The organism is Mycobacterium sp. NGS34, from assembly GCF_059812845.1.
The window spans coordinates 671,889-726,392 of sequence record NZ_JCALDM010000002.1; the positions used below are offsets into that span (position 1 = coordinate 671,889).

Here is a 54,504-nt window from a genome sequence, read left to right on the forward strand (position 1 = left end):
AACGAGATGCTGGGCGTGCCCGTCGAGGAAGGCTGGAAGATGTCGGCCATGCTGACCCTCGGCTACCCACTGGGAAAGTGGGGCGTGGCGGCCAATCGCCGCCCCGTGCACGAGGTTTCGTCACGGAACCATTGGGACGCGCCGTTCGGTGTCGTGGTGCCGCAACCGCTATGGTCACCTCAAGACGACATGGCGACCGGCCTGGCCGCCGTGGGATGAAGCCGAAAACGGGAGGGTGAGCAGATGGACGAGGCGAATGGTATCCCGGTCACGGTGGTGCAGCCCGGAGAGGGCGATTCCGTAGCTCTGCCCGGTTTCGGTGCGGTGTTCAAGCTGTCCAGCCGCAACAACGGCGGCGAGGTGTCCATCGTCGAACACCCCTTCGCGGTCGGCGTCCTCACCGCCGCGCACCGGCACACCCGCGAAGACGAGCATTCGATCGTGCTGGCCGGCGAGATCGGATTCCGCTCCGACGACAGCGAGGTGGTTCTCGGTCCGGGTGGATACATCACCAAGCCGCGCGGGCAGATGCACGCGATGTGGAACGCCGGCAGCGAGCCCGGCCGCATCGTCGAGATCATCACCCCCGGCGGATTCGAAAACTACTTCCGCGAGCTCGGTGAGCTGCTCGTCGAACACGCGAACGACCCCGTCGGCAAGGTCCTGCACGACTTGCCCGAATTTGGTGAATTGGCAGCCAAATACGGTCTGACGTACGGGAACCCGGACTGGATGGACGACATCAGGCGGCGCTACGGACTGAACCCGCCGTCGCACTGAGCCCTACCCGGCGGCCTCCCTGTCGAACTCCGAGGCGATGTCGCGGGCGACGCGCTTCAGCAGGGGGGTGACCTCGGTGGCGGATTTCAGCGTGACGCGCGCCGCGGGGCCGGAGATCGAGATCGCCGTCAACGACGGCGCGTCGGGCACCGGCACGGCGAAACACCGCACGCCCACCTCCTGCTCGCCCTCGTCGACGGCGTAGCCGCGCGACCGGCACAGCTCGATGTCGGAGAGCAACTCCTTGGGGGTCGTGTGGGAGTTCTCGGTCGCGGCGGGCATCCCGGTTCGTGCCACCAGGGCGCGCACCGCGTCGTTGGGCAGCTGCATCAGCAGCGCCTTGCCGACGCCGGTGCAATGCGGGTAGACCCGGCGGCCCACCTCGGTGAACATCCGCATCGAGTGCGGCGAGGGCACCTGCGCGACGTAGACGGCCATGTCGTTGTCCATCAGCGCCATGTTCGCCGTCTCACCGGTGCGTTCCACCAGCTCGAGTAGGTGCGGCCGTGACCAGGTGCCGACGAGGTGCGCCGCGCTCTCGCCGAGCCGGATCAGCTTGGGCCCCAACGAATAATGCCGGTTGGGCAGCTGCCGCAGGTAACCCATGCCCAACAGGGTGCGCGCGAGCCGATGGATCGTCGGCGCCGGCAGGTCCGCCCGCGCCGCGAGGTCGCCGAGCGCGCCGGTCCCGCCCATGGTCGCCAGGATCTCCAGCAGCTCGAACGCCCGCTCTACCGACTGAACGCCGCCCGTACGTGCAGCTTCGCGAGCCATCACCGCTTCCGATCCAGCCCCGAGGGCCCGTCATCCCGCCTGCGCTTTTTCGTATCACGAAATTGGCGCCGGCAGCAAGCAGCCCGCCGGTCAGTCGGAGGGCAGCGTCGCGAGCTCGTCGTATTCGGTGATGTTGTCGATCTCGCTGCCCATCGCGATGTTGGTGACCCGCTCCAGGAACACCTCGACGACGACCGGGACCTTGTGTTCGCGCGCCAGTTGTTGCGCCCGGCTCAGCGCCGGGCCGATGTCGGACGGTTCGGTGACCTGAATGGCCTTGCAGCCCAACCCTTCCACGACGCTGCGGTGGTCGACGCCGTATCCCTTGGGCAGGTCGCTGTCCCCGGTTTCCTGGGCGTTGATGTTGTCGAAGGCCAGCGAGACGCAGTAGTCCATGTCGAAGTTCAGCTGGGCCTGCCGGATGAGCCCGAGGTAGGAGTTGTTCACCACCACATGGACATAGGGCAGGTTGAACTGCGCGCCGACGGCCAGTTCCTCGATCAGGAATTGGAAGTCGTAGTCGCCCGACAAACCCACAACAGTCGCGGTCGGGTCGGCGGCGACCACCCCCAGTGCGGCGGGCACGGTCCAGCCGAGCGGGCCGGCCTGGCCGCAGTTGATCCAATGCCGGGGCTTGAACACGTTGAGGAATTGGCCGCCGGCGATCTGCGAGAGCCCGATCGCCGTGACGTAGCGGACGTCGCGGCCGAAGGCGCGGTTCATCTCCTCGTACACGCGCTGCGGCTTGATCGGAACGTCGTCGAAGTGGGTCTTGCGGTGCAGGGTTTCCTTGCGATGCCGGCAGGCGGCGACCCAGCCGCTCCAGTCCGGCAGCGAGCCGGCGGCGGCTCGCGCCGCCCCGAGCGCCACCAGCAGCTCCAGCGCCGCCCTGGCGTCCGAGACGATACCGAGGTCGGGCGGAAACACGCGGCCGATCTGGGTGGGCTCGATGTCGATGTGCACGAAGCGGCGGCCGCGCCGGTAGGTGTCCAGCCCGCCGGTGTGGCGGTTGGCCCAGCGGTTTCCGATCCCGAGCACGAAATCGGACTCGAGCATGCTCGCGTTGCCGTAGCGATGCGCGGTCTGCAGCCCGACCATGCCGGCGGCCAGCGGATGGTCGTCGGGGATCGCGCCCCAGCCCATCAGCGTGGGCACGACGGGGACGTTGAGCACCTCAGCCAGCTCGACGAGCAGGTCGCACGCGTCGGCGTTGATGATGCCCCCGCCCGCGACGATGAGCGGGCGCCGCGCCGTCTGCAGCATGTCGAGCGCCTTGTTGATCTGCGCCGGGCCGGCACAGGGCTTGTAGACGGGCAGCGGGGCGTAAGCCGTTGGGTCGAAGTCGATCTCGGCGAGCTGCACGTCGATGGGCAGGTCGATCAGCACCGGCCCGGGCCGGCCCGACCGCATCAGGTGAAACGCCTGGGCGAACGCGCCGGGCACCTGTCCGGGCTCCAGCACCGTCATGGCCATCTTGGTCACCGGCGCCGCGATCGACGCGATGTCGACGGCCTGGAAGTCCTCCTTGTGCAGCCTGCTCACCGGCGCCTGCCCGGTGATCGCCAGGATCGGGATGGAATCCGCGCTGGCCGAATACAACCCGGTGATCATGTCGGTGCCCGCCGGGCCGGAGGTGCCGACGCAGACGCCGATGTTGCCGGGCGCGGCGCGGGTGTACCCCTCGGCCATGTGGCTGGCGGCCTCGACGTGGCGGGCCAGCACGTGCCTGATCCCGCCGTGGGCGCGCATCGCCGAATAGAAGGGGTTGATCGCCGCGCCCGGCAGGCCGAACGCCTGTGTGGCACCCTCGATCTCGAGAATCCTGACGGCCGCGTCGACCGTGCATATCCGCGTCATGGCGCTAGCTTTCCCCGCGTCCCGACAGGCGCTCGACGCCCAGCAGCAGGCCCGAGTGATCGAGCGCCCCGTCGCCGTTGGCGAGCGCGGACGCCATCAATTGGGCCACGACGGCGCCCAGCGGGATGACGACGTCGACCTCGCGGGCCGCGTCGGTCACGATGCCCATGTCCTTGTTGTGCAACTCGATCCGGAAGCCCGGGTCGAAGTCGCGGGCCAACATCTTCGCAGCCTTTTGATCGAGGACCGCCGAGCCGGCCAGGCCGCCGCCCAGCACCGTGACCGCCGCGTCGAGGTCCACCCCGTAGGCCCGCAGGAAGGTCATCGCCTCGGCGAGGAGTTCGATGTTGCCCGCGACGATCAGTTGATTGGCGGCCTTGACGGTCTGACCCGCCCCGCTCGGGCCGACGTGGACGATCGTCTTGCCGACGACCTCTAAAATTGGCTTGGCGGAGTCGAAGTCACGGTCGATGGCGCCGACCATGATCGACAGCGACGCGTTCCTGGCGCCGGCCTCCCCGCCGGAGACCGGCGCGTCGATCATGCGCAACCCCCGTCGCCGCGCCTCCTCCGCCAGCTCCCTGCTGACGTCGGGGCGGATCGAGGAGAAGTCGATCACCAGCGTGTCGGGCTGGGCGTGCGCGAAAACCCCGCCGTCCGAGGACAACACGTCGCGCACATCGGGGGAGTCGGGAACCATGACGGCCACCACGTCGGCGTCCTTCACCGCCTCCGCGATCGACTCCGCCGCGACCCCGCCGGCCTCGACCAGCGCGGCGGCGCGCTCCGGCGAACGGTTGTAGCCGACGACACGGTGGCCGGCCCGGGCCAAGTGGCACGCCATGGGGCTGCCCATGATGCCCAACCCGATGAAAGCGATGGTGCTCATTTGTTCCTCATTCCCGCTTGTGCCGCAAGGGATTCGATGTTGACGCCGCCGCGGCACCGCTCGGCCTTGGCCAGCCAGTCGAAAGTGTCGGGCCGGCTGGGCTTGTACTCCAGGCCGATATACCCGTCGTAGCCGCGGTCGAGCAGTATCCCGACGTATTTGTCGAGCGCGATCTCGCCGGTTCCCGGCTCGCCGCGACCGGGCGCGTCCGCGATCTGGACGTGGCCGACCCGGTCGGCGTGCGCGTGCAGGGCGGCCGTCACGTCATCGCCGTTGACGTACAGGTGGTAGAGATCGGCCAGCACGCGCAGGTTTTCGTACCCCGACCGGCTGCGCACGCGCTCGACGACCCGGACCGCGTCCGCCGCGGTCCTGACGGGGTAGCGCGGCGCGCCGCTGACCGGCTCGATCAGCACCGTCGCGCCGATGCGTTGGGCGGCCTGCGCCGCATAGGCGAGATTCTCGGCCGCCACGTCGTCCTGGGCCGCCGGCGAAAAGCCCTCGATGCGGTTGCCGTACAGCGCATTGAAGGCCCGGGTACCGAGCGACTTCGCGATCTCGACGGCGACGTCCACGCTGTCCCGGAACGCGGTCACCGACGCGGGGTCGGACACGATGCCCCGGTCGCCGGCCGGCATGTCACCCGCCGCGAAGTTCAGCCCGCTCAGCTGAACGCCGGCGTCGCGGATCGCGCGGACGAACGGATCCACGTCGCCGTCCGGCGGCGCCGCCTCGGCGAACGGCCACCAGAACTCCACCGCCTCAAAGCCCGCCTGCCGGGCCGCCGCCGGCCGCTTGAGCAGGGGCAGATCGGTGAACAGGATCGAACAGTTCACCGTGTAGGTCGCAGGCGACACGGCACTCCCCTCCGATAGTGATTCCGTAATACGAAATAGATAAGTCAAATAACGGAATCAGTGAAGGCCTCCCTCGGGACCGTTGTCAACCGCCGCGCAGCCGGATTTCCGGTGATGGCCGGTCAGGCGCGGTGAAATTGGCGAAAGGACTTACTGACAACCGGGGTTTCCTTTGACAGGCAAAAGTGAGCCATGCCACGGTGGCAATCACGAAATAACAATTCCGACATACGAAATGGAACTCGCGAATGACGGCACTGGACGAACGCGCCGGTGAGGTGCTCACCGGCATCCCAGACGTGCTTGTGCTCACCGACCCGGACGTGGTCGAGAGCTATCGACAAGATCGGGCCAAGGATCCGGACGCCGGTCGCCCGTTGGCGGTGGTGCGCGCCCGGAGCACCCAGGACGTCCAGGCGGTGCTGCGCTGGGCCAGCGCTTCCGGCATCCCGGTCGTGCCCCGCGGCGCGGGCTCCGGTCTGTCGGGCGGCGCCACGGCCGTCGACGGCGGCATCGTGCTCACCACCGAGCTGATGCGCGACATCGACGTCGACCCGGTGACGCGCACCGCGGTGGTGCAGCCCGGGCTCATCAACGCCGACGTCAAACGAGCCGTCGCCGAGCACGGTCTGTGGTATCCCCCCGACCCGTCGTCGTTCGAGTTCTGTTCCATCGGGGGCAACGCCGCAACCAACGCCGGGGGCCTGTGCTGTGTGAAGTACGGCGTCACAACCGATTACATCCTCGGACTGGAAGTGGTCCTGGCCGACGGGACGGTCGTGCGCCTCGGCGGGCCGCGCCTCAAGGACTCGGCCGGCTTGTCGCTGACCAAGCTGTTCGTGGGCAGCGAGGGGACGCTCGGCGTCATCACCGAGGTGACGCTGCGGCTGCTGCCGCCCCAGCCGCCGGCCAGCACCGTGGTGGCCTCGTTCGCCTCGGTGCGCGACGCGACCGAAGCGGTCTGCAACATCACCCGGGTCATGCGGCCCGCGATGCTCGAGTTCATGGACCGCACCGCGATCGGAGCGGTCGAAAGCCACCTCCGGATGGGCCTGGATCTCGGCGCCCGCGCGATGCTCATCGCGCAGTCCGACTCGCCCGGCGACCGAGAAAACGAAATGGCCTTCATCGCACAGGCGTTCACGCACGCCAACGCCACCGACGTGTTCGCCACCGACGACCCGAACGAGGGCGAGGCCTTCACGGCCGCGCGACGATTCGCCATCCCGGCCGTTGAGCGCCTCGGCGACCTCCTGCTCGAGGACGTCGGGGTGCCACTGCCGGCGCTCCCGGCGCTGATCGAGGGCATCGAGGCCATCGCGGACCGGCGTGGCATCGTCTGCGCGGTCATCGCCCATGCCGGCGACGGCAACACTCACCCGCTGATCGTGCACGACCCGACCGACGCCGACCAGTCTCGGCGCGCGCACCTGGCCTTCGGCGAAATCATGCACCTGGCAATCGAACTCGGCGGCACCATCACCGGCGAGCACGGCGTGGGCCGGCTCAAGAAGGCCTGGCTGCCGGATCAGGTGGGCCCCGACGTGATGGAACTTACCCGGCGCATCAAGGCGGCCCTGGATCCGCAGAACATCCTCAACCCCGGGGCGGTGCTCTAGATGTTTCAGCCCGACTACACGCCCGTCGCCCATTCCCTCGGCTGGAGCGCCGCCGTCGCGGCGGTGCCGCTGGTCATCATGTTCGTCCTGCTGGGCGGCCTCCGGGTGCGGGCGCCCATCGCGGCCGCCGTCGGGGTCGCCACCGCGGCGCTGATCGCGTGGGGGGTCTATCACATGCCCGCGGCCCAGGTCGCCGACTCGGCCGCGCTCGGGTTCGCCTACGGCATGTTCCCCATTATGTGGTTGGTGCTCAACGCGATCTGGATCTACAACCTGACCGTGCAGACCGGGCATCGCGACGTGCTGTGCAGGTCCATGGCGTCGATCTCCCCGGACCACAGGATTCAGGCCGTCATCGTGGCCTTCTGCTTCGGCGCGCTCATCGAGGGCCTGGCCGGCTTCGGCACCCCGGTGGCCATCACGTCGCTGATGTTGGTCGCGCTGCGCTTCGCGCCGCTGAAGGCCGCCGCCGTGGCGCTGGTGGCCAACACCGCCCCGGTGGCCTTCGCCTCCTTGGGGATTCCGATCGTCGCGCTGTCGGGGGTGACCGGGCTGTCGCTCGACACACTCGGTGCGATGGTCGGGCGGCAGACCCCGATCCTGGCGTGCATCGTCCCGTTCATCCTGATCTTCATGGTCGACGGCCGCAACGGCCTCAAGCAGGCGTGGCCGGCGGCCGCGATGGGCGGCGGTGTCTACGCGATCGTCCAATTCCTGTGCTCGAACTTCTTTTCCGTGGAGCTCACCGACATCGCCGGATCGATCATCAGCGCCGGATCCATCGTGCTGCTGCTGCGGGTCTGGCGCCCGAGGGCCCCGCTGGACGGCGCGGAGGTTGCGGACAGGAGCGAAACCGAAGGCGCGGCAGGGCGGTTGAGCCGCCCACACGCCGTGCTCCCGAACGGATCGGTGCTGACCGCCCAGCCGGCGAGCGGGGTGCGCGACGAGGTGGCCGACTCCCGCAGGGACATCCTGCTGGCCTACGCGCCGTACGTGATGGTCACCGTGATCTTCTCGCTGTCGATGTGGAAGCCGTTCACCGCGCTGCTCAAGCGTGGCGGCACTAGCGTCTCCTGGCCCGGCCTGCACGTCGCCAACGCCGCGCACAAGGCCTCGCCGCTGACCATTTACAAGCTCGACTTCCTCGCCGCCGCGGGCACGTTGCTTCTCGTCAGCGGGCTGCTCACCATGCTCGTGCTGCGCACCTCCCCGCGCCAGGCGGCACGGGCGTACGCGCAGGCGGCGATCCAATTGCGCAGCGCTGCAATCACCGTCGGCTTGGTGCTGGCGCTCGCCTACCTGCTGAACCTGTCCGGCGAAACCACCACGCTGGGCCTGTGGATCGCCGGCGCCGGCGGCCTGCTGGGGATCGTCTCGCCGATCATCGGCTGGCTGGGGGTCACGGTCACCGGTTCCGACACCTCCTCCAACTCGCTCTTCGGGGTGCTGCAGGTCAGCGCGGCGCACGCGGCCGGCCTCAGCCCAACCCTGCTGGCGGCGGCCAACTCGTCGGGCGGCGTGATCGGGAAGATGCTCTCGCCGCAGAGTTTGGTCATCGCCACCGCGGCGGTGCAGATGAAGGGCAAAGAGGGCGACCTGTTCCGCACCGTATTCAAGTGGAGCCTGCTGCTGCTGGCCCTGATGTGTGTCCTGGTGTACCTGCAAAGCACACCGTGGCTCGGCTGGATGGTCGTTTGATGGGCGGCCACATCGTCCTGGCGCCCGACAAGTTCAAGGGGTCGTTGCGGGCGGACGAGGCCGCGCGGGCGATGGAGCAGGGCGTGTGGCGGGCCGACCCGAAGGCGACGATCGTGGCCCTCCCCGTCGCAGACGGCGGGGAGGGCACGCTGAACGCCGTCCTGGCCACCGGGTTTGAGCGCATGCCCGCCTATGTCGGCGGACCGACCGGTGCGGGGGTGCGCACCGCCTACGCGCGGAGGGGCAGGCGCGCGGTCATCGAGCTGGCCGACGTCTGCGGCCTGCAGCGGCTGCCGTCCGCGACGCCGGCGCCGATGACCGCCACCACCTACGGGTTGGGCAGCATGATCGGCCGCGCGCTCGACGACGGTTGCCGCGACATCGTCGTCACCGTCGGGGGCAGCGCGAGCACCGATGGCGGCGCCGGCATGCTCGTCGCGTTGGGTGCCGAAATCCTTGACCACCATGGCAATCCGGTCCCGCCCGACGGTCACGGTCTGGCGCGGGCCGATCGGCTCGACCTGAGCGGGCTGCATCCCGCCATCGGGCGGAGCGCCTTCACGCTCGCCGCCGACGTGGACAACCCGCTGTGCGGCCCGCACGGCGCCGCGATCGTCTACGGGCCCCAGAAGGGAGCCGACGGCGACCAGGTGGCCGCGCTCGACCGCGGCCTGTCCCGATGGGCGGACATCGTCGACCGGGCGACCGGCACCGACTGCCGAAACCAACCCGGCGCCGGCGCCGCGGGCGGCGTCGGATTCGCGGCGCTGTCCGTCCTGGGTGCACGCATGCGTCCCGGCATCGAAATGATCCTCGAACTCATCGAGCTGGACCGAAACCTGTTGGGCGCCAAGGTGGTATTGACCGGGGAAGGATCGCTCGACGTCCAATCCCTGCGCGGCAAGGCGCCCATCGGCGTGTCCCGGCGTGCCCACCGGCACGGCGTGCCGACGTTCGCCATCGCCGGGGTGTCGACCCTGACCGGTGCGCAGGCCCGCGCGGCCGGCTTCGCCGCCGTCCGCACGCTGAACGAATTGGAGCCCGATCTGCGGCGCTGCACCACGCACGCCGCCGGCCTGCTGACGCGCGCCACCGAAGCGCTGATCCGGGAATCCACGCCGCGCGGGGGAGGAAGCGATGAGTGAGCCCTACTACGACGAACGCACCGTGCTGCACTGGTACGACTTCGCGTGCCCGTTCTCCTATGTCGGGCAGCACCGGACCGCCATCCTCGCCGAAGCCGGGTTCGACGTGGTCCTGCTGCCGTTTCAGGCGCACCCGGGAATCCCGCCCGGCGGCGTGCCGATGAGGTTCGGCCACGGGCCGCGGCACGCGATGATCGAGCGGCAGGCCCGGGCGGTCGCGATGCCGCTGCGCTGGCCCCGGCGGATACCGCACAGTCGCAGGGCGCTGGCCGCCGCCGAGTGGACGCGGCTGAATGAGCCCGACGCGTTCGCCGAACTGCGCCGCCGGCTGTTCGACGCGCACTTCGTATTCGGCGAGGACATCGACGATCAGGCTGTCATCGACCGGCACGCGCTCCTGGCCGGCGTCGACGTCGGCCACTTGCACGCCGCCCTCGCCGACGGCAGCGCGGCGGCGGCCGTCGGGCAGGCCGAGTGGGTCGCGCGGCACCGCGGCGTCGACGGCACGCCGGCCTGGCTGGTCGACGGGCGATTGATGGTCGGCCTGCAGCCGGTGGGCGACTTCCGCTGCCTCGGCGCACTGACCGCGCGCGTGCGCCGCTGAGAATGGGCTGGTCAGGCAGCGATTTGGCCGCCGCGACGTGCGTTCGGTAACCTGTCATTTACCAACGCGGGGTGGAGCAGCTCGGTAGCTCGCTGGGCTCATAACCCAGAGGTCGCAGGTTCGAATCCTGTCCCCGCTACCAGCGGAAATGGCTCCCGGAGACTTCTTCGGGGGCCATTTTCATGCCCGTTGGGGATTTTGGGAACATTAGGGTCGCTAACAACAGCGGGTACAACGCCCCCACGGAATGTGTTCGTTCGCGCATTTGCGCTCCACCCTGCCTACTTCGGGGTGGTAGTTGGCGCATGACAGTGCAGGCGGGGCGCGATTGGAGGGCCGCATCGCGGTCACGCAATTGCTGCAGAGGTTCGAAAGTCTGGAGATCACCGTCCCCCGGAACAGACTGCGACTGCGTCCCATCGTGTCGCTACGGGGCCTGGAATCCTTGCCGATGCGTCTGAGCTAGATGAACGAGGGCATCGATTCCCAGCCTCGGACAGCCGACGCTGACGATAAGTGCGCGTTCTGGGTGTCGATGTCCCATTCGGGGAAGCGCTTGAGGATTTCCTCGAGTGCGATTCGTGCCTCCAGCCTGGCGAGTGCCGCTCCGAGGCAGAAGTGAGCGCCCACGCTGAATGCCAGGTGTTGACGCGGCTGCCGATGGATGTTGAATTGATCTCCGTCAGGGGGGAATTGGCGATGGTCGCGGCAAGCTGATGCGATCAGCGGCATCATGACGCTGCCGTCGGGCACCGTGTGGCCGTACCACTGGGTATCACGGGTGACGTAGCGGGCCAGGTGCGGTACGGGGGGTTCGTAGCGCAGCAGTTCCTCGATGGTCTGTGGGATCAACCGATGGTTGGCTGCGATTTCGCGCCGCTGGTCGGGATGGTCGGCGAGAACCTTTCCGGCCCAGCCGAGGAGTCGGGTGGTGGTCTCGTTGCCTGCGGAGGCGACGAGGCTGATGTAAAGCAGGATTTCGTCACGGGTCAGTTTTCGGCGGACTCCTGTCTCGTCGTCGAATTCGACGTTGAGGAGTTCGGTTGTGATGTCGTCGGAGGGGTGTTCGGCGCGCCAGTCGAGATAGGCGGCGAACACCTCGTCGTAGTGGACGCCTTCCGAGGCCAGGGTCATGGGTTGGCCGGCCTCGGTGAGCAACGCGGCATTCGAGCGTTCCCGGACTTGTTCTTGGTCGTCTTCGGGAATGCCGACCAGCATTCCGATAACTCTCATCGGCATCTGAGCGCCGAGATCGGCGATGAAATCGAAACGTCCAGTGCCGACGAGAGGGTCGAGACACTGTGCGCAAAACGCGCGAATCTTGTCCTCGAGTTCGGCGATCTTGCGGGGGGTGAACATCCGCGCGAGCAATTTACGATGAATGTCATGAACCGGTGGGTCTTCGAAAACGATGATGCCGGGTGGTATCTCGATGTTGGCCTTGATCACTTCGAGGATCATTCCGCGTGCTGAACTGAAGGTGTCGGTGTCGACAAGCGCACGACTCACGTCCTGGAAACGACTGAGCGCGTAGAAGTCGTATTGCTCGTTGTAGTACAGCGGCGACTCCTCGCGCAGCCGCCGGAACACCGGGTAAGGATCGGCCAGAAGTTCCACATCGTAGGGGTCGTACCGAATGTCGTTGACCTCCGTTACGGTCATGGCCCGTCCTCCTGGTGCAGTGGAACCTGCCGCGATCCCTTGAGCTATCACAGCAGACCTAACGCCAACTGACAAGACAAATCGACGCAGTGTGTTGTGTCAGCGTCTGACCGTTGCGGATCCCCGCAGTGTGTCGAAGAGGGCTGCTGTTGGCAGTTGCGCGCTGTTACCAACGATTTCGTACGGTTAGTATTGCGTGAAGAGGGAAGATGTGTTGACACGCGGCTCGGTGTCGCAATACGTTTACCTTCAGATTGTCATGCCGCAGGAGACTGAATCATTGATGGGGCGTGTCCGTGCGTAGCCATGGATGGTCGGGTCACACACCGACCTCGGATGAGGAAGCCGTCAATAGGATTCTCGACGCGGTTGACTCCCTGATTGCTGACGGCGGATCCGCCATCCGCATCAGCGATTTAGCCCGGGTTCTCGGGGTGAGCCGACAGACCATCTACCGCTACTTTCCCGGCGCCGAAGCGTTAGTGGTCGGCAGCCAGATGAGGGCTGCCAACGGGTTTCTTGATCGTCTAGCCGATCATCTGCGTGGGTGGACGAACCCGGCGGCTGCCGTCGTCGAGGGCGTGGCCTTCGCGGCTGAGGAGTTCGCCGACGACCCGCTGATGGCGCGCGTGCTGGAGGCTCGGCTACCTGGTGGCACGTCGGCCTCGTTCACCGCCGGCGCGGCATTTGGCCTCGGGCGGGAGATGTTCCGACGATATGACGTCGACTGGGCAGGCCATGGCTTCGACCAGGATGCGATTGACAATCTCATCGAACTCGCTGTGCGCACACTGCAGTCGGTTCTGCTCGATCCTCCCGCGCGGCCATTCAACTCAGCAGCACTCCGGAGTCTCTTGGCCAGATGGCTAGGACCGGCGGTGCTCTACCACGAGTTGGCCCACGACATTCACGCCTTAACCGCCGTCGCGCAGGCCAGCCGACAAGCGCCACCAAGCGCTCGCGATTCCGTCAAACTGGCGTGAGGCAGCGCGCATCGACACCGAGGCGCCTTGCGCGTCATCAGTGGCGAGGTGCTAATCGAATGTTGATGCGCGCGTGGTCCAGCGTCAGAGGCAGCGGTTGGTGTGGGTGGAGGTCGGCATCGGTCGCCGCCGGGCTGCGTTCGCTCAGCAGTGCTGTCAAAACGGCGGCGCCGAGTTGCAGCGCAAGATCTGCTCCGGGACATCCTTGCGGGCCGTGACTGAAGAAGTTGAATGACCACGAGGCGTTCGCGGGACCTTCGGTCCAGGCGGTGGGATTGAAGTCATCGGCCTCGGGGAGGCGACTGGTGTCGCGGTGGTTGAAGGTGTTGACGATCATGATTTGGGTTCCTTCAGGCACTGTCTCGCCATCCCAGTCGGTGGCCTGGGTGAGGGTTCGGGCGAGTACGGGCGTACTGGGCCAGAGTCGCATCGCTTCGGACAGGCAGCCGACCAGGTAGTCGGGGCTGTTCTGTTCGTCGATCCCGTTCTGTGCCTTGGTGACAATGGCGGGGTGAGCGGCCAGCAGCGCCAGGCAACGCCAGAGGTTGATGGCCAGGGTGTCGCCCATCGCGAACATCCAATGGATGACCTGATGGGTGGGATGAGTGATGTCGCTGGTGGGTGCCGCGTCGAAGAAGCCGACCAGGCTGTCTGCGTCTGCGGCTTGAACGTAGCGGTCCAGGGCGGCCAGGAAGGCGTCGAAGAGCTTCGGGTCGCCCTTACCGGGAGGGTTGGCCTTCCTCATCAGCGTCGTTAGTTGTGTCGATATTTGTGTGTCGTGTGTTGCGTTGTCGCCGAGAATGATTCGCCGCGCAACTCGTTGTATCGCGCGGTGGAATCGTGTCCAATCAAGGTTGTCAGGCATCGACCTGGCTTCCTCGTGAGCGACCGCAATGCAGCGATCGGTGATCGCGCCGCTGCCGGTGGCGTGCGCCAGGACGGTGTCGGTGAATCGGCGGCGGTCCGACCAGTGGCTGCCTCGGGAGATGGTCAGGGCGTGTGGCTGAAACTTGTTCATCCCGGACAGCTTGGGTTCGGGGTCGGAGGCGAAAGGCTCTGGCGCGTGGGAGAGTACGAAGCGGATTTGATCGGGGCCGAAGACGACCAGTGTCGGCTTGCCTGCCACGTTCACCCAAATCGGCCCGTCACCGTAGCGGCCGCGCAGTGCAGTGAGCAGTCGGTGTGCTCTGCGGGCGACACCGAGTAGGTTCAGCGCGGTTGTTACGGCGGGCCTGCGGCTGAAGAGGCCCTCAGCCAGATTGGGTAGTGCCACCAGCGCGGTGAAACGCAGGCTCTCAGATGTGGTGGTGTGGGGGAAGGCGAGTGTGCGGCTCATCGAAGGGCTTCTAGTGGAGGTGGCGACGGTCGTCGTGGTGCCGCGGCGCGTTGAGGGCGGCGCCGATGTGGTCGAGCAGTGCGTGTCGTGCGGGCTTGGCCTCGGGTACCGGCAGTAGCGGGTAGACGTGAATTGCCCCGGGCTGTTCGTGGTAGGTGATGCGGTCGGCGCCGATGCGCTCGCGCAGCCGCCGGCAGTCGGCGAGGAAGATGTCGCGGTCGCCGACGTAGAGGTCGATTGGTGGAAGGTTGTGCACGTCACCGAAGATGGGGCTGACACGGTTGTCGCCTGCCGGTAGGTGTCGGGCCCAGATTCGGCCGCACTCGCGCAGACCGGGAACCGCCAGCCAGGGGTCGCGCTTGGCGATGGTGGGTATGGCGGGATTGGTCAGTGCGATGTCGAGCCAGGGACTGATCAGGGTGAGTCCGAGGGGTGGGGTGGCACCTTCGTTGATGGTCGTTTGGGTGGCTGCCAGTGCCAGGCCCGCTCCGGAGGAGTCACCGGCCAGGTAGATAGGGCCGTCCTGCGCGGCTCGGCCCGTCACTTTCCGCAGAAAGTGAATCGCTTCCTCGGCGCAGTGTTGTGGCGCGAGCCCGTAGAGGGGCACGTGTACCGGGCGCCGGGTCGCGTCGGCGATCGCGCAGATCAGTTTCCAGTGGGCGGGCTCGATTTGGTTGACATAGGCGCCTCCGTGGACGTACACCACTGATGGCCCGGCTGTAGCAATCGGCTGACCGCTCGCGGATTGCACTGTGTAGCAGCAGAATCCACCGATGATGTCGCGGCCCAGTTGGTAGCGAGCTGACGCGGCGAGTCGCGGGGGTGGTCCGCTGCTTGTTTTGGGCCGCCCGAGGTAGGCGCGCGCACTTTGCGGTGTCGCATAAGTGCGGGGTCGGCGTATGAGGCGCCCGTAGGCCGCGATGGCGTGCATCTGCCAGGACATGAGTGTGGGTTACAGCAGTCGCGGCGTCAGCGGGTAACGGCAATCTTGAACACGGCGCGCGTGATCGTTCCGAATGCGTTGTTGCCGCCGATGAATAGGCGTTTGGTGTCATAACCGGCGACGTCTTTCATGTTTTGGCCCCCGAAGCGGGCCGCGGCGGCGCCGTCGGGCAGGACGACGTCGACGCCGAGCAGGCCGTGACGCACAGCGAGGCGTTCCTCACCGGTGGCGTTGGCGATCAGTTCTCCGACGGTGCGTTCAGTGCGCTGGATCGGGATGGCGGGGCACGTCACGCCTTGCTCGTCGAGTTTCCGCGAGAGTTCGCCGAGGGTGACTGCGGCGCCGACCACCAGGTTCAAGTTGCCTGTGTTGACCTCGACCGTGGTGTCGCCGCCGTCGGCGGGCGCGGCCGAACCAGGACGACGGTCCAGCGCGGCGCGCACCGCGGCCTCAAACGCGGGCAGCGCGGGCTCTTCTGGTGACACTCCGGGCAACATGATGCCGGGATTGAAGCGTTGTGCGGGGTCGAAGACCTGCTTGAGGACGCGCTGGGCTGCGATCTCGACCGGGCTGAAGCGTTTGGTCATGAACTGGATCTTCTCGGTGCCTACACCGTGCTCGCCGGTGATGGTGCCACCCAGTCTCAGTGCCGCTTCGATGATTTCGTTGTTGGCGGCCTCGAGAGCTGCGGCGGCTTTGGGGTTCTCCTTGTCGTAGAACGTGGTCGGGTGTAGGTCACCATCGCCGGCATGTCCGGTTACGGCGATGAACAGCAGGGCGTCGGAATGCCGCTTGGCGGCATCCTGGATCGCCTGCTGCATCTCCGGGATGTGTTGGCGCGGGACGGTGACGTCGCCGATGAAAAAGCCTTTTCCGCTGTGCACGACGGCGTCCGGGGCATGCAGGCGCCCGTACCACAGCTTGGCGCGGGCATCGTCGTCATCGGCGCGACGCACCTCGACAGCGTGTTGGCGTAACACTGTTTCCACGATCTCGGCGTCGCGGTCGACCTCGTCGGCGGTGCCGTCGACGTCGATGAGCACGATGGCGTCGGCGTCGGTGGGATAGCCGGTGTCGGTGAACTGCTGCAGCCCGGCGATACCGGCGCGGTCGAGCCATTCGACCGCCGCGGGCACGGTCCCGGTCTGAATGATCGCGGCGATGGTTTCGGCCGCCTGCCGGGCTGTACCGAAGCTGCCCATCAGGCTGCGGGTGACCGGCGGGATGGGCCGCAGCGCCACGGTCGCCTCGGTCAGTATGCCCAGGGTGCCTTCCGACCCGATGAGCACACCCAGCAGGTCCGGGCCGTGGTCGTCGGCGCTGAACTGTACTACCGATCCGTCGGCGAGCACCGCCTCCACGGCCAGGACGTGGTTGTAGGTGACCCCGTATTTGAGAGCGTGTGGCCCGCCGGCGTTTTCGATGATGTTGCCGCCGATTGTCGCCAGATGTGCCGATACCGGGTCCGGTGAGAACACCAGCTTGTGCGGGGCCAACCGCTCCTGGAGATCGGAGTTGATCACCCCGGGCTGCACCCGTGCGGTGCGAGCCCTCGGGTCGATGTCAAGAACCTGATTCATCTTCGTCAGGTCGATTACCACGCGATCTGAATCGGCCATGACTCCGGCACTGCAATTCGACGCGCCGCCGCGGGTGACCAACGAGACATCCTGTTGTGCCGCGACTTTGACGATTGCGACGATTTCTTCGCGGGTGCGGGGACGCAGCACCAAGCCGGGCCGCCGGCCGAAACCCCAGTAGTCCTTTGCGTTTTCGGACAGGGCGGCGGCGTCACTGGCCACCGTGTCACCGCCACCGAGTACGGCGGCGAACGCCGAGACGATCGTGTCATCCATGAGAGTCCTCCTAGCTGCCGAATCCGCCGGCGACGGGTGTGGTGCGCGCGTTGATCAGGGTGGGTCGGTCGCGGTCGGCGATGCCGGCTTGGACCAACTCGTAGACTTCGTCGGAGCTGTGTGCTTCGTGCGCATCGACGCCGTAGCTGGCCGCGGTTCCGACGATGTCGAGGCCCGGGATGTCGAGCCCGGGCACGTTCGGGGTTTTTTCCCAGACGCCGAATTCTTTGACCACCCCGTATTCGGCGTTGGACGCCACCACCACGGTGACCGGGACGTTGTAGCGCGCCGCACTCCACAGCGCGGTGATCGCGTAGTGGATGGAGCCATCACCCATCAGCGACACGACCGGCCGATCCGGTGCCGCGATTTGAGCGCCCACTGATGCGGGGAGCCCCCAGCCGAGTCCGCCGCCCGCGGCGGACAGGTGCGACAGCGGTTTGTGCGGACGGATGCTTTCGGTCATGGGGATCTCGTTGCTGCCGGCTTCGCTGACCCACAGCGTGTCACCGGGTGCGGCGTGGCCGACGGCGGTCCACAGATCCCTGGGCTTGAGCGGCACCTGCGCCGATACCCGCTCGGGGACCGCGGCGCGCGGTGCGGGGGCGCGGCGCTGGGTGGGTTTTACCGTCGCGGCCAGAGCCTTTGCCGCGGTGTGGATGTCGGTGACGATCGCGTCCCCGACGGGGGCGCGGGCGGCCTCGTCGGGATCGTTGGTGATTTGGATCAAAGTTGCGCCCTGGGGCAGGTACGGCCCGGGCACCAACGGGTAGTAGCGGAACACCGCAGTCCCGATCGTCAGGATGAGGTCATGGCCGGTCAGGATCTGCGAGATCCAGCCCGCGCCCGGCGGGAGCGCGCCGTGATAGAGCCGGTGATTCTCCGGGAATCCGCTCCAGCCGGTCAATGGGGCGGTGAACACCGGCGATTCGGTGCGCTCGGCCAGTTCGATCATCGCGTCGTAGGCGTCGTAGCGGTCGATGTCGCCGCCGACGATGATTGCTGGCGAGGTGGCGGCGTCCAATCGTGCCGCGACCTGCTCGGCTAACTCGGTCGGGAAACCGGTCGCGTGGGTCACCGTGCGGTCGCGCACCACGTTGATGTCGGCGAGCTGATCGTCGCTCAGTTCGATCGGCATGTCGTCCATCGGCAGCGAGACGAAAACCGGTCCCATGGGCGGGGTGGTGGCCAGGTGGATTGCGCGGGCCAGCACGGCGGGGGATTCGCTGGCGATCGCCGGTTCGGCAGCCCATTTGACGAAAGGCTTAGGGGTGGTGGTGGGTTCGTGGTTGGTCAGTAGGCAGTACTGGTTTTGCATGTTGCGGCGCTGGTTGCCCGCCGTGATGATCAGCGGCGTCTTGTTGACGTAGGCGTTGTAGATCTGGCCCTGCGCGTTACCCATGCCGGGCGCGGTGTGCAGGTTGACCACAGCGGGACGGCGGGTGATTTGTGCGTATGCGTCGGCCATCCCGACCGGGATCATCTCCTGCAGACCCAGGAAGTAGCGGAAGTCGTCGGGAAAGTCTTGCAGCAGAGCCAATTCAGACGAGCCGGGGTTGCCGAACCAGGTGGTCAGATTGTGTGAGCGGAACAGGTCGAGGATGGCGTCGCGCACAGTGGTCATGGGTGATCATCGCTTTCAGGCCGAATTGCAGGAGGCGTCAGTCGAGTTCCCCGGGCACGGGGTTCAGCGCCCAGTTCAAGGCGAAGTCAGCGACTTCTTCCCATCCCGGTGCGCCGCAGGTGAAGTGGTCTCGCTGGGGGAACAGCTTGTAGGCGGTGATCGCGGTCGAGTGTTTGGCGTTTTTTGTGTAGTTCTCGTGCTGCACTGCGGGCGGCAGGATGTGGTCGTGGCCGCCGGCGATGAAAAGCAGCGGTGCGCGATCGTCGTTGGCGAAGTTGTAGGTGGTGGCGGCGTTGTGCGTAACGTTGGCCAGACCCCCCTGGAACAAGATTCGCGCCGGTACCGGAACCGCGTAACGCTCATAGGCGATCTCCGAATCGGCTGCGGTGAGGGTGTTGGTGAACGCGTAGTGGAATTGCTCTGCTGTGATGGGGACCGCGCGGTGCAGGTTGGCTGGGTTTTTCAATACCGGAAATGTAGCCCGGACCTCTGAGAACGGCAGCGCGTTGATGCCTTTGACAGCGGCACCGTCAATGCTCACCCCGGCTCGCCCGTAACCGGCGTCAAGCAAGAGCTGCACGAAGGTGCCGCCGAACGAGTGGCCCATCAAGATCGGCGGCTCGTCGAGCTCATCAATCAGCTCGGCGAGGTGATCGAAAACCTCGCGCACCCCGAGATCGGCGAGGGGTGCGGGATCCTCGCGCAGCGCGGCGACGCCGGCCGGACCGGGGGCCACGCCCGGATAGCCGGGTGTGAGCACGGTGAAGCCCTGAGCGCGGTAATGCGCAACCCAGTCTTCCCAAGCCAGCGGCGTCATCCATAGGCCGTGGACCAGCACGATGGTCCGATCGGAGGTGGCGTTCATGGGGATTCATCTTTGGTCACTGTGGGTGGGCACCACAATGAACGGCAGCCCGAATTCACGAGCGTGAAACCTGTGCTGGGGCACAGCGCCGCAAGGCGTTCTACGATCCGGTACATGTTGCAGCAACGACCGCTGACGGCCCTCGCCGATCGCGTCCGTCGACAGGCGGACACGGTCGTGACAAGGGTTCTCAATCGTCTCCGCGAGGAAGTTCCCAACTACTTCCCCAGCGACGACGACAGCGGCGAGACTGTTCGGGACAACATCGCCGATTACCTTGCCGAGATGCTGGATTGGATCGACGGTGGCACCGAACCCGACCACACCAGTTTTGATGCCGCAATTCGCCGGCGCGCCAGCCAAGGACTGACGCTGTCCAATTTGTTGCACGCCTACCGCCTGGGGGCGGCGACCATCTGGGATGAGCTCGCACAGCTGGCAGACTCGGACGAGAGTGAAAGAGAAGCGCTGATCGCGGCGACACCGTCCGTCTTCGCTTGGATGAACACCAATTCCCTTCGCGCGCACGCCGTTTTCCGTGAGATCGAGATCCGCGACGCGCGGCGCAACGAGCAAGTTCGAGCCGCCCTGCTCGACACGGTGCTCTTCAACGAATCCAGCAGCGGAGCGGCGTTCTGGGACGCGGCCGCCGCCCTCGGTCTCCCACGGACAGGCCAGCTGACGGTCATCGCGGCCACGAGCGCCACCGCTTCATCGGTCGAACACCCGCCCCCCGACATCGAGACGCTGATCTCCGCGCATCCCGCTGTTCAAGACTCGTGGTTTCGCCTCACATCGCAATCGCAACTGGGGATCGTGTCGCTTCGCCGGAATTACGCCGAAGCGCTGGACGGCATCGCCGACACCATCTGCGCCAAGGCGCCGGTCTTGATTGGTCTCAGCAGCCCCTTCGCCAACATCGCTGACTGCTCGAAAGCCCGCGCCCAAGCACAAGTCGCCGTGTCGGCATCCACGTCCAATCGCCCGAGCACCCGCTACGACCGTGATGTCGTAGCGGTGTTGCTCGCTAGTTCTCCGGACGCCGCCGCATCCGTAGTCATGGCCACCCTCGGGCCAATTCTCGAGTTGCCAGACGACCGTCGTGAACCTCTTCTAATCACGGTCCACACGTGGCTTCGGCTCGGTCAGTCCGTGTCGGCGACGGCCGCCGAACTGCACTGTCACCGCAACACCGTCAACTATCGATTGCGCCGTTTCGCCGAACTCACCGGAAGACCGCTAGCCGACAATTTGTGGTTGGCCCAAGTCGCACTGGCGCTGGAGGCTGCACGCCCCCACCTCTGAAGGTCTGCGTACGGCGATGTCGAAGCCGCCGACCGGGCCATATGGTTCACCTGCGACCAACCGAGCGCCGAATTCGGCGGCTTCAACACGCCCCGTATCACCAGGGTTAGACGCGAATCGGACCACGAGATGGCGAGGTTGCTCGAGCGCCTTGACGTTCCTGAACCCGCCGCTCTTATCGAATCATGAAGAGGCGCAGTGGTTTTAGCAAACTCAATCGGCGGCCAACTTCGCCGCGACCCGCGGAATCGACAACTTGTCGTGTGATTGCCGCCGAGACGGCTTGATACCGTTGCTTAGTCGCGTTCCTTCTGGGTCCTCAGTGTGCCGGCGATGTCGATCAGCGCGGCCGCCGCCGCGGCAGCGGCATTGCCCCGCTCATACGCCGTCTTCGCCTCGAGCAGCCAATCGGTGTCGGCCATACGCTAAACCCCTCACTTCCGGCGCCTTTCATGGCGCTCATGAACCTTAATTGAGGTCTCTGATGTGGGCGCAAGTGCTGTCTCATTATCGGCCCCGGTCTCGCCGCCACGGTCTAGCGAGCGAACTCGTTGACGAGCAGTTGCAGACGCTCCGACTCGTACTCGGGGCGCAGCCGTCCGGTGCGGCCGAGAGTGACCAGCCCGTGCAGCGCGGCCCAGAACACCTCGGTGAGCGTGTCCGCGTCCTGTTCGCCGGCGACCGCGCCGACCGCTTGATGCAACGCGGCGAAGGACTCCAAGAGCTGAGGCGGTGTGTCCTGGGCGGCGAATTGCAAAGCGGTCGTGCGGGTGAACATGGCGTCGTAGACCGCCGGGTTGTCGCGGGCGAATTCCAGGTAGGCGTGTGCCACCCGGGTCAGGGTGTCACCCGCCGCGCCGGTGTCGGAGTGCGCGGCCCGGATCACTTCGGCGAGTTCGGCGAAACCGTCGAGGGCGACGGCGTCGGCGATCTGTTCCATGCCGGCGAAGTGCTTGTACAGCACCGGCTGGCTGTACTCGATCTCGGTGGACAGCCGACGTGTGGTGACGGCATCCCAGCCCTCGGCCTCGGCCAGCTTGCGTGCGGTTCCGATGATCAGCCGCCGGCGGGCGGTCCGTTCACGCTCACGACGATCCTCGATGGGCATGCTTCAGGATATCACGGCTAGCAAATCTAGCAACGCTATTGACGCGACACTGACCAAGGGGTTAGCGTTGCTAACACCTACCACCGAAGGAGCTACGAAATGAACTTTGACGACATCACCCGGGCCGCGGCGCTGATCGCGGTGCTCGGCACCGGCGTGGTCTATGGCACCGACGTGTTTTGCGCCATCGTGATGCGGCCGGCCCTGGCGTCGCTGGACAACGACGCCCTGGTCGCGGTCATGGGGCGGGTGCACCGGTACGGAGACCGGCGCATGCCGCTGCCCGGCGTGCTCGGGGTCGTGGCCGCGGCGGTGAGCGCGGCACTTGCCGCCCTCACGGCGCACTGGGCGCAGGCGATCGCGGCGGGCTCCGCGCTGGTCCTGCTGGTGGTGTGGCTCGTGCTCTACACCCGGATCAGCGCGCCGATCAACCGGCGGATGACGGCGGCCAGCGACGCGGGCCACGCGCTCCCCAACGGGCTTGCGCTGCAGGCGAAGTGGGACTCGATCATCGACGTCCGAGCGACGCTGCAAGGTCTGGCAGTGGCCGCGCTGTGCGCGGCGCTGATGCTCTGACGCCATCCGAATTCGACTGCAAGGAGATCGATTCCGATGTTTCAGCTCAGGATCTACACGCTGCGATCGCCGGAAGCTCTGCACCAATATGCGACGGTGCACTGGGCACGGCACCTGCCCACCTTCGAGACCTTCGGGGTCACCACGCACGGCGTGTGGACTGAGCGCGGCGGCGACGCGAACCGGCTCGTCGTGCTGATCGGCTACCCGGCGGGCGCCGACCCGGACCAACTCACGCGGCACATCATGGCCAGCCCGGAGTTCGCCGCCGACATGGCCGGCTTCGACGTCGAGGACATCGTCGACGTCCAGACGAGACTGCTTGACCCGACGCCGTTTTCACCAATCCACTGACGAAACCCTAGGAGCTCGACATGACCATCACCGCCACCATCGGCTACGTCCTCGCCGGGACCCTCGCTGCGGCCATCATCTTCATCGGCGCACGCTTCCTCGTCGCGCCGCGCGTCGCGGCCGCCGGCTACGGCGTGCTACCCGATCTGGACCGGCCGGGTGCCGGCGCCTATCTCAGCGTCAAGGGCGTGCGCGACATCGCCACGGGGCTGTTCGTCACCATCCTGATGATCGCGGGCGTGACCCACCTCGTCGGCTGGGTGATGTTGGCCGCCACGATCATTCCGATCGCCGACGCCGCCATCGTGCTGCGCAACGGCGGCTCCAAGTCGGTCGCCTGGGGCGTCCACGGCGGGACCGCCGCCGTCATGCTCGGCACGACCGCGCTCCTGCTGGTGTCCTGAGCGACGAATGCCGCTATGACCGCGATCACACAACACCGCGGGAATTGCTTCGACATCGAAGCGAGTTGTACGCGGCGTAACTGCTTCGAACTCGAAGCAACCGATTTAAGGAGGGGCACCATGAAGGCTGTGCGATACCACGAGTACGGCGGTAGCGACGTTCTGCGATACGAGGAGGCCCCGCGCCCGGTGCCGGGCCCGCGGCAGGTCCTGGTGCAGGTCGCCGCTACCTCGTTCAACCCGGTCGACGCCGGCATCCGCGGCGGCTATCTGGCCGAGGTGTACCAGGTCAGCTTCCCGCACATACCCGGCGTCGACGTCGCGGGGACCATCGCCGAGATCGGCGAGGGCGTGACGGGCTGGGACGTCGGCGACGCGGTGGTGGCGTTCCTGCCGCTGGACGCCGACGGCGCCGCCGCCCAGTACGCGCTGGTGCCGGCCGAGGCGCTGGCCGCCGCCCCGGCGTCGGTCCCGCTGGCCGACGCGGCGGCCCTGCCCGAACCGGCGCTGACCGCATGGCAGGCCCTGTTCGAGATCGCCGGGCTCACCGCCGGGCAGTCGGTGCTGATCAATGGCGCGTCCGGGGCGGTCGGCGGGTACGCCGTTCAGTTGGCCAAGCAGGCCGGCGCCGAGGTGACCGCGACCGCCAAGGCGCGCGACGCCGAGCGGCTGCGCGGCCTGGGTGCCGACCGCATCGTCGACTACATCGACTACACCCACGCACCGATCGACGTCGAGGGTTCGCCGTTCGACGTGGTGCTCAACCTGGTCAGCACCAGCGACGAGCAGACCGAAGCCCTCATCGGCGTGGTCGCCGACGGCGGCTTCCACGTCGGCACAATGGTTTTCGGGCCGCAGAACCCGGGCCGGGGAGTGCGCTCGCAGCGGGTCTTCGTCCGCAGCGACGCCGCCCAGCTCGCCGGGCTGGTCAGTCGCGTCGACGACGGTCAACTGCGCATCGAGGTCGCCGATCGCCGCCCCCTCGAGCAGGCCGAGGCCGTGCACGCCGACTCCGACGCCGGCCGCCTGCACGGCAAGACTATCCTCATCCCGGCCGAGTAACGCACTGCCGCAACCACATTCAGTCAGGTGGGGGCCGCCTCCCGCGACGGCCCCCACCCCGAAAGGAGCAGCATCATGGGCAAGCTCGCACTGATCACGGGCGCCACCTCGGGAATCGGCCGCGCATACGCCGAACGCCTCGCCGCCGACGGCTACGACCTGGTGATCGTCGGCAGGCGCGCCGAGCGGTTGGCGGAGTTCGCCGACACCCATCCGGAGGTGAAGGTCCGGACGATGGTGGCGGACCTTTCGAACCCCGACGACGTCGACCGGATCGCCGAAATCTGCGCCGCCGAGCCGCTGACGATGCTGGTGAACAACGCCGGGGTCGCCCACTACATGCCGCTGGCCGAGCTGCCCGCGGGCAAGGCAGCCGAACTGGTGAACGTGAAAGTCCTTGCCCCCACGATGCTTACCCGCGCCGCGGTCGCCGGGATGCTGGAGCGCGGCACGGGCACGATCGTCAACATGGCGGGCATGATCGCCTTCAGCGGTCCCGCCCCGCATGCCCAGCTGCCCCGCCGTGCCGTCTACGGCGGCACCCTGGCCTACCTCGTCGCGATGTCGCAGACCCTCGCCGCCGAGCTCGAAGGGACCGGTGTCGTCGTGCAGGTGGTGTGCCCCGGGGTGGTGGCGACCGAGTTCCACGAGCGGCAGAACATGGACCTCAGCGCGGTGCCCCGGATGAGCGCCGACGACGTCGTCACCGCCAGCCTGCGGGGCCTGCAGCTCAGCGAAACGGTCTGCGCCCCCGGGGTCGAGGACACGAGCCTGCTCGACGCCGTCTTCCAAGCCGACCTCGCCGCGTTCGGCGCGCAAAGCCCCGAACTCGCCACGCGCTACCCCGGCTGAACCGATGGCGCTTCGATGTCGAAGCACTACGCTCGAGGCGTGGCCAAGGCCCTCAACCCCGTCCAGCTGCGGACGTACTTCGCGCTGATGGAGGCCGTCAGCCTGCTGCAGTACGCGGTGCGCCAGCAGTTACAGGCCGACGGAGGCCTGAGCTACGTGCAATTCGAGATTCTGGCCAAGCTTGCCGACGCGGGACGCCCCCTCACCATGACCGACCTGGCCGACGGCGCGGTGTACAGCCGCTCCGGCCTGACGCATCAGGCCGGGCTCTTGGAAAAGGAAGGCCTGATCACCCGCGCGGCGTCGCCCGACGACCAGCGCGCCACGGTCGTCAGCATCACCGAGGCGGGCCGGGCCCGCGTCGCCCAGGTGTTGCCCGGCCACATCGACGTCGTGCGCGATGCGCTGTTCGACTCGCTCTCCGACCGGGACGTCCGCACCCTTGGCGACATGATGGGCCGCGCCCGCGACCATATGCGTTCTCGGCCACCCCGTTCCGCCGCACGCGCCAGGCGTGGAGGCTGACCGTTGTCCGACGTGGAGCCCTTCGGCCCTAGGCGCTCAGACATTGCGCAGCAGAAACTGGGCCAAGCACGAACATGCGGGACTGGGAGTCGGGACTTGAAGCTGAGGCAACTCGTCGCTACGGCGGTGGTGGCCGGCGCCCTGAGTTTGAGCGCCGTGGGAGTAGGTGCGGGCGTGGCACAAAGTGACCCGTCGTCTCCGGCGCCCACGCCCACGCGCCCGACGCGACCCTCGAAGCCGCCGGGGCCAGACCTCCCGCCGGGGATCGTTGACGCCCCGCCCATCCCACTGGGCCCGCTGATTCCGGACTCGTAACCGACAGGAGGCCACGACCCGCATGAACGCCGGTCCCGTGAAGTGGTGGAAGGTCTGCGCGGTGCCGCTGTCCGCCACCGCGCTTGTTGCCGCACCGTTGGCCTCGGCCGACCCCGGCGACGATGCCTTCATCGGGGTGCTGTCGAACTACGGGATCAACACCGACAACCGCGACACCGTGATCGCGCACGGCCATGGAGTGTGCGCCGCCCTCGACAAGGGCCAAGACTCAAGCGTCATTGCGCTCAAGCTGATGAACGACCCGAAGCTGGACATCTCGTCGAGGCGGGAGGCCGGGTTTTTCGTCGGTGCATCGGTGGCGGCCTATTGCCCGCAGTACCGGGGGTCGGTCGATCCTTCGGTGATCTGGCTGCTGCCGTTCCCCCCGATGATGTGATCGCGAAGGCCATGACGCCGGTCGTGCTCGGGGTCATGTTGTGATCGGTAGCTGCGCGAGCCGTGTCTAGTCGTACCGCAAGGAACGAACAGGCTTCCCGAGATAAGGAGCAGGCGACATGGGATTTATGGACAAGCTGAAGGGCACCGCCATGCAGGCGATGAACCCGGTGGGCCAGGCGGCCACGCGCGACAAGATCATGAGGCTGAACCAGTCAGGTGTGCTGACGCCGGCCACGGTGAACTCGATGCGTGAGACGGGCACTCAGCTCGGCGGTGGGCACCAAATCGATTTCGAGCTCACAGTGCATCCGGCTAGCGGTGCTGACTACCAGGTGCGGGTATCGCAGTCGATGCACGATGTAACCCTCAACGGAATCTCCGAGGGGGCTCGGATCAACGTCAAGGTGGACCCCGCAGATCCGCAGTCACTGCTGGTTTGGGGCGCCGCCAGCTAGCGCAACCAGGCTTCGTGGCGTTCACTCCACTACCTCGGCGTGTGACCAAGTCCATTTGACAGCTACTAGCGGAAATGGCCCTCGGAGCGACTCCGCGGGCCATTTTCCTGCCCGACGGGGACACCTCTGGGACCATTAGCGGCGTGACCGTGCGCCCCGCCGACACCGTGAGCCCCGCTCGAGGCGCCATTAGCCCTGCTCAAGGGGCATCGGCCCAGCGCAAGGCGGAGCCCGGATTCCGCGACGACATCGAGGGCTTGCGCGGCTTCACGCTGTTGGCGATCCTCGGCTTCCACATCTCCATGCCCGGCGTCAGCGGTGGCTTCGTCGGCCCCGACATCTTCTTCGAGATCTCCGGTTTCGTCATCACCGGGCAGCTCTGGCGCCAGGTGAGCACCACCGGCACGATCGGGCTGCGCAAGTTCTATGGGGCGCGCGCCCGCCGGCTGCTGCCGGTATCGGCCACGATCGGCGTCGTCACGGCGATCGCCGCGGCCGTCTTGCTGCCCGTGGTGCAGGCCCAAAGCGCCTTGAAGGACGCCATCGCTTGCGCGTTGTACGTCCCGAACTTCTGGTTCATCGTCCAGCAGGTCGACTATTTCGCCGGCGGCACGCCCTCGCCGTTCCAGCACTTCTGGACTTTGGGCGTGGAGGAACAGTTTTATCTGTTGTGGCCCCCCATGATCGTCGGCACGGCGTGGCTGATCCGACGCTTGCGTCGGCGCGCCAAGACCGACGCGACGCCCGCGAAAGCTCCGTCGAGAAGCCCGTACGTGGTGCTGGTTTCGGTGATCGCGGCTGTGTCGTTCGCGGTGTCGCTGCTGATCACCTACGTGATGCCGCTGGCGGCGTACTTCTCGCTGTTCACGAGGGCCTGGCAGCTGGCCGTCGGCGCCCTGGTGGCCCTCACGGCCGAGTACTGGCGCCGGCTCCCGGCGCGAGCCGCGGTGATCACGGGATGGGCTGGGATGGCCGTGGTCCTATGGGCCTGCGTCTTCTTGACACCGGAGGTCCCCTATCCGGGCACCGCCGCGCTGTTGCCCGTGCTGGGTACCGCGCTGGTGCTCGGCGCCGGCTGTTCGACGCCGTCGCAGGGCGCCGGCCGCGTCCTGGGATGGTCACCGATGCGGTGGATCGGACGGCTGTCTTACTCGTGGTATCTGTGGCACTGGCCGGTGCTGGTGTTCGCGCCGATACTGCTGGGCCACCCGCTGGGGTTGTTCGGCAAGTTCGTCGCGGCGGTCGTCGTCTCCGGCGCACTCGGTTGGCTGACCCTGCGGCTGATCGAGAATCCGTTGCGATACGCCGCTGTCCTGCGCAAGTCTCCGATGAAAAGTTTGGCGGTTGGAGGTGTCGCCACGTCGGCGGCGGCCTGTGTGGGCGTGGCATTGCTGATGTGGGTGTCGTCGATGCCGATGCCCGTCGCGGTCGCGCACGGCGCGCAGGCCGCGCCGCTGACGATCACTGCCGCGCCCGCCCCGACCGGAGACAACCTAGAGGCTTACGACGCGGCGGTGCAGAACGTGTTCTCGCAGGTACAGGCCGGGGTCGCGGCATCGGCCGACATGAGAGCCGTGCCGTCGAACCTGAACCCGTCGATTGCCGACGCGGGAGGCGAAGTCGGGGCCATGTTGTTCAACGGCTGCCTGCGGGCACCTTTGCAAGGCGGACAGCCCGAGTGCGCGATGGGCGATACCGCCTCCAAGACGACGGTGGCCATGATCGGCGACTCGCATTCCTCGATGTGGATTCCGGCGTTCCAGCAGATCGGTACGCAGTGGCCCTGGCGGCTCGAGGCCATGGCCAAGGCGGCCTGCCCGATGATGGACCTGCCGATCGCCCCTAACCCGATCGCCAGTCGAGTGGTCGAATACATTCAGAAATGCGGCCAATGGCGCGGCCAGATCATGGACCGGTTACGCGCCGAGCACCCGGCGCTCGTCATGGTGAGCGTGTTTCGGGGATACACGGCCACCCAGAGCAACGGGTTCCGGTCGGGATTCTCCTCATACGATCCGGCGTGGAACGACGGCCTGACCCGTCTGGTGCGCCAACTGCGCGAAACCGGCGCCAAGGTGCTGGTGCTCGGGCCGCTCCCGCACCTGACGACCTCGGTGCCGGGCTGCCTGTCCGAGCACCTCGATGACGCGACGGCCTGCTCGCCGCCCATGTCGTACGCGTTCGACCGGCCCGGGATGGCGGCCGAGGCCGCCGCCGTGAAGGCCGGTGGCGGGCAGTACGCCGACCTGTCCGAGCTGTTCTGCACCGCGAAGCGCTGCCCCGTCGTCATCGGCAACACCCTGGTCTACGTCGACGCGGGCCACCTGACGCTCGAATACTCCCGGCTGCTGGCGCCGGCGATCGCTGCCCTGGCCGACCGCGCGCTGCACAGTTGACCCGTCGCCGCCTATCACGGAGGCAAGCCGTTGCCCGGCCGCAGAAATGGGTAACCGAACCGCATGGCTCGTCAGGACGAAGGCCGGTGGGATGTCAGCGTCAAGAGCAACGCGGTTTGCCTTGAGCGCATCTCTGACGGCGACAAGCAGTTGTTCGAAGATTTGTTGGCACCCGAGGAGGCCCGGAAGCTAGCCGGGCTTCTGACCAAGTACGCCGACAAGGCCGACGAAGCGGAGCAGTCCGAGGACTCGGATAAGTCGGAGGACTCCGATAAGTCGAAGGACTCGGATAAGTCCGACGACTCCGAGAAGTCAAATGACTCCGATGAGTCCGAGGACTCCGATAAGTCCGACGAAGCGGATAAGTCGGAGGACTCCGATAAATCGGACGACTCCGATGAGTCCGACGATGTCGACAAATCCGAGGACTAGTGTCGCCGCGCCTTAGGTGCAGCCGCTCACGTGGATCCGCCGGCCCACCCCCGCGCAGACACTCACGTTCGGCGTGAAGTCTTGCGGCAGTGGCGCATAGGCGCCCGGCGGCGGGGCGTAGCTGTTGACGGTGTCGGCGACGTCGGTGCACCCACTCACCGAGACGCGCCGCCCGACGCTGGCGCAGACGTCGGCGTTGGCCACGCCGGACGGCTGCACGACGGCATAGATTTCCGGGATCGCGGTGAGGGCCAACACGGTGACCCCCGCGGCGATGAAAGACCGCGCACACAGATTCATCGCGACCTCCTTCCTAAGGCGTGGCGCCGGCCTCGCCGACCAGCGGAGTCCACTGGCAACGCTGCCTGATGTCGACCAGCGGCTGACGGATGTTCTCCAGATCGGCCTGCTCTTGCGGGTTGGCGCCGAAGTAGTTCTGCACGTCGTCGCGGATCAGGTCTTTAGGCCGATCCTGAAGTCCGGTGTAGAACCCATTGACGTCCGGGTGCGTGAACAAATAGGTCGACAGCGATGCCGCGACACCGGCCGCGACACCCGCCACGTCCCCCGCGGTGCAGTTGGCCGGCCGTGGCGGCGGATCGGCCGCGGCGGTGCCCGCGGTCGCGAACAGCAGTGTGCCGGTGATAGCGCCGGCGCCGATCGCACCGACGACGACCCGGCGCCGAATCGAGGTTGTTAGGAGAAACATGGCGTGCCCCTTCCTGCGCATAAGCCATCTTCTGCCAACGACGCCGGTTCCGGAAGAGAGACTCATTAGGATGACGCGATCCAGGCAATCGCCGCGCCGGCGACCGGAAGGAACGCAGTGAACCGTTTGGCATCGGCAATTGCGATGGGGATGTGCGTCGCCGGCGTGGTCCCAGCGACGGCACACGCAACGCCGCCCATCGGGGTCACCGCGGTGACCCTGTCGAAGCAAACCGTTGACGGCAGGGACTACATCGTCAGCGAGATCACGGTCGCGCCGAACGGGAGCACCGGCTGGCACACCCACCAAGGTGAGATTTACGGCGTCATCAAGTCCGGCGTGCTGACCCACTACGGCTCGGACTGCCGCGAAGACGGGGTCTACGGCCCAGGGGCCGCCATCACCGACCCCACGGGCCCGGAGCACGTTCACCTCGCCCGCAACCTCGGGACGACGCCGCTGGTCCTCGATGTGACGTACATAGATCCGTCGGGCGCCCCCACCTCCGACAGCGCGGCCAACCCCGGCTGCGACTTCTCGTGAGCACATTCGGCTTTCACACCCTGGCGCTGCTGACCGCGATCGGCTTCGCCGGCCCGCTGCTGGCGTCCGTGCCGCGGCTGCGAATCCCGGTCATCATCGGCGAGCTGGCCGCGGGGCTCGTCGTCGGCAAGACCGGCTTTGGCGTCATCGACGACACCAACCCGACCCTGCAGTTGCTCGCGAACATCGGCTTCGCGCTGGTGATGTTCGTCGTGGGCACCCACGTCCCGGTCCGCGACCCCGCGCTGCGTTCGGCGGCGCCGCGGGCCCTGCTGCGCGCGGTCGTGATCGGCGCGGCCGCGGCGGTGCTCGGTGTGGGGCTGGGCGAGGCGTTCGGCACCGGCCACGCCGCGCTCTACGCGGTGCTCATGGCGTCCTCGTCGGCGGCGCTGGCGCTGCCGGTGATCGACTCGCTGCGATTGCAGGGGCCCGACGTGTTGTCGGTGACCGTGCAGATCGCGATCGCCGACGCCGCGAGTATTGTGTTGCTGCCGTTGGTGATTGACTTGCGACGGGCGCCGATCGCGGCGCTCGGTGGGCTTGCGGTCGCGGCCTGCGCGGTGGTGATGTTCGTCGTCCTGCACGTGGCCGACCGCAAGGGCTGGCGTCGGCGCCTGCACAAGTACTCCGAAAAGCAGCGCTTCGCACTGGAATTGCGAACCAACCTGGTCGTGCTGTTCGCGCTGGCGGCGCTGGCCTCCAGCACGCATGTGTCGATCATGCTGGCGGGCTTCGCGTTGGGTCTGGTGATCGCGATGGTGGGCGAACCGCGACGGCTGGCGCGCCAGCTGTTCGGCATCACCGAGGGGTTTTTCAGCCCGCTGTTCTTCGTCTGGCTGGGCGCCTCGCTGCAGGTGCGCGAGTTGGGCGCGCACCCGAAGCTCATCGTGCTGGGGCTCGGCCTGGGGCTGGGTGCCGTGCTGGCGCACTGCGTGGGAAGGCTGCTCGGACAGCCGCTGACGCTCGCGGCGCTGGCCGCCGCGCAGCTGGGCGTGCCGGTGGCCGCGGCCACCATCGGCACCGAGCAACACCTTCTCGTCCCGGGCGAAGCCTCGGCGTTGATGTTCGGCGCCTTGCTGACGATCGCCGGCACGTCGCTCGCGGGCGCGCTGGCGGCGCGGGGCCGGCCGGCCCCGACGAGCCCCGTGTGACCAAGGGACCGAAGCACTCCCATCGAGGTCCATTCGGCCCTACGGGCCGCATTCGACGCGGTGGTCGGATGAAACCCTAGGCCGATCTAGGGGGCAACCATGAGGGATCGTTTGTATCGGGTCTCAGATCGCCTGCACGAGGGTCGCGCCGTCGCGGTGCCGGGTCACGAGATCGCGCACGTCGTCTCGGCCTGGCTCGCCGAGCTGGGCGCCCACAGCCCGCTGGCACACGATCTCGAACGGGCGGTCCGCATCGGCGACTGGGCGGCGGCCCGCACGGTCGGTGACCAGTTATCCGTCGACGTGGCCGTTATCGCGGCCTAGGACTTGTCATGTCGAGCTCCGCAATTGGCCCAAAGTCCTTTTGCCTAGTGCCGTCCTGCTCTCGCATCGCCCCACGTAATTACGCCATCGTGGACGTGACGAAGCTTTACCGAAGGGAACCAGAGTGATGAACGCGCGCTTTCCGGACGCCGGCACAGTCCGGACTGTCCTGACCCTGGCGGGCCGCGCACCCTCGGTGCACAACACGCAACCGTGGCGGTGGCGGGTCGACGACACCAGCCTGCACCTGTACGCGGACGCGGAACGCCAACTGCCCAACACCGACCCGGACGGCCGGGACCTGATCTTGAGTTGCGGCACGGCGCTGCATCACTGCGTCACCGCCTTCGCCGCCGTCGGGTGGCTTTCCAAGGTGACCCGGCTGCCGAATCCGGACGACCCCAATCACCTTGCCGCGATCGAGTTGTCGCCGTACCCCGCCGACGCCGTCGACATCGCGCTCGCCGCGGCGATACCGCGGCGCCGCACCGACCGTCGCCACTACAGCTCGTGGCCGGTGCCGGTCGGGGACATCGCCCTGATGGCCGCGCGGGCCGCCCGCAACGGCGTGACGCTGTGCCAGGTCGAGGACCTCGACAAGCTGAACGAGATCGTCGCCGAATCCGTTGCGGAGCACTTCAATCGCGACTACCTCGCCGAGCTGACGGCGTGGAGCGGGCGCTACGCGTCGGTGGCGGGCGTTCCCGCGCACAGCACGCCGGCCTCGGACCCCGCGGCGAAGATCCCGGGCCGGTTCTTCGCCGGCCCCACCCTGCACCAGGCACCCGAAGCGTCGTCCGCGGAGGACAACGCCGTGGTGCTCGCGCTGGGCACGCGGGCCGACGACCGGCTGGCGCGGCTGCGTGCCGGCGAGGCCACCAGCGTCGTGCTCCTGACCGCGACGTCGATGGGGCTGGCCAGTTGCCCGGTCACCGAGCCACTGGAGATCGCCGACACCCGCGAGCTGGTTCGCTCCGACATCTTCGGCGGCGGCAACTACCCGCAGATGTTGCTTCGGGTGGGCTGGGCGCCCATCAACGCCGACCCGCTGCCCGCGACGCCGCGGCGCGAACTAACCGATTTCGTCGACTGGGTGAACGAATAAAGAAGGCAAGCAGCGCGGCCCCTTTGGGACGGATTTGCATGGATGATGTGTCGGTGAGCGGAGACGGCGAACACCATCAGGTCGCGTCGTTCGACGTGGCCGGGCTGCACCGGTTGGTCGAGGTGCTGATCGAGCGGGGCTACCGCGTGGTCGGGCCGACGTTGCGGGACAACGCGATCGTGCTGGCGGAACTGCAGTCCGCGGACGACCTGCCGCGCGGCTGGGGCGTCGACGTCGGGCCGGGGCATTATCGGGTGCGCCGCCGCGACGACGACGCCGCGTTCGGGCACTCGGCCGGGCCTCAGTCGTGGAAACAATTCCTGCATCCCCCGCGGCAGCGGCTGTGGGCCGGCACCCGGGACGGGGCCGGCGAGGCCCTGCCCGACGACCCGGTTCCGGCTTACGCGTTCCTCGGGGTGCGCGGGTGTGACCTGGCCGCGATCGCGACTCTCGGCGGGGTGCTCGGCCGCTCCGAGTACCCGGACAGTTCCTTCGTGGGCCGCCGCCGGCGGGCCTTCGTGGTCGCGGTGAATTGCACCGAGCCCGGCGGGCTGTGCTTCTGCGCGTCGATGGGCACCGGCCCCGCGGCCGGACCTGGCTACGACCTGGCCCTGACGGAGCGCCTCGGCGGGGACGCGCCGTCGTACCTCGTCGACGTCGGCAGCGAGGAGGGCGCCGACGTGCTCGCCGCGGTGGCGCACCGGGCGGCCGGCGACGACGAAATCGCTTCCGCGCGTGCCGATGTCGAGGAAGCGGCGCATCACATGGGCCGCCGGATGCCGGACACGGACCTGCGCGAGCTGCTCATCGCCTCACGCGAATCACCGCAGTGGGACGAGGTGGCCAGCCGCTGCCTGACGTGCGGCAACTGCACGATGGTGTGCCCGACCTGTTTTTGCACCACCACCGAGGACGTCAGCGACCTCACCGGCGATCACGCCGAGCGGTGGCGCCACTGGGCGTCGTGCTTCGAGTTCGACTTCACCTACGTGCACGGCGGCGGCAGCGTGCGCCAGTCCGGCGCCTCGCGCTACCGGCACTGGTTGACCCACAAGCTGAGCACCTGGCACGACCAGTTCGGCACGTCGGGTTGCGTCGGCTGCGGCCGGTGCATCGCCTGGTGCCCCACCGGAATCGACATCACCGCGGAGATGAACAAGATGGCCGGCGATGAGTGAGCGGGCCGAACGGGGCGAGCTGGCATCGGCCATGGCGCCGGTGCCGTACCGGGTGCGCAGCCGCACCGTGGAGAGCCCCGATTCGGCGACGCTGTGCCTGGAGCCCGTCGGCGAATCCCTGCGGACGCCGCAGCCCGGGGAGTTCATGATGCTCTACGCGTTCGGCGTGGGCGAGGCCGCGATCTCGATCAGCGGCGACCCCACCGTGACCGACGGCTCGATCACCCACACCATCCGCGCGGTCGGGGCGGTGAGCCGCGCGCTGCACAACGCCGAGCCCGGCAGCGTCGTCGGCGTCCGGGGTCCCTTCGGCACCACGTGGGGGCTAGAAGAAGCGGCCGGCCGCGACCTGGTCATGGTGGCCGGCGGCGTGGGTCTGTGCCCGTTGCGTCCGGCGGTGCTGGGCGCGCTGGCCGGGCGATCGCGCTACGGCAAGGTGATACTCATCGCCGGCGCCCGCTCGCGGGCGGATTTCGTCTACGTCGACCAGCTCGAAAAGTGGTCCCAAGAATCGCAATTGGAACTTCACGTCACGGTCGATGTCCCGGTCCAGGGCTGGCGCGGCGAGGTCGGCATGGTCACCGAGCCGCTGCACCGGCTCACGCTCGATCCTGAGCGCACCACCGCCTTCCTCTGCGGTCCCGAGCCCATGCTGCGGTTCGGGGCCGAGGCGCTGCTGGCGAAAGGCGTCGCCGCCCAGGATATTCGGGTCTCACTGGAGCGCAACATGCAATGCGGAATCGGCTGGTGCGGTCACTGCCAGCTCGGCCCGCTGTTGCTGTGCCGCGACGGCCCCGTCGTCGGCTACGACGTTGCGGGCCCGCTGCTTTCGGTGAAGGAGCTTTAGATGAGCAAGGCCACGCTGGCCGTGTGGAAGTTCGCGTCCTGCGACGGCTGTCAGCTCACGCTGCTGGACTGCGAGGACGAGCTGCTCACCCTGGCCGACCAGGTGCAGATCGCCACGTTTGCCGAGGCCTCCAGCGCGATGGTCGGCGGACCGTACGATGTGTCGCTGGTCGAGGGCTCGGTCACAACCCACCACGACGAGCAGCGCATCCGCGAAATCCGCGAGCAGTCAAAGGTTCTCGTGACCATCGGTGCGTGCGCGACGGCCGGGGGAGTGCAGGCGCTGCGCAACTTCGCCGACGTCGCCGAGTTCGCCTCCGTCGTCTACGCCAAACCGGAGTACGTCGACACGCTGGCGACCTCGACGCCGGCGTCGGCGCACGTCAAGGTCGACTACCAGTTGCCGGGCTGCCCGATCGACCGCGGTCAGCTGCTCGACACCCTGGCGGCCCTGCTGATCGGGCGCAAACCGCGGCTCCCGGCCAAGACGGTGTGCACCGAGTGCAAGCTGCGCGGGGTAACGTGCGTCGTTGTTTCGGAGGGGATTCCGTGCCTCGGCCCCGTCACCCACGCCGGCTGCGGGGCGCTGTGCCCCCGGCACCATCGCGGCTGCTTCGGCTGTTTCGGGCCGTCGGCGGCGCCCCGGACCGCGACATTGATCCCGCTGCTGCGCCGCGACGGCATGTCCGGCGGCGACGTCGACCGGGTGTTCTCGACCTTCAACGTCGCCACCTTCGACGCCGAGCGGAGCAAGCGGTGAACCCGCGCGCCCGCACCCTGAACGTGGGCACGCTGACGCGCGTGGAGGGCGAAGGCGCGCTGCATGTCGCGCTGAAGGACGGGCGACTGGAAAGCGTCGAGCTGAACATCTATGAGCCGCCGCGGTTTTTCGAGGCGTTCCTGCGCGGCCGCGCCCACACCGAGCCGCCCGACCTGACGGCCCGGGTCTGCGGCATCTGCCCGGTCGCCTATCAGGTCAGCGCGTGCAACGCGATCGAAGACGCCTGCGGCGTCGAGGTCGACGAGGAGATCGTCGCGCTGCGCCGCCTGCTGTACTGCGGCGAATGGATCCACAGCCACATCCTGCATGTCTATCTGCTGCACGCGCCGGATTTCCTCGGCTACTCCGACATCATCGGCATGGCGCGCGACCACAAGCAGGTCGTGGAGCGCGGGTTGTCGCTGAAGAAGGCGGGCAACCAGCTGATGGAGTTCGTCGGCGGGCGGGCGATCCATCCGATCAACGTGCGGCTGGGCGGATTCTATTCGGTGCCAACGCGATCGGACTTCGCGCCGCTCGCCGAGCAGCTGCGCCGCGCCCTGGACAACGCGTTGGCGACCGTCGAGTGGGTGTCACGCTTCGAGTTCCCCGACCTCGAGCTGGACCACGAGTTCCTGGCGCTCACGGCGCCCGGCCGGTATGCGATCGAGAACGGAACCATCGCGCGCAGCGCCGGGCCGCCGTTTCCGGTGGCCGACTTCGCCGACCACGTCGTCGAGTCGCAGGTGCCGCACTCCACCGCCCTGCACGCGTCGCTCGACGGCGGCCGCTATCTGACCGGGCCCCTGGCGCGATACTCGCTGAACTCGTCGGCGCTCTCCCCCGTCGCGGCGCAGGCCGCCGCGCAGGCCGGGCTGTCGGCCGAATGCCGAAACCCGTTCCGCAGCATCATCGTCCGCTCCGTCGAGGTGGTCTACGCGATCGAAGAGGCCCTGCGGATCATCGACGAGTACGAGCGTCCGGCGCGCCCGTTCGTCGACGTCCCGGCGCGCGCCGGCGTCGGCCACGGGGTCAGCGAGGCGCCCCGCGGCCTGCTCTACCACCGCTACCGCATCGGCGAGGACGGGCTGATCGCGGCGGCGGAGCTCATCCCGCCGACCTCACAGAACCAGGCGGCCATCGAAGCCGACCTGGCCAACCTGGTTTCCGGGAACCTCGCCCTCGACGACGCCGCGCTGACCGCGTTGTGCGAGCAGCTGATTCGCAGCTACGACCCGTGCATCTCGTGTTCCGCGCACTTCCTGACGCTGACGGTCGACCGGGGATGACCGCACCTATCGTGGTTATCGGCCTCGGCAACCGCTATCGCGGCGACGACGGCGTCGGTGTCGCCGCGGCTGCCGAGTTGAACCGGTTGGCGCTGCCCGGGGTTCGCGTGGTGACCGACATCGCGGAACCGACCGGCCTGCTCGAGGCGTGGTCGGGCGCCACGCTCGCCGTGGTGATCGACGCCGCGGTCGGGACGCCACCGAGGCCGGGCCGGGTCCGGCGGTGCGGCCTCGGCGACATCGCGGCCGGTGACGGATTGAGTTCGCACAGCGTCGATGTGGTTCGCACGCACGCGTTGGGTCAGGCGCTCGGCCGGGTACCCGCCGAACTGGTTCTGCTCACGGTGGAAGTCGCCGACACCGATCACGGGACCGGTTTGACACCCCGGGTCGCGCGGGCGGTGCCGGAAGTGCTGCGCATGACGCTGGCCGAACTCACCAAGCGCTCAAGGGGCCAGGAGTGTCCGACCAGCCCTTGATCGCCGGCGCCGTCGAGGCGAGGGGCCGCGAACGGGTCCTGCTCCGAGGTGATCTCGCGGCGGCCCGCCTCGGCAGCGCGGCAATTCTGCTCTGTGCGCTGGGCTGGCTGGCGCTGCTGGAGCTGCGCGAACATCCGGGCGCCCCGGGCCGGTTCGGATGGTCGGTGGCGCTGCTGGCCGCGGCGGCCCTGGTCGCGCGCGGCATCTTCCTCGGCCGGCCGGTGACCGCCGGACACGCGACGATCGCCGCGGCCGCGGTGGGCGCGGGCCTGTCCGCGCACTTCCTTTCCTACGGCGCGCTCGGGAACTTCCTCATCGCCGGCAGCGGGCTCGCGCTCGTCCTGCCGACGACGGCCAGACCACAACCGGAGCTGCTGGACCGGGTATGGCCGCTCGTCGACGCCACCCGCGAGGATCCGTTGTCGCCCTTTGCCATGCACTCGAGCAAGAGCTACCACTTCAACGCCGACAACTCCGCGGCGATCGCATACCGCACCCGGCTCGGGTTCGCGGTCGTCAGCGGCGACCCGATCGGTGACGCCAACCAATTCGAAGCGCTGGTCGCCGATTTCGTGCGGGTGTGCCGAAGCCGGGGATGGCAGGTCATCGTGCTGGCCGCCGGGGAGCGCCACGTGAGCCTATGGCGCAACGACGTCGTCGGTCAGCCGATGCTCGCGGTGCCGATCGGCCGCGACGTCGTCGTCGACGTCCCCCACTTCACGTTGGCGGGGCGCCGCTTTCGCAACCTGCGCCAGGCGGTGCAGCGCACCCGCAACAGCGGGGTCACCACGCAGATCGTCGACGAGCAACAGCTCGATCGCGCACTGAGCGCCGAGCTGACCGAGGTGCTGTATGCCGCGCACCGCGCCGCGCGCACCGAACGCGGGTTCTGCATGAACCTCGACGGTGCGCTGCAGGGCCGCTATCCCGGCATCAAACTTGCGATCGCCCGCGATCGGTCCGGGCGGGTGGTGGCATTTCACCGGTACACGACCGCCGACGCGGGACTGGAGGTCAGCCTCGACGCCCCGTTTCGCCGCCCCGACGCCCCGAACGGTGTCGACGAGCGGCTCAGCGCGGACATGATCAACGACGCGAAAGCTAATGGCGCGCTGCGTCTTTCGCTGGCATTCGCCGCGTTCCCGGAGATCTTCGACGCCGCGGACCCGACGCCGCTGCAACGGGCCGCGTACCGGTTGATCCACCTGCTGGACCCGTTGATCCGCCTCGAGTCCCTTTATCGCTACCTGTACAAGTTCCATTGCGTGGCCGAGCGGCGCTACGTGGTCTTGTGCGCCCACCACATCCCGGCCGCGCTGCTGGTCTTGCTGTCGCTGGAGTTCCTGCCGCGACCGCGCCGTCACCGGCTGGTGAGATGACTCAGGCGCGGTCGCGGCTGCCCAGAACCGGCGGGCCGAACCGGAAGCGGCGCCCCGTGACCGCGTCGGGCAGCACCCGCACGTAATGCGTCTTCTCGGACGACAGCCAAGGGAGTAGCTGCGCGCGTTCGGCTTCCTGGATCTGTTCGTCGGTGCGCAGCGAACGCGCCCTGCCCTTGACGATCACGCTCCAGCCCTCGGCGACGTTGTGCTCGTCGACCTCGAACAGCACGCGGTTGTTGATCGCGGTGCTGACCAGCTTGGTGCCCTCCGAGGTGCGAAACAGGATGGACTTGTGCTGGACGACGAAGTTGACGGGGAAGATCTCGGGCAGGCCGTCGACGCTGGTGACCAGCCGTCCCAGGGCGACGCCGGACATCAGGTCCCAGCATTCGTGCTCCGGCAGGATCGTCACGCCGTCATCGGTTATGGACATCAGCCACCCTTCTGCGATAGGTCAAAGTCATTCAACCGCTTGGCCGTTCGTGTAAGTGTAGCTAGCGAATCCGCAGCACGTCCTTCGGCGCTCGCCTCGGCGTCGGCGCCGGAACGGCCTCCATGGGCGGCGCGATACCGGCGCGGATCAGCACCTGCGGCTGCCCGTCGTGGTCCAGCAGGCCGCGCACGACGTCGCGGCTTTCGTCCAGCTCGATCAGGTGGGTCAGCGTGCAGGTCGCCAGGAACGCCATCGTGCATTCCAGCAGCACGGTCGACAATGCCTCGCCGCACCGCAGCACGTCCGCCCTGGTGTCCCCGGGGGTGGACAGCACCAGAATCTTCGACCAGTCGACCGCGACCTCGGGACGCCGATCCTGCTCGGTGCGCGCCGGGAATTCCCGCGCCACATCCACGCGGCCAATTTCCTTGCCGGACAACAGCGCGCCGGGCGGTACGCCCTCGTCCGCCGCGAACGGCGAAGTCCACCATTCGAGTTCGGCGTGATACGACGCGTCGTCGCGGCGCAGCGCTTCGGTGAGCTGTGAGGCCTTGGCCAGCGTGGGCCGCTCGTGGTCGCCGAGCACGTTGAGCGTCACCAGGTCCTCGTCGACCGTGCTGCGCAGCACGGGTTCGAAGAGCTCCCAGTACGTGGGCTCGCCCATCGGCAGCCGGTCGGTCCGGCGATGCAGGATCGCGTTGGCGCGGTCGCGCTGCGCGCGCGTGACGTGCTCGACGGCATGGAATTCGACGGTCGCCAGATGGTCGGGGTCATTCGGATTGGGAAACCGCTCGACCTCCGCGCCCCACCCCGAGGCGAGCATCGCGACCCGAAGGTGGTCCAGGGCGGCGCCACAGCTGAGGATCGCCTCCCGGCCGGACCGGTCCGTGCCCGGCACCGTCCGGTCGCGGTCGACGAACAGCCGCAAGGCCCCGCCCTCGGCGACCCACCGCCACGGCTGGCTGTTGTGCACCGACGGGGCCCGGCAGGCGAGCTGCACCGCTTTTCTGAGGGTCTGGGTGTCCACCGTCGTCTTCATGGCCGCCAATTCCTTGCCGAGTTTCGGTTCACCATCGACGGTAGGCCTCGCCCCGGCTGGTGGCCAGGGTCGTTCGTCCCGGGCGGTGGGGCCGGTCGGGTGCCGAAAGGCCTACCCAGAAGAGTTCTTTTCGACGTAGCCGACCACGTCGGCCAGCGTCCGAAGCGATCCGTAGTCCGATTCGGGGATGTCCACCTGCAGCCGCCGGTGGATGCCGCGCAGAAAGCTCAGCCAGTCCATCGAATCGAGGTCGACCTGATCGCGCAGCAGCACGTCGTCGCTGATCTCGTCCGGCTCGACCTCGGGGGCGATGCTGGTCAGCACGGAAAGGACCGCCGCTCGGGTGTCTTCGTTCGTCGTCGTCATATGCACTCACTTCTCCAATAGGTCGGGCTGCTGGAGCAGCTCGTTGATCGCGGTGAGGAACAGCGCACCCCGGTGGCCGTCGCTGGCGCGATGGTCGGCGGCGAGCGTCGCCTGGACGGTGCTGACGACCCGGATTCCGCCGTCGATGACGCAGACCCGCTGGGCCGGCTGACCGAAACCGACGATCGCCACCTGGGGTGGGTAGATGACGCCGAAGACCGTGTCGACGCCCTTGTCGCCAAGGTTGGTGACGGTGATCGTCGGGTCCGACATTTCCGAGCTGCGCAGCGAGAAGGAGCGCGCCCGCGCCACCAGATCGGTGAGGTCGTCCATCAATTCGTCGAGCTTCTTCTCCGGGACGTCGTGGATGGCCGGCGCGACGAGGCCGCCGCCGCGCAGCGAGATCCCGACGCCGACATGGACCCCGTTCGCGGGCTCGAACCCGTCGTCCCGCCAAAATCCGTTGAACTCTCCGAACCGCTGCGCGGCCAGCCCGACGGCCTTCAACAGCAGGACGGCCGGCAGCACGCGTTCGTCGATGGACCGTTGCGCGTTTCGGGTGGTCAGCCACGTCAGCGACTTCTCCAGCACGATCTCGTCGGCGAGGTAGTAGTGCGGGATCTCCCGCTTCGACCGGCTCATCGCGGCGGCGATCGACTTTCGCATCGCGGCCGCGCGGTCGGCCGCCGTGCTCTTGCCCGGCGCGCTGGCTTTGGGTTCTTTCGCTTTCTGGACCGCGGCGGCGTGCTGGATGCTGGCGGCGGCGTGCTCGACGTCGCTGATGATGACGGCGCCCTGCGGACCGGTGCCGCTGACCGCGTCGATGTCGACGTGCAGGCTCGTCGCGAGGCGGCGAGCCGCGGGGGACACCCACCGACGATGCTGTGGGGCACCGGCGGCGGGGACGGCGACGGGCGCCGTGGCCGGTGCCGCCGCCGGTTTCTCGTCGCTCACCGGGGCCCGCTGCTTCTTGCGCTTCTCGGCGCGCTCGCCCTCGGCCAGCAGCGTCGCCAAAGTGGTTCCCACTTGGACGGTTTCACCGACCGGGACGAGCAGCTCGCCGACCGTGCCCTCCTGCCAGCATTCGATTTCCACGGCCGCCTTGGTGGTTTCGACGACCGCGACGATCTGGCCGCGCGTCACCTTGTCGCCGGGCTTGACCAGCCACTCGTTGAGCGTGCCCTCGTCCATGTCGGCGCCCAGGGCGGGCATCTTGAACTCGATCATTGCTGCGGCTCACCGAACAGGTTCTGGACCGCGGCCACGATCTGAGCGGTTTGGGGCAGCGCCGCCTGCTCCAGGTGCTTCGCGTACGGCATCGGAACCTCGGCGCTGCACACCCGCGCGATGGGGGCGTCGAGGTCGTAGAACGCGCCCTCCACCACTCGCGCGGTGATCTCCGCCGCGAGGCTGCCGCTGCGCCACGCCTCGTCGATGACGACCAGCCGATGCGTCTTGCGCACCGATTCCAGGATGGTGTCCTCGTCGAGCGGGCGCAGGACCCGCAGATCGATTACCTCGCAATCGATTCCGGCCAGCGACAACTCGTTTGCCGCGTCGAGCGCCTTCCACAGCGAGCCGCCGTAGGCCACCACGGTGACGTCGGTGCCGCCGCGCCGGATGGCCGCCCGACAGATGTCGGTGGGGCCGAGGGTCTCGACGTCCGACGAGGTGTTGTAGAGCTGGACGTGCTCGAAGATCACCACCGGGTCCGGGTCGGCCAGCGCCGGACCCAGCATGCCGTAAGCGTCTTCGACCGTGGCCGGCGCCAGCACCCGGATGCCGGGGATGTGCGCGTACCAGGGCTCCAGGCTGTGCGAATGCTGGGCGGCGAGCTGGCGTCCGGCGCCCGTGGCCATGCGCACGACGATTGGGACCGAGAACTGCCCGCCCGACATATGGCGAAGGGCCGCAGCGGTATTGACGATCTGATCGAGCGCCAGCAGGCTGAAGTTCACCGTCATGACTTCGACGATCGGCCGCAATCCGTTCAGGGCGGCCCCGATTCCGATGCCGACGAAGCCCAGTTCCGACAGCGGCGTGTCACGCACCCGCTCCGGCCCGAATTCGTCCAGCAGGCCCTTGGACGCGGCGTACGTTCCGCCGTACCGGCCGACGTCCTCGCCCATCAGCACCACCCGCGGGTCGTCGTGCAGCGCGTCGCGAATCGCATCGTGGACGGCGGCCCGGTAGGTCGTCTTCGCCGTCTTCATCGTGCCTCCTCCGCAGTGGGGGTGAGGACGTCGCGTTCCAGATCCGCCACGTCCTCCCACGTTCCCGCCTCGGCGAACGCCACCGCGGCCTCGATCTCGGCGACGGCCGAATCCTCGATCTGCCGAACGTCGTCGGCGGACAACGTGCCGTCGCCCAGGCATCGGTCGGTGAACGACCGGATCGGGTCGCGCTGGCGCCAGCGTTCGACCTCGCCCTTGTCCCGGTACAGCTCCGGGTCGAACATCGAGTGCGCCCGGAACCGGTAGGTGCGGAACTCGATGAAGAACGGGCCGCCGGTGTCGCGGACGTGGTCGACGCCCTGCTGCGCGGCGACGTGGCACGCCTCGACGTCCATCCCGTCGACGGCGATGGTGGGCACGCGATACGAGGCCGCCTTTACGGTGAGGTCAGTCTGCGACTGCGCCCGCTCCAGCGCGGTGCCCATCGCGTAAAGGTTGTTCTCGCAACAGAACAGGACCGGCAGGTGCCACAGCGCGGCCATGTTCAGCGACTCGTGAAACGCGCCCTCGGCCACCGCGCCGTCACCGAAGTAGCAGGCCGTCACCCGCTTCTGCTGCAGCATGGCGTCGGCCAGGGCGATGCCCACCGCGAGCGGCAGGCCGCCGGCGACGATCGCGTTGCCGCCGTAGAACCGCTTGGACGCGTCGAACAGGTGCATCGACCCGCCGCGGCCGCGCGAACAGCCCTCCTGCTTGCCGAACATCTCGGCCATGATCGAGGTCATCGGGATGCCGCGCAGCAGCGCGTGCGCGTGCTCGCGGTACGTCGCGACCACCGCGTCATCGTCGGCCAACGCGCGCAGCGACCCGGCGGCGACGGCCTCCTCGCCGACGTAGAGGTGCAGGAACCCGCGAATCTTCGCCGCGCTGTACAGCTCCGCGCACTTTTCCTCCATGCGGCGCACCCGGACCATATCCGACAACAGTTCGTGGGCCAGCTTTGTGTCACTCATGACGGCACCCCCTCGGCGTGGTGGTCGGGTTGTCTCTCGATGGTGGAGGTGTCGCCCTCGGGCAGCCCCAGTTCGCGGGCCTTCAGCAGCCGGCGCATGATCTTGCCGCTGCTCGTGTGCGGCAACGCGTCGACGAACTCGAGCTCCTTGGGCGCCACGGTGGCCCCCAGCCGCTTGCGCGCGTGGCCGATCAGCTCCAGGCGCAGGTCCTCGTCGCCGACCACGCCGTTCTTAAGCGTGACAAAGGCTTTCACCATTTCGCCGACCGTCGGGTCGGGGATGCCGATGACCGCCGCCTCGGCGACCGCCGGGTGGTCGGTGAGCGCGCTTTCGACCTCGAACGGGCCGATCAGATGCCCCGCGGACTTGATCACGTCGTCTTTGCGCCCGACGAACCAGAAGTAGCCGTCGGCGTCTTTCTTCGCGAGATCCCCGCTCAGGTAGAGGCCGTCGGCGAAGGCGTTGCGGTAGCGCTCCTCGGCGCCCAGGTAGCCGCGGAACATCGACGGCCAGCCCGGCCTGAGCGCGAGCTCGCCCTCGACGTCGGGTTCGTCGACGACCGTGGTCGATCCGTCGTCGTTGTGGCGCACGATGAATGCGTCCACGCCCGGCAGCGGCCGGCCCATGGATCCCGGCTTGATGTCGAACGCCGGCGTGTTGGCGATCATGATGCCGCCCGTCTCGGTCTGCCACCAATTGTCGTGAATCGGCAAGCCCAGCACCCGCTTTCCCCACCAGACGGCTTCGGGGTTGAGCGGCTCGCCCACGCTGGCGATGAAACGCAGGCGCGGAAAGCGATACTGCGCGGGCAGCTCCGGACCCGCCTTGATCAGCATCCGGATCGCGGTCGGTGCGGTGTACCACACCGACACGCCCTGGTCCTGCAGGATCTGATACCAGCGCTGGGCGTCGAACTCGGCCTCGTCGACGATCGAGGTGACCCCGTGCAGCAGCGGGCTGATGATGCCGTAGGACGTTCCCGTCACCCAGCCGGGATCCGCTGTGCACCAATAGGTGTCGTCGGGATGCAGGTCGAGCGCGTACAGGCCGGTGAGATAGTGCATCGCCACCGCGCCGTGCACGTGGATGGCGCCCTTGGGTGTGCCGGTGGTGCCGCTGGTGAAGTGCAGCAGCGAGGGGTCGTCGGCGGTGGTGGGCTCGATCGGCGCGTTCTCGTCGGCGGCGTTCAGCCAGTGCCAGAAGTTGAGGGTTCCGGGTGGGGGATCGGCGGTTTCGTCCTGGTCGACGATGAAGATGTGCCGCACCGACGGCAGCCGGTCACGGATCTTGGCGATCTTGCGCCGGTAGAGCGCGGCGGTGGTGACCAGAACGTCGGCCTGCCCGATGTTCACCCGGGTCGCGATCGGCTCGGGCCCGAAAGCCGAGAACAACGGCGAAACGACGCTGCCGTTGCGCAGCGCGCCCAGCATCGCGATGTAGAGCTCGGGCGAGCGGTTCATCATCGTGAACACGCGGTCGCCCTTGCCGATGCCGAGCGAGCGCAGCGCGCTGGTGAATCGTTTGGTGAACCGGCCGAGGTCGGCGTAGCTGAGGTCGCGCGTGGTGATCGCGCCGTCCCAGCCCCCGTCGATGACGAATCGCAACGCCGTGCGCGTCGCGGTGGGGCCCTCCGCGTGCCGGTCCACGGCGGCGTAGGCGATGTTGCAGCCGCCGGGTCCCATGCCCTCGCACAACGGCGGCACGTCGGACCAGTGAAATCGCCCGCGCGCATGTTCGTAGTCGGTGAAGTTCGGGCGGACGGCGCAGTCTTCGGGGGTCTTGTGGATGACATCCATGAGGGGTCCTAGCGGTGTGGCCTGCTATGTCGCCTGGGCATGTTCATCGTTTGCCCGGCCCGCGACGGCGCAATAGAGACGAAAGTCATCAATGGCCCGGCGCCGCCCACCCGGGGACCAAGGACCCTGGCGGCGCGACGCGCGCATGCCTGAAGGTCGATGTGGGACAGGAAGTGAGCGTGCGCGATGACCCGAACGACGGTGGAGACCGGCGTGATCACCGGTGCGGTGGAGCTGGCGTGCCGGGCTCCCTCGCTGCACAACATCCAGCCGTGGCGGTGGGTGGCGGGCAGCACAAGCGTCGACCTGTTCGTCGACCCGCACCGAACCGTCACCGCGACCGACAGGTCGGGTCGCGAGGCGATCATCAGCTGCGGCGCCGCGCTCGATCACTTTCGGGTCGCGATGGCCGCGGCCGGTTGGGACACCAACGTCGACCAGTTCCCCAACCCCAACAACCTCGACCACCTCGCCTCGGCCGACTTCGCTTCCCTGGACTGCGTGACGCAGGCGCGGCGCGATCGCGCCGACGCGATCCCGCGGCGCCGCACCAACCGGCTGCCGTTTCGCGCGCCGAGTCACTGGCCGTCGCTGGAAGCGGTCCTGCGCAGCTCGTTCGACAACGAGCTGGTGACGCTCGACGTGCTGACCGACGATGCGCGCCCGCGGTTGGCCGAGGCGTCCCGGCTCACCGACGCGCTGCGCCGCTACGACGATTCCTATCAGAACGAATTGCTTTGGTGGACATCGCCGTTGCGCGAGGCGGAGGGCATCCCCGACAGCGCGCTGGCCTCGGAGTCGGACGCCCGGCGGGTCGACGTCAACCGCCGGTTCCCCGTCGACCCGGCCGACGAGCACAGTTCCGCCGGCACCTACGACCAGGCGAAGATCCTGGTGCTGTCCACACCCGGGGACGCGCGGGTCGATGCGCTCAATTGCGGCGAGGCGCTTTCGGCGATCCTGCTGGAGTGCACGATGGCCGGTCTGGCCACCTGCCCGGTCACGCATCTCACCGAGCTGCAGTCCAGTCGCGACGTCATTTCCGAGCTCACGACCGATCCCACCGCGGTGCCCCAAGTCTTGATCCGGGTCGGCATCGAACCCGAGGGGGAGTTGGCCCCCGGCCCGACGCCGAGGCGGCCCATGAGCGACGTGTTGGAGATCCGGCGATGAAGGCCGAAGTCGGGGACTGGCTGGTGATCAAGGGCGGCACCATCGGGCGTCGGGACCTGCGCGGGCTGATCACCGAGGTGCCCTCGAAGGACGGCGAGCCGCCGTTCCAGGTTCGGTGGCTGGACACCGACGAACGGGCGACCGTGTTCCCGGGCCCGGACGCGATCGTCGTCACGGCTGCCGAGCAGCGGGCCGCGGACGAGAAAGCCCGGTCGCGGATCGCCGCGATGCAGGCGGCCATAGTGGGCCAGGCTAAGGGGAACTGAAATGTCCTCTCTGCCAAGCGGTCCGCCGATGCTGACCGACGGTGACGTCGACACGCTCGCGTGGCAGTTCCTGCGTTCGGTCTACGCCGACGACACCTACGCCGATTGGCCGCTGGACCGGCGCCTCGACGGCTTCCTTCGCCGCGAGGGGCTGGACCGTCTCGTCGAGGACGGCGACACCTACGACCTGATTCTCGATCGCGTCATGGCCTACATCGCCGCCCGGGCCCGGCTTTCCGACTGACCGGGATGGAGCCGACGAACGGCCCGCCACGCCGGGACTTCCGTCCCTACCGCGGGAAACGACCTACTGGTCGGATGGACTCGTCACTACCGCAAAGTCGAGTTCTAGGGGACGTGCATGAGCACCCTTTCCGTTCGGCGTCGAGGCCATGACCAGAGCGGCTGATGTCACCCGGCACTCGCCGCGGCGCGTGTTCCGCGACCGCGCCGAGGCCGGCCGGGTGCTGGCGAGCCTGCTCGGCGCCTACCGCGGCCGGCGGAATGTCATCGTCTTGGGCCTGGCCAGAGGCGGCATCCCCGTCGCCTGGGAGGTGGCGGCCGCGCTAAATGCCCCGTTGGACGCCTTCATCGTGCGCAAACTCGGCGCCCCCGGTCACGAAGAGTTTGCGGTGGGGGCGCTCGCGAGCGGGGGTCGTGTCGTGCTCAACGACGACGTCGTGCGGGGACTGCGGATGACACCGCAGGAGCTGCGCGCCGTCGCCGAGCGCGAAGGCCGCGAGCTTGTCCGGCGCGAGGCGGCCTACCGCAACGGTCGCCCACCCCTCGACGTCACCGGTAAGACGGTCATCCTCGTCGACGACGGTTTGGCCACCGGCGCAAGCATGTTCGCGGCCGTGCAGGCGCTGCGCGAAGCCGAGCCCGCGGTCATCGTGGTCGCCGTGCCCGCGGCCCCCGAATCCACCTGCCGAGAACTCGCCGGCCAGGTGGACGACGTCGTCTGCGCGTCGATGCCCACCCCGTTCCACGCGGTGGGGGAATCGTTCTGGGATTTCCGCCAGGTCACCGACGACGAGGTTCGCCGGCTGCTCGCCACCCCGACTACCGGGACGTCGACAAACCAGGCCGCGGCGCCGACGCCGGCCGAGGTTATCGGCGGGGCGGCCATCGATGCGCCGCAGGGGATCCCGCCGCGCGAAGCGTTGGAGGCCCTGATTGGCGACGCGCGGATCGTGCTGATCGGCGAGAGCTCGCACGGGACCCACGAGTTCTACGAGGCTCGGGCGGCCATCACGAAGTGGCTGATCGAGGAAAAGGGTTTCTGCGCCGTCGCCGCCGAGGCCGACTGGCCCGACGCCTACCGGGTCAACCGCTACGTGCGCGGCCTGGGCGACGATGGGAGCGCCGACGACGCGCTGAGCGGATTCGAACGCTTCCCCGCCTGGATGTGGCGCAACACCGTCGTGTGCGACTTCGTCGACTGGTTGCGGGCCTACAACAAACTCCACGAGTCGAATGGCCGGCGGCAGGCCGGCTTCTACGGCCTGGACCTCTACAGCCTGCACCGATCGATGCACGAGGTGATCGCCTACCTCGACAAGATCGACCCGGGGGCGGCGGCGCGGGCACGCGAGCGCTACGCCTGCTTCGACCACGCCTCCGCCGACGACGGTCAGGCCTACGGCTTTGCGGCCGCGTACGGCGCCGGCCCTTCCTGCGAGAATCAGGCGATCGAGCAGCTGGTGGAGATCCAGCGCAACGCGCTGGCCTACGCGCGCAGGGACGGGCTGCTCGCCGAGGACGAGCAGTTCTACGCGCAGCAGAACGCGCAAACGGTGCGCAACGCGGAGGTGTACTACCGCGCGATGTTCAGCGGGCGGGTCGACTCCTGGAACCTGCGTGACAAGCACATGGCGCAGACCCTCGATGCGCTGTTGAATCACCTGGACCGCCACCAGGATGGGCCGCCGGCCCGAATCGTGGTGTGGGCGCACAACTCTCACGTCGGGGACGCCCGGGCCACCGAAGTGTGGGCGGACGGGCAACTCACGCTCGGCCAACTCGCCCGGCAGCGATACGGCGAGGATTCGCGTCTCATCGGGTTCAGCACCTATACCGGCACGGTGACCGCCGCCAGCGAGTGGGGCGGCGTTGCCGAGCGAAAGGCGGTGCGCCCGGCGCTCAACGGCAGCATCGAGGAACTGCTGCACGAGACAGGCAGGGGCGCGTTCTTGGTGTCCGCGGCCATCAGCCCCGCGGCCGCGGACCCGCTCAGCACGGTTCGACTCGGACGCGCCATCGGCGTGATCTACCGGCCCGAAACGGAACGGCAAAGTCACTACTTTCACGTGCGTCCGGCCGACCAATTCGACGCGATGATCCACATCGACACCACCACGGCGCTCGAACCCCTCGAGGTGACAAGCCTGTGGATCGCCGGCGAAACCCCGGAAACCTACCCCACCGGCCTGTAAACCGACCCGGCCTATAAACCGACGACAACGAGCGGAGTCAACGACCATGCAGACGCCCTCACGGCCGCCTGCGAGCCGACCGCAAATCGTCACGCTGACCATGAACCCGGCGCTCGACATCACGACGAGCGTCGACGTCGTGCGCCCGACCGACAAATTGCGCTGCGCCGAAACCCGTTACGACCCGGGCGGTGGCGGCATCAACGTCGCGCACATCGCGCACGAGCTCGGCGGGTCGGTGCTGGCGGTTTTCCCCGCGGGCGGCACGACCGGCGGCCTGATCGCGAGGCTGCTCGCCGACGCGGGCGTGCCGTTCTGGCAAGTCCCCATCGGGGCGGCCACGCGCGAGAGCTTCACGGTCAACGAGGACAGCAGCGGTAAGCAGTACCGCTTCGTCCTGCCGGGGCCGCAACTGACGCTGCGCGAACAGGCGCACTGCCTCGAGCAGCTGCGGATGACGGCGAAGTCGGCCGAATACGTGGTGGCCAGCGGCAGCCTGCCGCCGGGCGTGACCACCGACTTCTACCAGCGGGTCGCCGACATGTGCGGCCACGTCGGCGCGCGCCTGATCCTGGATACCTCCGGCGGCGGCCTGCGGCACGTCTCCTCCGGCGTGTTCCTCCTCAAGGCCAGCGTGCGCGAGCTGCGGGAATGCGTCGGACGCCCCCTGGAAACCGAGGCCGAACAACTCGCCGCCGCACACGAACTCGTCGACGGCGGTCGCGCGGAAGCGGTGCTGGTGTCCCTGGGATCGAAAGGCGCGCTCCTCGCGACGGCGCATGCCAGCCAGCGCTTTTCGGCGATTCCGATGCCCGGCGGGAGCGGCGTGGGGGCCGGCGATGCGATGGTCGCGGCGATCGCGGTCGGGCTCACCCGTGGCTGGCCGCTGGTCAAGTCCGTTCGGCTGGGCATCGCGGCGGGGGCGGCGATGCTGATGACACCCGGCACGGCCGCCTGCCTTCGCGCGGACGTGGAGAAGCTGTTCGCCCAATCGGCGGAACCGTGCGACCTCGCAGATGACGAACGGCAACCCAGATAAGGCCTAACGACCCCTCTGAAACGAGCGGCGTGGCAATAGCCTGAAGTTTGAGGACTCGAACGTTTCAGGAGCGACATGAACGAGTTGGACGCCAAGTCGGTGGTGGTGGGCGTCAACGGATCACAAGCCGCGGTCAACGCCGCCAAATGGACGATCGATGAGGCCCTGAGCCGTCAGCTGCCCATGCGCCTCGTCTATGTCGTCCCGCGCCGGGACGGGCAACCGGACGCGAGGCCGCTTTCCGAGTGGGAACTGGAGCGCGCCGAGATGGCGCTGTCCCAGGCCGAGTGCGCCATCCAACAGGCGAAAAAGCCGGTCGAGGTCGAAACGGCAATCCTCTCAGGCGATCCCGGCAAAGTACTGGTCGACGAATCGCGGGCCGCGGCGCTGATCTGCGTGGGCACCTCCAGGCGCGGCTGGGCGTCCGACGGCCTGCTGGGGCCGACCGCCACCGCGTTGGTCGCGGAAGCGCAATGCCCGGTGGCGATCATCCGCACCAACCCCGACGGGTCGCCGACCGAGCTTGGCGTGATCGCCGTCGTGCTCAACGACGAGCCGGACAACGACGAGGTCGTTCATCAGGCCATGGAGCAGGGGCGGCGCCGCCACGCGACCGTGCGACAGATCGATCGGCGACTGAACAGCTGGGTCCGGCGCTATCCGGACGTGCAGGTCCAGACGGTGGCCGCGGGCACCGGGGTGAAAACCGGTGAGCGACAGGGCGGCGCAATCGAATTGGCCGTCGTCGGCAGCGCCGACGCCCTCGAGATCGCCGGGCTGTCCACGCCGAACTGCCACCCGATCGTGGGCTACCCCGACTGCTCCGTGCTCGTCGTCCGCCACTAAGGCAAAGTCCGTGAACGAATTGGCTACGCCGCAGTCGATCGTGGTCGGCATCGACGGCTCGAAGGCGGCGGTACGGGCGGCGCTCTGGGCGATCGACGAGGCGGTGAGTCGCGATGCCGCCCTGCGCCTGGTCTGCGCGACCGAGCAGGCCGGGCAGGAGCGCGAGCCCTCCGCGGGCCAGGCGGCAATTCGCCAGGCGGTCAAGGCAATCGAGGCCGCGGGCAAGCCGGTGAAGATCGAAACCCGGGTGGCCCACGGCCCGGCGATCGGCTGCCTGATCAGCGCGTCGGCGTCGGCGGCCATGGTGTGCGTCGGCGCGGTCGGTTTGCGTCACTTCCGGCCGGGCCGGGTGGGTTCCACCGCCGCGGCCGTGGCGATGTCGGCGCACTGCCCGGTGGCGATAATTCGCGCCCGCGACGACCACCCCCACCGCCCGGACGGCATCGTCGTCGAGCTGGACGGGTCGCCCGACAACGGCGTCCTGCTGGGCGCCGCCGCCGCGGAGGCGCGGCTGCGCAACGCCGCCATCCGGGCGATCATCTGCCGAAGGCCGACGGACGAAACGGGGCCTGGCGGGGCCGAGGGCGATCGCCGGGCCCTCGCCGACCTGGATCGCCGGCTGGCCCGCTGGACGCGTCAGTATCCGGACCTGCGGGTGGAATCGGTGGCCGTGCACGGCGGCCTGCTCCAGTTCCTCGCCTACAACCGCCGGTCGGTGGGGCTGGTGATCGCCGGCGCCCGCGACCGCCGGCAGCTCAGCGAGCTCGTCGGGCCGGCCGGCAGTGCGGTGCTGCAGGACGCCGACTGCTCGCTGTTGGTCGTCAACCAACAGCATTTGTGAGGCGGCCGATAATGAAAACGTGCGATATTGAGAGTCGGTCGCTGCAGAAAGGGCTCTTAATGGTCAAGGTGTTCCTCGTCGACGACCACGAGGTCGTCCGCCGCGGTCTTGCCGACCTGCTCGCGTCGGACCCCGAACTGGAAATCGTCGGCGAGGCCGGTTCGGTGTCCGAGGCGAAGGCGCGCATACCGGCCTTGCAGCCCGACGTCGCGGTCCTTGACGTGCGTCTTCCCGACGGCAACGGCATCGAATTGTGCCGCGATCTGGTCTCCGACCACCCGGATCTGCGGTGCCTGATGCTGACGTCGTTCACCTCCGACGAGGCGATGCTGGAGGCGATCCTGGCCGGCGCCAGCGGCTATGTCGTCAAGGACATCAAAGGCATGGAGCTGGCCCACGCGATCAAAGAGGTCGGCGCCGGCAAATCCCTGCTGGACAATCGCGCCGCCGCCGCGCTGATGGCAAAGCTTCGCGGGACGACGGAACGCGAAGACCCGCTCTCCGGGCTCACCGAACAGGAGCGAACGCTGCTCGGGCTGCTCAGTGAGGGTTTGACCAACAGGCAGATCGCCGCCCGGATGTTTCTTGCCGAGAAGACGGTGAAGAACTACGTGTCGCGGTTGCTGGCAAAACTGGGCATGGAACGCCGGACGCAGGCGGCCGTGTTCGCCTCCAAGCTGGACCAACGGTCCGGGCGGCCGCCCACGCCGACGGACGACCCGCGGGAATAGCCGGCTTGACCGGCCGGGAGCTACGGCCCGGGTGCGGTGATGCGAAATCCGCTGACGATCGTGGGCTCGATCGCGATTACGGTGTCCGCCTGGTTTACCCACGGGTGCAGCAGTTGCTCGTAGCGCGCGACTTCGTCGGGATCGGTGATGGTGTACACCCGCCCCGTCGCGACGACGCTCCAGCCGGTCCGGGTTTGCGGGTCGAAGCTGTCGGCCTCGTAGGCGACGACTGAATTAGCCCTAGACCGCAAGGCAGCGGAGATCGCCGAGGTGAGGCGGGTGCGGATGATGATCCGGCCATCGTCCAAGAAGTGATTGACCGGACGGATCGCCGGAAGCGCACCGAGCGTGAATACGACCCGCCCATACTCGGCGGTGGCCAGCAAACGTATCGCCTCCGCATCGCTTAACCGTTGGGCGCCGACGGCAGGCTGCGTCAGGCCCAGACCGCCGTCATAGTCCCAGTCGTCCATAAGCTCAGAATCCTTCACTACGCACTGCGTAGCTACCTAGGGCCATAGGGCACCACGTCGGATGACCACGGGCGCCCTCGGTCAGGCCATGGCCGTTATCTTGGGTGCCTGAACTCCTTGGGGGTACGCTTGCGGCGGCACCTTCGCGTTGCGCGAATGGTTCGCGGTTTTTGCCGACGCAAGCTGGCACTTGGCGGAAGTTGTCGTGGAGGTATGAGGTCGGGTGGCCGGCGGCGACGAACGCAGCTCGGCGTTAGCCGGGCTAGGCCAGCGTGGGCTGGTGAGCAGGATGCACGCGCAGCTGGACGAGTTGCTGGCGGCGCGCGATCAAATGGAGCACCTGCTGCGCGTCTTCGTCGAGATCGGCACCAACGTCGATGACCTCGACGCGACGTTGCACCGCGTCATCGCCGCCGCAAGGGAGCTGACCTCCGCCCC

General features: G+C 68.0%; 59 protein-coding genes and 1 tRNA gene (2 of these 60 running past the window's edge). 38 read left to right on the forward strand and 22 right to left on the reverse strand.

Translation table 11 applies throughout. The annotated features are described in order from the left end of the window. Together AC5Y7V_RS08155 and AC5Y7V_RS08160 are read left to right on the forward strand one after the other, a co-directional pair. Window positions 1-219 carry the final stretch of a nitroreductase family protein gene (locus AC5Y7V_RS08155; protein ID WP_499879491.1) on the forward strand. It extends 486 nt beyond the left edge of the window, so 219 of the gene's 705 nt are visible here — the last part of the coding sequence; its start codon lies beyond the left edge, outside the window; its stop codon occupies window positions 217-219. 24 nt (window positions 220-243) lie between these two features. Beyond that, complete coding sequence (locus tag AC5Y7V_RS08160) at window positions 244-780, forward strand: cupin domain-containing protein (protein ID WP_499879492.1); 537 nt, start codon at window positions 244-246, stop codon at window positions 778-780. Between the two features lie 3 nt (window positions 781-783). On the opposite strand, the gene AC5Y7V_RS08165 is transcribed toward AC5Y7V_RS08160, so the two are convergent. The 4 genes from AC5Y7V_RS08165 to AC5Y7V_RS08180 all read right to left on the reverse strand — a co-directional run bounded on the left by AC5Y7V_RS08165 (window position 784) and on the right by AC5Y7V_RS08180 (window position 5,157). Next, the gene (locus tag AC5Y7V_RS08165) at window positions 784-1,554 is read right to left on the reverse strand and encodes an IclR family transcriptional regulator (protein ID WP_499879493.1); all 771 of its coding nucleotides are present in this window, start codon (window positions 1,552-1,554) and stop codon (window positions 784-786) included. A 90-nt stretch (window positions 1,555-1,644) separates the two neighbouring features. Further along, window positions 1,645-3,411 (reverse strand): glyoxylate carboligase, encoded by a 1,767-nt coding sequence (gene gcl / locus AC5Y7V_RS08170; protein ID WP_499879494.1) that lies wholly within the window; start codon window positions 3,409-3,411, stop codon window positions 1,645-1,647. 4 nt (window positions 3,412-3,415) lie between these two features. After that, on the reverse strand, window positions 3,416-4,300 hold the full coding sequence (locus AC5Y7V_RS08175; RefSeq protein ID WP_499879495.1) for a 2-hydroxy-3-oxopropionate reductase: 885 nt from the start codon (window positions 4,298-4,300) through the stop codon (window positions 3,416-3,418). Further along, the gene (locus AC5Y7V_RS08180) at window positions 4,297-5,157 is read right to left on the reverse strand and encodes a hydroxypyruvate isomerase family protein (RefSeq protein WP_499879496.1); all 861 of its coding nucleotides are present in this window, start codon (window positions 5,155-5,157) and stop codon (window positions 4,297-4,299) included. Before AC5Y7V_RS08180 ends, AC5Y7V_RS08175 begins: the two co-directional genes overlap by 4 nt. A 248-nt stretch (window positions 5,158-5,405) precedes the next feature. Between AC5Y7V_RS08180 and AC5Y7V_RS08185 the strand changes: the two genes are divergently transcribed. The 5 genes from AC5Y7V_RS08185 to AC5Y7V_RS08205 all read left to right on the forward strand — a co-directional run bounded on the left by AC5Y7V_RS08185 (window position 5,406) and on the right by AC5Y7V_RS08205 (window position 10,365). Continuing rightward, the gene (locus AC5Y7V_RS08185) at window positions 5,406-6,776 is read left to right on the forward strand and encodes an FAD-binding oxidoreductase (RefSeq protein WP_499879497.1); all 1,371 of its coding nucleotides are present in this window, start codon (window positions 5,406-5,408) and stop codon (window positions 6,774-6,776) included. Next, window positions 6,777-8,474 carry an L-lactate permease gene (locus AC5Y7V_RS08190; protein ID WP_499879498.1) on the forward strand — a complete coding sequence of 566 codons (1,698 nt, stop codon included), beginning with the start codon at window positions 6,777-6,779 and terminating at the stop codon, window positions 8,472-8,474. Next, window positions 8,474-9,619 (forward strand): glycerate kinase, encoded by a 1,146-nt coding sequence (locus AC5Y7V_RS08195; RefSeq protein ID WP_499879499.1) that lies wholly within the window; start codon window positions 8,474-8,476, stop codon window positions 9,617-9,619. The genes AC5Y7V_RS08190 and AC5Y7V_RS08195 overlap by 1 nt, the downstream gene beginning before the upstream one ends. Beyond that, window positions 9,612-10,223 (forward strand): DsbA family oxidoreductase, encoded by a 612-nt coding sequence (locus tag AC5Y7V_RS08200; protein WP_499879500.1) that lies wholly within the window; start codon window positions 9,612-9,614, stop codon window positions 10,221-10,223. The genes AC5Y7V_RS08195 and AC5Y7V_RS08200 overlap by 8 nt, the downstream gene beginning before the upstream one ends. 65 nt (window positions 10,224-10,288) lie before the next feature. Then, window positions 10,289-10,365: transfer RNA gene (locus tag AC5Y7V_RS08205), tRNA-Met, on the forward strand. Between the two features lie 320 nt (window positions 10,366-10,685). Here AC5Y7V_RS08205 and AC5Y7V_RS08210 read toward each other — a convergent pair. Beyond that, window positions 10,686-11,885 (reverse strand): cytochrome P450, encoded by a 1,200-nt coding sequence (locus AC5Y7V_RS08210; protein WP_499879501.1) that lies wholly within the window; start codon window positions 11,883-11,885, stop codon window positions 10,686-10,688. 296 nt (window positions 11,886-12,181) lie between these two features. Here AC5Y7V_RS08210 and AC5Y7V_RS08215 point away from each other — a divergent pair, with 296 nt between their 5' ends. Further along, the gene (locus tag AC5Y7V_RS08215) at window positions 12,182-12,868 is read left to right on the forward strand and encodes a TetR/AcrR family transcriptional regulator (protein WP_499879660.1); all 687 of its coding nucleotides are present in this window, start codon (window positions 12,182-12,184) and stop codon (window positions 12,866-12,868) included. A 37-nt stretch (window positions 12,869-12,905) separates the two neighbouring features. On the opposite strand, the gene AC5Y7V_RS08220 is transcribed toward AC5Y7V_RS08215, so the two are convergent. The 5 genes from AC5Y7V_RS08220 to AC5Y7V_RS08240 all read right to left on the reverse strand — a co-directional run bounded on the left by AC5Y7V_RS08220 (window position 12,906) and on the right by AC5Y7V_RS08240 (window position 19,492). Then, window positions 12,906-14,204 carry a cytochrome P450 gene (locus AC5Y7V_RS08220; protein WP_499879502.1) on the reverse strand — a complete coding sequence of 433 codons (1,299 nt, stop codon included), beginning with the start codon at window positions 14,202-14,204 and terminating at the stop codon, window positions 12,906-12,908. A 10-nt stretch (window positions 14,205-14,214) separates the two neighbouring features. After that, window positions 14,215-14,907, reverse strand: a complete 693-nt coding sequence (locus AC5Y7V_RS08225) for an alpha/beta hydrolase fold domain-containing protein (protein ID WP_499879503.1) — start codon at window positions 14,905-14,907, stop codon at window positions 14,215-14,217. A gap of 266 nt (window positions 14,908-15,173) precedes the next feature. Beyond that, entirely contained in the window at window positions 15,174-17,003 is a 1,830-nt protein-coding gene (locus AC5Y7V_RS08230) for an FAD-binding oxidoreductase (protein ID WP_499879504.1), read from the reverse strand. A 10-nt stretch (window positions 17,004-17,013) separates the two neighbouring features. Beyond that, window positions 17,014-18,627 carry a benzoylformate decarboxylase gene (gene mdlC, locus AC5Y7V_RS08235; protein WP_499879505.1) on the reverse strand — a complete coding sequence of 538 codons (1,614 nt, stop codon included), beginning with the start codon at window positions 18,625-18,627 and terminating at the stop codon, window positions 17,014-17,016. Between the two features lie 37 nt (window positions 18,628-18,664). After that, on the reverse strand, window positions 18,665-19,492 hold the full coding sequence (locus AC5Y7V_RS08240; protein ID WP_499879506.1) for an alpha/beta hydrolase: 828 nt from the start codon (window positions 19,490-19,492) through the stop codon (window positions 18,665-18,667). 114 nt (window positions 19,493-19,606) lie between these two features. Here AC5Y7V_RS08240 and AC5Y7V_RS08245 point away from each other — a divergent pair, with 114 nt between their 5' ends. Then, window positions 19,607-20,797, forward strand: a complete 1,191-nt coding sequence (locus tag AC5Y7V_RS08245) for a PucR family transcriptional regulator (RefSeq protein ID WP_499879507.1) — start codon at window positions 19,607-19,609, stop codon at window positions 20,795-20,797. 296 nt (window positions 20,798-21,093) lie between these two features. Here AC5Y7V_RS08245 and AC5Y7V_RS08250 read toward each other — a convergent pair whose 3' ends face one another. Continuing rightward, window positions 21,094-21,219, reverse strand: coding sequence for a hypothetical protein (locus tag AC5Y7V_RS08250; protein WP_499879508.1), 126 nt, complete (start codon window positions 21,217-21,219; stop codon window positions 21,094-21,096). Window positions 21,220-21,332: 113 nt separating this feature from the next. Then, window positions 21,333-21,905 (reverse strand): TetR/AcrR family transcriptional regulator, encoded by a 573-nt coding sequence (locus AC5Y7V_RS08255; RefSeq protein WP_499879509.1) that lies wholly within the window; start codon window positions 21,903-21,905, stop codon window positions 21,333-21,335. A gap of 99 nt (window positions 21,906-22,004) precedes the next feature. Here AC5Y7V_RS08255 and AC5Y7V_RS08260 point away from each other — a divergent pair, with 99 nt between their 5' ends. From AC5Y7V_RS08260 to AC5Y7V_RS08305, 10 genes are all read left to right on the forward strand, one after another. Then, window positions 22,005-22,481 carry a DUF1772 domain-containing protein gene (locus AC5Y7V_RS08260; protein WP_499879510.1) on the forward strand — a complete coding sequence of 159 codons (477 nt, stop codon included), beginning with the start codon at window positions 22,005-22,007 and terminating at the stop codon, window positions 22,479-22,481. A gap of 36 nt (window positions 22,482-22,517) precedes the next feature. Further along, window positions 22,518-22,835 carry an NIPSNAP family protein gene (locus AC5Y7V_RS08265; RefSeq protein WP_499879511.1) on the forward strand — a complete coding sequence of 106 codons (318 nt, stop codon included), beginning with the start codon at window positions 22,518-22,520 and terminating at the stop codon, window positions 22,833-22,835. Between the two features lie 20 nt (window positions 22,836-22,855). After that, window positions 22,856-23,239, forward strand: a complete 384-nt coding sequence (locus tag AC5Y7V_RS08270) for a DUF4267 domain-containing protein (protein ID WP_499879512.1) — start codon at window positions 22,856-22,858, stop codon at window positions 23,237-23,239. A 120-nt stretch (window positions 23,240-23,359) separates the two neighbouring features. Further along, window positions 23,360-24,301, forward strand: coding sequence for an NADP-dependent oxidoreductase (locus AC5Y7V_RS08275; protein WP_499879513.1), 942 nt, complete (start codon window positions 23,360-23,362; stop codon window positions 24,299-24,301). Between the two features lie 75 nt (window positions 24,302-24,376). Next, window positions 24,377-25,153, forward strand: coding sequence for an SDR family NAD(P)-dependent oxidoreductase (locus tag AC5Y7V_RS08280; protein WP_499879514.1), 777 nt, complete (start codon window positions 24,377-24,379; stop codon window positions 25,151-25,153). 39 nt (window positions 25,154-25,192) lie between these two features. Then, window positions 25,193-25,678, forward strand: coding sequence for a MarR family winged helix-turn-helix transcriptional regulator (locus tag AC5Y7V_RS08285; RefSeq protein ID WP_499879515.1), 486 nt, complete (start codon window positions 25,193-25,195; stop codon window positions 25,676-25,678). Between the two features lie 337 nt (window positions 25,679-26,015). Beyond that, the gene (locus tag AC5Y7V_RS08290) at window positions 26,016-26,390 is read left to right on the forward strand and encodes a DUF732 domain-containing protein (protein WP_499879516.1); all 375 of its coding nucleotides are present in this window, start codon (window positions 26,016-26,018) and stop codon (window positions 26,388-26,390) included. A gap of 118 nt (window positions 26,391-26,508) precedes the next feature. After that, window positions 26,509-26,847: a hypothetical protein gene (locus tag AC5Y7V_RS08295; protein WP_499879517.1), complete on the forward strand. Its 339-nt coding sequence runs from the start codon at window positions 26,509-26,511 to the stop codon at window positions 26,845-26,847. Window positions 26,848-26,981: 134 nt separating this feature from the next. Next, window positions 26,982-29,243: an acyltransferase family protein gene (locus AC5Y7V_RS08300; protein WP_499879661.1), complete on the forward strand. Its 2,262-nt coding sequence runs from the start codon at window positions 26,982-26,984 to the stop codon at window positions 29,241-29,243. Window positions 29,244-29,306: 63 nt separating this feature from the next. After that, complete coding sequence (locus AC5Y7V_RS08305) at window positions 29,307-29,675, forward strand: hypothetical protein (protein WP_499879518.1); 369 nt, start codon at window positions 29,307-29,309, stop codon at window positions 29,673-29,675. 12 nt (window positions 29,676-29,687) lie between these two features. On the opposite strand, the gene AC5Y7V_RS08310 is transcribed toward AC5Y7V_RS08305, so the two are convergent. Next, window positions 29,688-29,975 carry a hypothetical protein gene (locus AC5Y7V_RS08310; protein WP_499879519.1) on the reverse strand — a complete coding sequence of 96 codons (288 nt, stop codon included), beginning with the start codon at window positions 29,973-29,975 and terminating at the stop codon, window positions 29,688-29,690. A gap of 13 nt (window positions 29,976-29,988) precedes the next feature. Then, complete coding sequence (locus AC5Y7V_RS08315) at window positions 29,989-30,384, reverse strand: hemophore-related protein (protein WP_499879520.1); 396 nt, start codon at window positions 30,382-30,384, stop codon at window positions 29,989-29,991. A 117-nt stretch (window positions 30,385-30,501) separates the two neighbouring features. Between AC5Y7V_RS08315 and AC5Y7V_RS08320 the strand changes: the two genes are divergently transcribed. From AC5Y7V_RS08320 to AC5Y7V_RS08365, 10 genes are all read left to right on the forward strand, one after another. Further along, window positions 30,502-30,927 (forward strand): cupin domain-containing protein, encoded by a 426-nt coding sequence (locus AC5Y7V_RS08320; protein WP_499879521.1) that lies wholly within the window; start codon window positions 30,502-30,504, stop codon window positions 30,925-30,927. Next, entirely contained in the window at window positions 30,924-32,078 is a 1,155-nt protein-coding gene (locus tag AC5Y7V_RS08325) for a cation:proton antiporter (RefSeq protein ID WP_499879522.1), read from the forward strand. The genes AC5Y7V_RS08320 and AC5Y7V_RS08325 overlap by 4 nt, the downstream gene beginning before the upstream one ends. Before the next feature lie 99 nt (window positions 32,079-32,177). Then, window positions 32,178-32,402, forward strand: coding sequence for an Rv2628 protein family (locus tag AC5Y7V_RS08330; RefSeq protein WP_499879523.1), 225 nt, complete (start codon window positions 32,178-32,180; stop codon window positions 32,400-32,402). 127 nt (window positions 32,403-32,529) lie between these two features. After that, on the forward strand, window positions 32,530-33,507 hold the full coding sequence (locus AC5Y7V_RS08335) for an Acg family FMN-binding oxidoreductase (protein WP_499879524.1): 978 nt from the start codon (window positions 32,530-32,532) through the stop codon (window positions 33,505-33,507). 38 nt (window positions 33,508-33,545) lie between these two features. Beyond that, window positions 33,546-34,685, forward strand: a complete 1,140-nt coding sequence (locus AC5Y7V_RS08340; RefSeq protein WP_499879525.1) for a 4Fe-4S dicluster domain-containing protein — start codon at window positions 33,546-33,548, stop codon at window positions 34,683-34,685. Further along, on the forward strand, window positions 34,678-35,532 hold the full coding sequence (locus AC5Y7V_RS08345) for an FAD/NAD(P)-binding protein (RefSeq protein WP_499879526.1): 855 nt from the start codon (window positions 34,678-34,680) through the stop codon (window positions 35,530-35,532). The genes AC5Y7V_RS08340 and AC5Y7V_RS08345 overlap by 8 nt, the downstream gene beginning before the upstream one ends. Beyond that, a complete protein-coding gene (locus AC5Y7V_RS08350; RefSeq protein ID WP_499879527.1) occupies window positions 35,533-36,291 on the forward strand; it encodes an NADH-quinone oxidoreductase subunit B family protein in 759 nt (252 codons plus the stop codon). It abuts the gene before it with no gap. Further along, window positions 36,288-37,580 (forward strand): Ni/Fe hydrogenase subunit alpha, encoded by a 1,293-nt coding sequence (locus tag AC5Y7V_RS08355; protein ID WP_499879528.1) that lies wholly within the window; start codon window positions 36,288-36,290, stop codon window positions 37,578-37,580. Before AC5Y7V_RS08350 ends, AC5Y7V_RS08355 begins: the two co-directional genes overlap by 4 nt. Next, the gene (locus AC5Y7V_RS08360; protein ID WP_499879529.1) at window positions 37,577-38,059 is read left to right on the forward strand and encodes a hydrogenase maturation protease; all 483 of its coding nucleotides are present in this window, start codon (window positions 37,577-37,579) and stop codon (window positions 38,057-38,059) included. Before AC5Y7V_RS08355 ends, AC5Y7V_RS08360 begins: the two co-directional genes overlap by 4 nt. Next, the gene (locus AC5Y7V_RS08365) at window positions 38,041-39,438 is read left to right on the forward strand and encodes a bifunctional lysylphosphatidylglycerol flippase/synthetase MprF (protein WP_499879530.1); all 1,398 of its coding nucleotides are present in this window, start codon (window positions 38,041-38,043) and stop codon (window positions 39,436-39,438) included. The genes AC5Y7V_RS08360 and AC5Y7V_RS08365 overlap by 19 nt, the downstream gene beginning before the upstream one ends. Before the next feature lies 1 nt (window position 39,439). On the opposite strand, the gene AC5Y7V_RS08370 is transcribed toward AC5Y7V_RS08365, so the two are convergent. The 7 genes from AC5Y7V_RS08370 to acsA all read right to left on the reverse strand — a co-directional run bounded on the left by AC5Y7V_RS08370 (window position 39,440) and on the right by acsA (window position 46,262). Beyond that, complete coding sequence (locus tag AC5Y7V_RS08370) at window positions 39,440-39,874, reverse strand: pyridoxamine 5'-phosphate oxidase family protein (protein ID WP_499879531.1); 435 nt, start codon at window positions 39,872-39,874, stop codon at window positions 39,440-39,442. A 61-nt stretch (window positions 39,875-39,935) separates the two neighbouring features. Beyond that, window positions 39,936-40,913 (reverse strand): Acg family FMN-binding oxidoreductase, encoded by a 978-nt coding sequence (locus AC5Y7V_RS08375; RefSeq protein ID WP_499879532.1) that lies wholly within the window; start codon window positions 40,911-40,913, stop codon window positions 39,936-39,938. A gap of 111 nt (window positions 40,914-41,024) precedes the next feature. Next, window positions 41,025-41,279, reverse strand: a complete 255-nt coding sequence (locus AC5Y7V_RS08380; protein ID WP_499879533.1) for an acyl carrier protein — start codon at window positions 41,277-41,279, stop codon at window positions 41,025-41,027. A gap of 6 nt (window positions 41,280-41,285) precedes the next feature. Next, window positions 41,286-42,506 (reverse strand): dihydrolipoamide acetyltransferase family protein, encoded by a 1,221-nt coding sequence (locus tag AC5Y7V_RS08385; protein WP_499879534.1) that lies wholly within the window; start codon window positions 42,504-42,506, stop codon window positions 41,286-41,288. Further along, window positions 42,503-43,492, reverse strand: coding sequence for an alpha-ketoacid dehydrogenase subunit beta (locus AC5Y7V_RS08390; RefSeq protein ID WP_499879535.1), 990 nt, complete (start codon window positions 43,490-43,492; stop codon window positions 42,503-42,505). The genes AC5Y7V_RS08385 and AC5Y7V_RS08390 overlap by 4 nt, the downstream gene beginning before the upstream one ends. Continuing rightward, window positions 43,489-44,466 (reverse strand): pyruvate dehydrogenase (acetyl-transferring) E1 component subunit alpha, encoded by a 978-nt coding sequence (pdhA, locus tag AC5Y7V_RS08395; RefSeq protein WP_499879536.1) that lies wholly within the window; start codon window positions 44,464-44,466, stop codon window positions 43,489-43,491. Before pdhA ends, AC5Y7V_RS08390 begins: the two co-directional genes overlap by 4 nt. Further along, window positions 44,463-46,262, reverse strand: a complete 1,800-nt coding sequence (acsA, locus tag AC5Y7V_RS08400; protein WP_499879537.1) for an acetate--CoA ligase — start codon at window positions 46,260-46,262, stop codon at window positions 44,463-44,465. Before acsA ends, pdhA begins: the two co-directional genes overlap by 4 nt. 186 nt (window positions 46,263-46,448) lie before the next feature. On the opposite strand from acsA, the gene AC5Y7V_RS08405 reads away from it, so the two are divergent. From AC5Y7V_RS08405 to dosR, 8 genes are all read left to right on the forward strand, one after another. Further along, entirely contained in the window at window positions 46,449-47,435 is a 987-nt protein-coding gene (locus AC5Y7V_RS08405; RefSeq protein WP_499879538.1) for an Acg family FMN-binding oxidoreductase, read from the forward strand. Beyond that, complete coding sequence (locus AC5Y7V_RS08410) at window positions 47,432-47,701, forward strand: DUF1918 domain-containing protein (protein WP_499879539.1); 270 nt, start codon at window positions 47,432-47,434, stop codon at window positions 47,699-47,701. Before AC5Y7V_RS08405 ends, AC5Y7V_RS08410 begins: the two co-directional genes overlap by 4 nt. 1 nt (window position 47,702) lies before the next feature. After that, window positions 47,703-47,945, forward strand: a complete 243-nt coding sequence (locus tag AC5Y7V_RS08415) for a hypothetical protein (RefSeq protein ID WP_499879540.1) — start codon at window positions 47,703-47,705, stop codon at window positions 47,943-47,945. 148 nt (window positions 47,946-48,093) lie between these two features. Beyond that, window positions 48,094-50,136: an erythromycin esterase family protein gene (locus AC5Y7V_RS08420; RefSeq protein WP_499879541.1), complete on the forward strand. Its 2,043-nt coding sequence runs from the start codon at window positions 48,094-48,096 to the stop codon at window positions 50,134-50,136. Between the two features lie 46 nt (window positions 50,137-50,182). Then, window positions 50,183-51,175, forward strand: a complete 993-nt coding sequence (locus AC5Y7V_RS08425) for a 1-phosphofructokinase family hexose kinase (protein ID WP_499879542.1) — start codon at window positions 50,183-50,185, stop codon at window positions 51,173-51,175. A 75-nt stretch (window positions 51,176-51,250) separates the two neighbouring features. Further along, window positions 51,251-52,021 carry a universal stress protein gene (locus tag AC5Y7V_RS08430; protein WP_499879543.1) on the forward strand — a complete coding sequence of 257 codons (771 nt, stop codon included), beginning with the start codon at window positions 51,251-51,253 and terminating at the stop codon, window positions 52,019-52,021. 10 nt (window positions 52,022-52,031) lie between these two features. Further along, a complete protein-coding gene (locus AC5Y7V_RS08435; protein WP_499879544.1) occupies window positions 52,032-52,862 on the forward strand; it encodes a universal stress protein in 831 nt (276 codons plus the stop codon). Between the two features lie 59 nt (window positions 52,863-52,921). Then, on the forward strand, window positions 52,922-53,593 hold the full coding sequence (dosR, locus tag AC5Y7V_RS08440) for a hypoxia response regulator transcription factor DosR/DevR (protein WP_499879545.1): 672 nt from the start codon (window positions 52,922-52,924) through the stop codon (window positions 53,591-53,593). A gap of 20 nt (window positions 53,594-53,613) precedes the next feature. Here the strand turns inward: dosR and AC5Y7V_RS08445 are convergent, their stop codons facing one another. Beyond that, the gene (locus AC5Y7V_RS08445; protein ID WP_499879546.1) at window positions 53,614-54,066 is read right to left on the reverse strand and encodes a pyridoxamine 5'-phosphate oxidase family protein; all 453 of its coding nucleotides are present in this window, start codon (window positions 54,064-54,066) and stop codon (window positions 53,614-53,616) included. Window positions 54,067-54,355: 289 nt separating this feature from the next. Here AC5Y7V_RS08445 and AC5Y7V_RS08450 point away from each other — a divergent pair, with 289 nt between their 5' ends. Next, window positions 54,356-54,504 carry the 5' end (the start) of a GAF domain-containing sensor histidine kinase gene (locus AC5Y7V_RS08450; RefSeq protein WP_499879662.1) on the forward strand. 1,504 nt of this gene lie beyond the right edge of the window, so only the first 149 of its 1,653 coding nucleotides appear in the window; its start codon is at window positions 54,356-54,358; its stop codon lies beyond the right edge, outside the window.

Excerpts from the sequence above, each read along its gene's own strand:
- AC5Y7V_RS08160 (WP_499879492.1), top strand. The coding sequence starts at position 244 with ATGGACGAGGCGAATGGTATCCCGGTCACGGTGGTGCAGCCCGGAGAG.
- AC5Y7V_RS08165 (WP_499879493.1), bottom strand. The coding sequence starts at position 1,554 with ATGGCTCGCGAAGCTGCACGTACGGGCGGCGTTCAGTCGGTAGAGCGG.
- gcl (WP_499879494.1), bottom strand. The coding sequence starts at position 3,411 with ATGACGCGGATATGCACGGTCGACGCGGCCGTCAGGATTCTCGAGATC.
- AC5Y7V_RS08175 (WP_499879495.1), bottom strand. The coding sequence starts at position 4,300 with ATGAGCACCATCGCTTTCATCGGGTTGGGCATCATGGGCAGCCCCATG.
- AC5Y7V_RS08185 (WP_499879497.1), top strand. The coding sequence starts at position 5,406 with ATGACGGCACTGGACGAACGCGCCGGTGAGGTGCTCACCGGCATCCCA.
- AC5Y7V_RS08190 (WP_499879498.1), top strand. The coding sequence starts at position 6,777 with ATGTTTCAGCCCGACTACACGCCCGTCGCCCATTCCCTCGGCTGGAGC.
- AC5Y7V_RS08195 (WP_499879499.1), top strand. The coding sequence starts at position 8,474 with ATGGGCGGCCACATCGTCCTGGCGCCCGACAAGTTCAAGGGGTCGTTG.
- AC5Y7V_RS08200 (WP_499879500.1), top strand. The coding sequence starts at position 9,612 with ATGAGTGAGCCCTACTACGACGAACGCACCGTGCTGCACTGGTACGAC.
- AC5Y7V_RS08210 (WP_499879501.1), bottom strand. The coding sequence starts at position 11,885 with ATGACCGTAACGGAGGTCAACGACATTCGGTACGACCCCTACGATGTG.
- AC5Y7V_RS08220 (WP_499879502.1), bottom strand. The coding sequence starts at position 14,204 with ATGAGCCGCACACTCGCCTTCCCCCACACCACCACATCTGAGAGCCTG.
- AC5Y7V_RS08230 (WP_499879504.1), bottom strand. The coding sequence starts at position 17,003 with ATGGATGACACGATCGTCTCGGCGTTCGCCGCCGTACTCGGTGGCGGT.
- mdlC (WP_499879505.1), bottom strand. The coding sequence starts at position 18,627 with ATGACCACTGTGCGCGACGCCATCCTCGACCTGTTCCGCTCACACAAT.
- AC5Y7V_RS08240 (WP_499879506.1), bottom strand. The coding sequence starts at position 19,492 with ATGAACGCCACCTCCGATCGGACCATCGTGCTGGTCCACGGCCTATGG.
- AC5Y7V_RS08245 (WP_499879507.1), top strand. The coding sequence starts at position 19,607 with ATGTTGCAGCAACGACCGCTGACGGCCCTCGCCGATCGCGTCCGTCGA.
- AC5Y7V_RS08250 (WP_499879508.1), bottom strand. The coding sequence starts at position 21,219 with ATGGCCGACACCGATTGGCTGCTCGAGGCGAAGACGGCGTATGAGCGG.
- AC5Y7V_RS08255 (WP_499879509.1), bottom strand. The coding sequence starts at position 21,905 with ATGCCCATCGAGGATCGTCGTGAGCGTGAACGGACCGCCCGCCGGCGG.
- AC5Y7V_RS08260 (WP_499879510.1), top strand. The coding sequence starts at position 22,005 with ATGAACTTTGACGACATCACCCGGGCCGCGGCGCTGATCGCGGTGCTC.
- AC5Y7V_RS08265 (WP_499879511.1), top strand. The coding sequence starts at position 22,518 with ATGTTTCAGCTCAGGATCTACACGCTGCGATCGCCGGAAGCTCTGCAC.
- AC5Y7V_RS08270 (WP_499879512.1), top strand. The coding sequence starts at position 22,856 with ATGACCATCACCGCCACCATCGGCTACGTCCTCGCCGGGACCCTCGCT.
- AC5Y7V_RS08275 (WP_499879513.1), top strand. The coding sequence starts at position 23,360 with ATGAAGGCTGTGCGATACCACGAGTACGGCGGTAGCGACGTTCTGCGA.
- AC5Y7V_RS08280 (WP_499879514.1), top strand. The coding sequence starts at position 24,377 with ATGGGCAAGCTCGCACTGATCACGGGCGCCACCTCGGGAATCGGCCGC.
- AC5Y7V_RS08290 (WP_499879516.1), top strand. The coding sequence starts at position 26,016 with ATGAACGCCGGTCCCGTGAAGTGGTGGAAGGTCTGCGCGGTGCCGCTG.
- AC5Y7V_RS08295 (WP_499879517.1), top strand. The coding sequence starts at position 26,509 with ATGGGATTTATGGACAAGCTGAAGGGCACCGCCATGCAGGCGATGAAC.
- AC5Y7V_RS08305 (WP_499879518.1), top strand. The coding sequence starts at position 29,307 with ATGGCTCGTCAGGACGAAGGCCGGTGGGATGTCAGCGTCAAGAGCAAC.
- AC5Y7V_RS08310 (WP_499879519.1), bottom strand. The coding sequence starts at position 29,975 with ATGAATCTGTGTGCGCGGTCTTTCATCGCCGCGGGGGTCACCGTGTTG.
- AC5Y7V_RS08315 (WP_499879520.1), bottom strand. The coding sequence starts at position 30,384 with ATGTTTCTCCTAACAACCTCGATTCGGCGCCGGGTCGTCGTCGGTGCG.
- AC5Y7V_RS08330 (WP_499879523.1), top strand. The coding sequence starts at position 32,178 with ATGAGGGATCGTTTGTATCGGGTCTCAGATCGCCTGCACGAGGGTCGC.
- AC5Y7V_RS08335 (WP_499879524.1), top strand. The coding sequence starts at position 32,530 with ATGAACGCGCGCTTTCCGGACGCCGGCACAGTCCGGACTGTCCTGACC.
- AC5Y7V_RS08340 (WP_499879525.1), top strand. The coding sequence starts at position 33,546 with ATGGATGATGTGTCGGTGAGCGGAGACGGCGAACACCATCAGGTCGCG.
- AC5Y7V_RS08345 (WP_499879526.1), top strand. The coding sequence starts at position 34,678 with ATGAGTGAGCGGGCCGAACGGGGCGAGCTGGCATCGGCCATGGCGCCG.
- AC5Y7V_RS08350 (WP_499879527.1), top strand. The coding sequence starts at position 35,533 with ATGAGCAAGGCCACGCTGGCCGTGTGGAAGTTCGCGTCCTGCGACGGC.
- AC5Y7V_RS08360 (WP_499879529.1), top strand. The coding sequence starts at position 37,577 with ATGACCGCACCTATCGTGGTTATCGGCCTCGGCAACCGCTATCGCGGC.
- AC5Y7V_RS08370 (WP_499879531.1), bottom strand. The coding sequence starts at position 39,874 with ATGTCCATAACCGATGACGGCGTGACGATCCTGCCGGAGCACGAATGC.
- AC5Y7V_RS08375 (WP_499879532.1), bottom strand. The coding sequence starts at position 40,913 with ATGAAGACGACGGTGGACACCCAGACCCTCAGAAAAGCGGTGCAGCTC.
- AC5Y7V_RS08380 (WP_499879533.1), bottom strand. The coding sequence starts at position 41,279 with ATGACGACGACGAACGAAGACACCCGAGCGGCGGTCCTTTCCGTGCTG.
- AC5Y7V_RS08385 (WP_499879534.1), bottom strand. The coding sequence starts at position 42,506 with ATGATCGAGTTCAAGATGCCCGCCCTGGGCGCCGACATGGACGAGGGC.
- AC5Y7V_RS08390 (WP_499879535.1), bottom strand. The coding sequence starts at position 43,492 with ATGAAGACGGCGAAGACGACCTACCGGGCCGCCGTCCACGATGCGATT.
- pdhA (WP_499879536.1), bottom strand. The coding sequence starts at position 44,466 with ATGAGTGACACAAAGCTGGCCCACGAACTGTTGTCGGATATGGTCCGG.
- acsA (WP_499879537.1), bottom strand. The coding sequence starts at position 46,262 with ATGGATGTCATCCACAAGACCCCCGAAGACTGCGCCGTCCGCCCGAAC.
- AC5Y7V_RS08405 (WP_499879538.1), top strand. The coding sequence starts at position 46,449 with ATGACCCGAACGACGGTGGAGACCGGCGTGATCACCGGTGCGGTGGAG.
- AC5Y7V_RS08410 (WP_499879539.1), top strand. The coding sequence starts at position 47,432 with ATGAAGGCCGAAGTCGGGGACTGGCTGGTGATCAAGGGCGGCACCATC.
- AC5Y7V_RS08415 (WP_499879540.1), top strand. The coding sequence starts at position 47,703 with ATGTCCTCTCTGCCAAGCGGTCCGCCGATGCTGACCGACGGTGACGTC.
- AC5Y7V_RS08420 (WP_499879541.1), top strand. The coding sequence starts at position 48,094 with ATGACCAGAGCGGCTGATGTCACCCGGCACTCGCCGCGGCGCGTGTTC.
- AC5Y7V_RS08425 (WP_499879542.1), top strand. The coding sequence starts at position 50,183 with ATGCAGACGCCCTCACGGCCGCCTGCGAGCCGACCGCAAATCGTCACG.
- AC5Y7V_RS08430 (WP_499879543.1), top strand. The coding sequence starts at position 51,251 with ATGAACGAGTTGGACGCCAAGTCGGTGGTGGTGGGCGTCAACGGATCA.
- dosR (WP_499879545.1), top strand. The coding sequence starts at position 52,922 with ATGGTCAAGGTGTTCCTCGTCGACGACCACGAGGTCGTCCGCCGCGGT.
- AC5Y7V_RS08445 (WP_499879546.1), bottom strand. The coding sequence starts at position 54,066 with ATGGACGACTGGGACTATGACGGCGGTCTGGGCCTGACGCAGCCTGCC.